Source organism: Aeromicrobium phoceense (genome assembly GCF_013868155.1).
Taxonomy (GTDB): domain Bacteria; phylum Actinomycetota; class Actinomycetes; order Propionibacteriales; family Nocardioidaceae; genus Aeromicrobium; species Aeromicrobium phoceense.
The window spans coordinates 2,032,460-2,089,711 of sequence record NZ_JACEOG010000001.1 but is presented as its reverse complement, the minus strand read 5'-3'; the positions used below and the strand labels follow the sequence as shown (position 1 = coordinate 2,089,711).

The window sequence follows — 57,252 nt, the reverse complement described above, 5'->3', positions numbered from 1 at the left end:
CAGGCCACCGACGGTGGGCGTGTACGAACGCCCGTTGTCGTTGACGACGATCACCACGCGCCGGCAGTTGTCGGCGCAGATGTTGTTGATGGCCTCCCACGCCATGCCACCGGTGAGCGCGCCGTCGCCGATGACCGCGACGACGTGGTCGTCCTTGCCCTGCACGGCGTTGGCGCGCGCCAGGCCGTCGGCGTAGGACAGCGAGGTGGAGGCGTGCGAGTTCTCGACCCAGTCGTGGGGCGACTCGGCGTGGCTGGGGTAGCCGGAGAGGCCGCCCTCCTTGCGCAGGTCGCCGAACTGCTCGGCGCGGCCGGTGAGCATCTTGTGGACGTACGCCTGGTGTCCGGTGTCCCAGACGATCTTGTCGTTCGGGGAGTCGAACACGCGGTGCAGCGCGATCGTCAGCTCGACCACGCCGAGGTTGGGACCGAGGTGTCCGCCGTTGGCGGCCACCGACTCGATCAGCAACTCACGGACCTCGGCAGCGAGCCGCGTCAGCGATTCGTCGTCCAGGCGTCGCAGGTCGGCGGGACCGGACACGGAGCTGAGCACTGACGGCATTCCTCCATCGTAACGACGCCCGGCCAGCGAGGCGCCACGACCGGCCGTCAGCCGAGGTCGTGGAAGCGGCCGCGGGCGTGGGCCGTCCCGGTGGAGGACTCGACGCCGACCTCGTGGACCGTTCCGGTCACGCGCAGCGACCAGCCGATCTCGGTCGTCTCGTCCACGGTGAACCCGCACCACGACCGGTCCTCGAGCCGCGGTCCCCACGCGGAGTCGGTCCAGCGACCCACGGTGAACATGCCTCCCGGGGCCGGCGCCAGGCCCGCGAACACCTCGGCGAGGTAGTCGTCGCCCGGCTGCAGCACGCTGGCCGCGGCCCGGGAGCCCACGTCGAGCGACTCCCCCAGGTCGGAGTCGGGATCGACGAGCAGCTCGATCCGGGCCGGCTCCCCGTCAGCGAGCAGCACCGAGGAGACGGTGAGTCCGACGCGGTCGCGGCCCGCCCCGGCGGCAACGCTCGTGACCGGGGCAGGGAGGCGGCCCCGGAGCCGGCGGAAGGCGTCCTTGTCGCGGTCAGCCGGCACGAACGGGTGCTCCGAGTGGATCGTCACTCCCCCATCCCATCATCCGCCGCCGCGCCGGACACCCCATGACGCAGAACTGCCCGCCACCGGAACGGTGGCGGGCAGTCCAGGACGTCTCACTCAGTCGAGCAGCGAGCGCAGCACGTACGGCATGATGCCGCCGTTGCGGTAGTAGTTCGCCTCACCGGGGGTGTCGATGCGGACGACGGCGTCGAACTCGATGTCGTCGGCCTTCACCTTGACCGTGCGCGGCGTGGTGCCGTCGTTGAGCTCGGTGATGCCGGTGACCGTGAAGGTCTCCTCGCCGGTCAGGCCCAGCGACTCGGCCGTCTCGCCCTCGGGGAACTGCAGGGGCAGGACGCCCATGCCGATGAGGTTCGAGCGGTGGATCCGCTCGTACGACTCGGCGATGACGACCTTGACGCCCAGCAGCGCCGTGCCCTTGGCCGCCCAGTCGCGCGACGAGCCCGAGCCGTACTCCTTGCCCGCCAGGACGACCAGCGGGATGCCGGCCTCCTGGTAATGCTGCGAGGCGTCGAACACCGAGGTGACCTCGCCGTCGGCGGTGAAGTCGCGGGTGAAGCCGCCCTCGGTGCCGGGTGCGATCTGGTTGCGCAGCCGGATGTTGGCGAACGTGCCGCGGATCATGACCTCGTGGTTGCCGCGGCGCGAGCCGAGCGAGTTGAAGTCGCGCGGCTGCACGCCCTTCTCCATGAGGTACTTGCCGGCGGGGCTGTCCTTCTTGATCGCGCCGGCCGGGCTGATGTGGTCGGTGGTGACCGAGTCGCCCAGCTTCAGCAGGACCCGCGCGCCCTCGACATCGGTGACGGCGTCGGGCTCCAGGCCCATCCCGTCGAAGTACGGCGCCTTGCGGACGTAGGTGGAGTCCTCGTCCCACGCGAACGTGTCGCCCTCGGGGGTCGGCAGGTTCTGCCAGCGCTCGTCACCGGCGAACACGTCGGCGTACTCGCGGCTGAAGGTGTCGGCGTCGATCGAGCTGGCGATGACGTCCTCGACCTCGGCCGGCGACGGCCAGATGTCCTTCATGAAGACGTCGTTGCCGTCGGCGTCCTGGCCCAGCGGGTCGTTGAACAGGTCGACGTCCATCGAGCCGGCGAGCGCGTACGCGATGACCAGCGGCGGGGACGCGAGGTAGTTCATCTTGATGTCGGGGTTGATGCGGCCCTCGAAGTTGCGGTTGCCCGAGAGCACCGCGGAGACGGCCAGGTCGCCCTCGTTGACGGCCGCGCTGACCTCGGGGATCAGCGGCCCGGAGTTGCCGATGCACGTGGTGCAGCCGTAGCCGACGAGGTTGAACCCGAGCTTGTCGAGGTAGACGTTCAGGCCCGACTTCTCGTAGTAGTCGGTGACGACCTTCGAGCCCGGCGCCAGCGTCGTCTTGACCCACGGCTTGCGCTGCAGGCCCTTCTCGACGGCCTTCTTGGCCAGCAGTCCGGCGCCGATCATGACCGACGGGTTCGACGTGTTGGTGCACGACGTGATGGCCGCGATGGTGACCGCGCCGTGGTCGACCTCGAACGAGGTGCCGTCCTCGAGCGTGACGCTCTGCGGGTTGCGGACACGCTCGCCGGGGGCACCGGTCGCATGCTCGCTCGGGCCCTCGCCGCCGTTGGCGTACGTGGACGTCTTGGGCGTGTCGGACGCGGGGAAGGAGTCGTCGACAGCCTCGTCGTACCCGTTGAGCTGCTGCTCGCTGTGATCGACGTAGTCACGCAGCGACGCACGGAAGGCCGTCTTGCTGTTCGTCAGCGCGATGCGGTCCTGGGGGCGCTTCGGGCCGGCGATCGACGGGACGACGTCCGCGAGGTCGAGCTCGAGGTACTCGCTGTAGCGCGGCTCGTGGTCGGTGTCGTGCCACAGGCCCTGGGCCTTGGCGTACGCCTCGACGAGCGCGATCTCCTCGGCCGAGCGGCCGGTGAGCTCGAGGTACTTCGTGGTCTCGCCGTCGATCGGGAAGACCGCGATGGTGGAGCCGTACTCGGGGCTCATGTTGCCGATCGTGGCGCGGTTGGCCAGCGGGACGGCGCTGACGCCGGGGCCGTAGAACTCGACGAACTTGCCGACGACGCCGTGCTCGCGCAGCTGCTCGGTGATCGTCAGCACGAGGTCGGTGGCGGTGGCGCCCTGCGGCAGCTCGCCGGAGAGCTTGAAGCCGACGACGCGCGGGATGAGCATGCTGATCGGCTGGCCGAGCATCGCGGCCTCGGCCTCGATGCCGCCCACGCCCCAGCCGACGACGCCCAGGCCGTTGACCATCGTGGTGTGCGAGTCGGTGCCGACGCAGGAGTCGGGGTAGGCCACGACACCGCCGTCGCTGTCGCGGGTGAACACGACGCGGGCGAGCTTCTCGATGTTGACCTGGTGCACGATGCCCGTGCCCGGCGGGACGACGCGGAAGTCGCTGAACGCGCCCTGGCCCCAGCGGAGGAACTTGTAGCGCTCGCCGTTGCGCTCGTACTCGATCTCGACGTTGCGCTCGAACGCCTCGGGCGTGCCGAAGACGTCGGCGATCACGGAGTGGTCGATGACCATCTCGGCGGGCGCGAGCGGGTTGATCTTGGAGGGGTCGCCACCGAGGTCGGCCATCGCCTCACGCATCGTGGCGAGGTCGACGACGCACGGGACGCCGGTGAAGTCCTGCATGATCACGCGGGCGGGCGTGAACTGGATCTCCTTGCTGGGATCCGCGTTCGGGTCCCACGAGGCGATCGCCTTGATGTCCTCGGCGGTGATGTCCGCGCCGTCCTCGGTGCGCAGGAGCGCCTCGAGCAGGATCTTGAGGCTGAACGGCAGGGAGGCGACGTCGAGTCCCTCGCCCTGGACCGCATCGAGCCGGTAGTAGTCGTAGGACTTCTCCCCGACCGCCAAGGAGTCCTTGGCCTGGAAAGTGTCGACGCTCATGGGCTTCTCCTTCACTGGTGTTCCCATCCTGCCCCCCGTGGGGCCGCCCGGGGGCGTTCAGGATGGCCTAAGTACCAGTTATCTTGATGTCAAGATAAACGATATCAAACGATGTCCGGAAGCGCTCCGCTCAGGTGACCCTCACCTCAGCGCGGCGATGCGCACCAGCAGGGCGCGACCCTCAGCGACTCGCTTCTCCCAGGTGGTACCCACCACGAGCAGGATCAGCCCGGCGATCGCGATGAGGATCCAGCGCTGCAGTCCCAGCGCCGTCGGGCCGACGTTCGCCAGGACCAGCACCAGCAGGACCGCCGCGCCGGCGATGACCGGTGCGCCCCACCGCAGCACGAGCCCGGCGGCGAGGGATGCGGCGGCGACCAGACCGAGCAGCAGGGCGCGCAGACTGGTCGGGTCCTCCAGCGCTTGGGGCAGCGACGGCAGGAAGGCCAGCAGGAGTCCGGGCGTGAGGGCGACCCACGTGCGGCTCTCCGGGTGGGAGCGCAGGTGCCACCAGCCCGCCAGGAGGACGGCCACGGCGAACGGCGCCGTGTACGCCTCGACGGTCTCCACCTCGCTGGCGGCCAGTCGAGCGACCCAGGCGGCGCCGGTGAGTCCGGCGGCGACCCAGCGCAGGTGCGTGCGGTCGTCGTCGAGCAGGCCCACCACGGCCGAGGCGACCGCGCCGATCGTGAGCAGCAGGGAGACGAGGGCCAGGTCGTCGCCCTCGCGCACCACGGTGACGAGCAGGGTCGCGGCGACCACGACCTCCACCGCCGTGCGGTGCCAGGGCAGCTCGTCGAGCGCGAGGGTCAGCAGCAGCAGTCCAGCCGCCACGCCCACGACGATCGGTCCCCACGCCCCGGGGGCGACGTCGGCGAGGTCGGCGACCTGCGCGACCGTGGCGACGATCGCGAACGCGGTGAGCCCGGCGGCAGCAGCCGAGATCGCGCGACGCGGACCCGGAGGCTCCTCGAGACCCACGACGGCACACACGAGAGCGCCCGCGGCAGCGATCCCCCACGCCCACGCGGTGACGGGTCCTCCGAGGGGCACCACGACCATCGCGAGGGCCACGACGCCCACCGGGACGATCGCGAACCCCCACAGCGCCTTCCGCAGGGCGACCGCGAGCGCGGCACCGACCACGACGAGCACGACGGCGTGCACGAGGAAGGGCAGCGTCGACGAGCCGACCGCCGTGACCACGGCGGCGCCGGCTGCGACGAGCGCGACCGGGACCCGCCACTCCGGCGGAGCGAGCCTCGGCGCCGGCCAGCGCGTCGTGGCGAGCCACGCGGCGATCACGGGCACGGCGACGGCCAGCACCCACCACCCCTCCGTGATGTCGAGCTCGTTGGGGCGCACCCACACGTCGGATGGCGAGGAGAACCAGCCGGCCTCGTCCGCGCGCTCGGCGTTGGAGAGCGCCACGGCCCCGCACCACAGCAGCGCGGCGGTGCCACCGGCGACCGCGGCCCACCGGGTGCCGAGGGACCAGTCGTCCTCACGGACCACGAACCACGCGAGCAGGGCCACGAGCACCGCGACGGCCGTCAGACCCGCCGCCGACGTGACGACGTCGGCGCTCCACGCCGCACCCTGGGCCGCCACGCCCACCAGGTAGAGCGCGGCGGACACCGCGAAGGCGGTGAGCCAGACGCGGAGGCGGGGCACCACGACGGCCCCGCCCACGGCGAGGGCAGCCAGCACGATGGTCGGCAGCGCCTCGGTCGGACCCAGGACCGGCGACCCGGCCTGCGACGCGTCGATCGCGAGAGCCACGAGAACGACAGCGAGGAGCAGCGAGAGCAGTGCGCTGGGCCACAGCATCCAGCGCAGGCCCGTCCGGTGGCCGACGGCGACGACCACCAGCGGCAGCACGAGTGCCGCGGCCGCGGCCCAGAACCAGAGATCGGCACCCTCGCCGAGGTCCCCCAGGCGCACCATGACGGCGGGGGCACTGACGTACGGGGCGAGGCCCGCCACCAGCTGCGGGCTGACGAGGCGACGGCCCAGCGGCGCCTCGGACGACCGGACGATCGCCACTCCCGCGCCGACGAGCACGCCGGTCCAGACCACCGAGACGAGCGCGAAGTCGGACCACTCGAGCCCGAAGAGACCCTCGGCCACGGCGGCCAGCAGGTCCACCGTGACGAAGCCGAGGAAGACGGCCCAGAGCGCCTCGGCGGTGTTGTCGAGCCCGCGGCGCGTGGCCCAGCGGGCCGCGAGGCCGACGAGGGCGGTGACCACCAGCAGGATCGCCGCCCTGCCGAGCACACCGAGGGAGCCCCAGGCCACGGTCGCGAAGATGATGCCCGCGACGACCAGGCACACGGCACCGAGGCCGAGCAGGATCGAGCCCGTCGACCACGTGCGAGCCGGAGCCGGCGCCGGCGTCGGCGTCGGGGCGGACGGGAGCGACGTCGTCCCCGCGGCGGGGGTCGTCGCCGCAGCGGCAGCGGGCGTCGTCGCGCCGACCTGCTGGCGGGCGCGTCCCTCGGCCACGAGCCGGTCGGCTTCGACGAACAGCCCCCACAGGCGCTGCGCCTCCACGGAGCCGAGGTCGAACCCGCAGCGAGGACAGGTCATCGCTGCGCTGATCATCCCTCGGCAGGCGGGGCAGGCATGGGGGTCGGCGTACGTCACGGGGGTGACTCAACCGGACGGGTCACGCCCGCGCAAGCACCGCGACGCACTCCACGTGGTGCGTCATGGGGAACAGGGCGAAGCCACGCAGCGACTCGAGCCCGTAGCCCAGCTGGCCGAACGTGGCCAGGTCGCGGGCGAGCGCGGCCGGGTCGCACGCGACGTAGACGATCCGTCGGGGCTCCAGCGCGGCGATGGCCGCGACCGCCTCCTTCGCGCCGGTGCGCGGCGGGTCGAGGACGACGACGTCGGCGCGGGCCCCGAGGATGCCGCGTCGCAGCGCGCGCTCCACGGGAGCGTGGACGACGGCCGCGTTCGGCCGGTCGGCAAGGTTTTCCCCCGCGTCGGCCGAGGCGCGGCGATTGCCCTCGACGCTCACCAGCTCGCCCGGGGCGCAGGCCTCGGCGAGGAACGCCGAGAAGAGGCCGGCCCCCGCGTAGAGGTCGAGCACGCGGTCGCCCGGTCGGACGTCGGCGCCGGCGAGGACCGCATCGACCAGGGTGGTGGCGGACGCCGGGTGCACCTGCCAGAAGCCCGAGCCGCTCACGGCGAAGCGCCGCCCCTTGACCTCCTCGACGAGGGTGCCGGTGCCGGCGCGGACCGAGCCGTCGGAGGCGACGACGCCGTCGGCCTGCGCCTCCAGCTCGTCGCCGATCGTCGCGTCCGTGACGAGCAGCCGCTGCCCCGTGGACGAGACGATCGTCTCCACGCGCGGCTCGTCCCACAGCTGGCGGCTGACGTCGGGCAGGCCGGGGTGCGCGATCGGGCAGTCCTCCACGGGGATGACGTCGTGGCTGCGGTGCCGGCGCAGGCCGGCCATCCCGTTCTCGGCGACGGACCAGATCACACGGGTGCGCCAGTCGAGCAGGGGGCCGACCGACTCGACGCGACCGTCCCAGTCGAGTCCGGCGAGCCGCTGGAGCTGCTCGCGGACGACGTCGGTGAGCAGTGTCAGCTGGCCCTCCTCCGAGACGTGCTGGAAGTCGCAGCCACCGCACAGGCCCGGCCGGGCGAGGGGGCACGGAGGGGTGACGCGGTCGGGCGACGCCTCGAGGATCTCGATCGCGTCGGCGCGCAGGAAGCGCTTCGTGCGGTCGGTGACGCGGATCCTCACCACCTCGCCGGGGAGCGCGTGCCGCACGAAGACCACCTGGCCGTCCAGGCGGGCCACGCAGTGGCCGCCGTGGGCGACGGGTCCGACGGTGACCACGGGATCGTCGGTCATCGCTCCTCCCTGCCTATGCCGCGCCGGACGTCGCCGGCCGTCGGGCGCGAGTCGACCGCAGCCATCCGCTTCGCCGAGGCCAGCTGGAACGGCACGCTGACGACGAGCACGCCCGGCACGAAGAGCAGGCGGGCCTTGAGGCGCAGGGCGGTCTGGTTGTGCAGCAACTGCTCCCACCAGCGGCCGACGACGTACTCGGGGACGTAGACCGTGACGAGGTCGCGCGGGTTCTGCGAGCGCCGCGCCTTCACGTACCGCATGACCGGACGCACGACCTCGCGGAAGGGCGAGTCGAGCACGCGCAGCGGGATCGGCACCCGGAGCTCGTCCCAGCGACGCGTCAGCTCGGCGGTCTCGTCGGGATCGAGGTCGACCGTGACCGCCTCGAGCGTGCCGGAGCCGGCCAGCCGCGCGTAGGCGATCGCTCGCATGGCCGGCTTGTGCAGCTTGCTGACGAGCACGACGCCGTGGACACGGGCCGGCAGCGCGACGTCGGCTTCATCCACCGCGAGCTCGAGCGCCACGCGGTCGTAGTGGCGGGCGATGGCGCGCATGACCACGAACACGATCACCATCGCCAGGATCGCGATCCACGCCCCGGCGAGGAACTTGGTGATGAGCACGATCACGAGGACCGTGGCCGTCATCGCCAGGCCGAACGCGTTGACGACGCGCGAGCGCCGCATCCGGTTCCGCTCCCCCGGGTCGGACTCGGTCCGCAGGTGGCGCGTCCAGTGCCGGATCATCCCGAGCTGGCTCAGCGTGAACGAGACGAAGACCCCGACGATGTAGAGCTGGATCAGCTTGGTGACCTCGGCGTCGAACGCCACGATGAGCACCGAGGCCGCCGCCGCGAGGGCCAGGATGCCGTTGCTGAAGGCCAGCCGGTCGCCGCGGGTGTGCAGCTGGCGCGGCAGGAACCCGTCGCGCGCGAGGATCGAGCCGAGGACCGGGAAGCCGTTGAACGCGGTGTTCGCCGCGAGCACGAGGATGATGCCCGTGCACGCGATGACGAAGTAGAACAGCGGCGGGACGTCGTGGAAGAGCGCCCCGGCGAGCTGGCCGATCACCGTCTCCTGCTCGTACCCGTCCCCGACCGGCTGACCGTTGAGGAGCAGCTGGTGGGCCGGGTCCTCGACGTAGCGCAGGTTCATCAGGTCGGCGAGCACGATGATGCTCATCAGCATCGCGATGGAGATCGTCCCGAGCAGCAGCAGGGTCGTGGCCGCGTTGCGGCTCTTCGGCTTGCGGAAGGCCGGGACGCCGTTGCTGATCGCCTCGACGCCCGTCAGCGCCGCACAGCCGGACGAGAAGGCGCGCGCCAGCAGGTAGGCCATCGCGATCCCGGAGATCGCCCCGGTGAACGGCTCCTCGGCCGCGATGTCGTACTTGGCGCTCTCGACCTCGGGCAGCGTGCCGAGCGCGTACTCGATGTAGCCCCAGCCGGCCATCAGCGCGATCGCGATCATGAACAGGTAGGTGGGGATCGCGAACGCGCGACCCGACTCCTTCGTGCCCCGCAGGTTCATGGCGGTGAGCAGTGCCACGAGCCCCACGGCGGTGACGGCCTCGTGACCCTTGAGGAACGGCAGCGCCGCGGCGGCGTTCTGGACACCCGAGGAGATCGAGACCGCGACCGTGAGCACGTAGTCGACCATGAGCGCACTGGCCACGGTGAGACCGGCGTTGCGGCCCAGGTTGACGGTCGCGACCTCGTAGTCGCCACCGCCGCTGGGGTAGGCGCGCACGTTCTGGCGGTACGAGGCGACCACCGTGAGCATGACCACGACGACCGCCAGGCCGACCTGCCAGTTGAACGCGTATGCCGTCAGTCCGCCCATCGACAGGGTCAGGAAGATCTCGTCCGGCGCATAGGCCACGGACGACAGAGCATCGCTGGCGAACACCGGCAGCGCGATCCGCTTGGGGAGCAGGGTCTCGCCCATCTGGGAGGTGCGCAGCTTCTGTCCGATGAGAGCGCGCTTGAGCGCCCCGGTCAATCCCACCCGACCGATGCTAGACCCGATCAGGCCGGTGTACCGTCGCCGGTGTGCACATCGTGATCATGGGGTGCGGGCGCGTCGGCGCGTCGCTGGCCCGCAGCTTGGAGTCACGCGGCCACTCGACCTCCGTCATCGACTCGAACCCCGACGCGTTCAGGCGCCTGGGACCCTCGTTCGCCGGGTCCACCGTCACCGGCATGGGCTTCGACCGGGGCGTGCTCGTCTCGGCCGGGATCGAGCAGGCCGACGCCTTCGCCGCGGTGTCCAGCGGCGACAACTCCAACATCATCGCCGCGCGGGTCGCCCGCGAGGTGTTCCGCGTGCCCAACGTCGTGGCGCGCATCTACGACCCTCGACGCGCCGAGGTCTACGAGCGCCTCGGCATCCCCACCGTCGCCACCGTCCCGTGGGCGGCCGACCAGATGCTCCGTCGGCTGCTGCCCGCCGGCTCCGAGCCGGCTTGGCGCGATCCCTCCGGCCGGCTCCGGCTCGACAACGCCTACGCCCCGTTCGCGTGGGTGGGTCGCACCGTGGCGGCGCTCGAGGCGCAGACCGGCGCCCGCGTCGCGTTCATCACGCGCCTGGGCATGGGCCAGCAGATCGCCGGCGACACGGTGATCCAGGAGGGCGACTACCTCAGCATGTTCCTGGTCTCGGAGGAGGCCGACGGCGTGCTCGAGGCACTGGACAACGGGCCCAAGGAGGAGGACTGATGCGCGTCGCGATCGCCGGAGCCGGTGCGGTCGGCCGCTCCGTGGCCCAGGAGCTCGTCGACCACGGTCACCGCGTGCTCCTCATCGACAAGGCCGCCACCTCCATCCGCAGCGACCTCGTGCCCGGAGCCCAGTGGCTGCTGGCCGACGCCTGCGAGATGAGCACGCTGGAGGAAGCCCAACTGCAGACCTGCGACGTGGTCATCGCCGCGACGGGCGACGACAAGGCCAACCTCGTGACGTCGCTGCTGGCCAAGACCGAGTTCGCGGTCCCCCGCACGGTGGCCCGCGTCAACAACCCGAGCAACGAGTGGCTCTACGGCGAGTCGTGGGGCGTCGACGTGGCCGTGTCCACGCCGCGCATCATGGCCGCGCTCGTGGAGGAGGCCGTGTCCGTCGGCGACCTCGTCCGGCTGTTCACCTTCCGCCAGAGCAACACGAACCTCGTCGAGCTCACCGTGCCGGAGGACTCGGCCTACGTCGGCCGTCGCCTCGGCGACATCACGTGGCCCGACGGCGTCGCGCCGGTGGCGATCCTGCGGCTCCAGCAGTCGCTGCTGCCCGAGCCCGACCGCACGGTCGAGGCCGGTGACGAGCTGCTCTTCGTCACCCCCGCCGAGGCGGAGGAGCAGCTCGCGGCCCAGCTGTCGTCGCACGACTGACAGAGCTCAGACCTCGCGGGGCTCGTCTCGCAGGTCGGTCACCGGCGTGCTGTTGCGGCTGAGCAGCCACACCATCGCGGCGAGCGTGGCGATCTGCAGGGGCCAGCCCATGACGACCTTCGAGGTGCCCAGCCAGCCGATCTGGTCGGCCGCGTAGAGCGGGTACTGCACGAGGACGCGCAGGACGCAGGGCAGCGCGAACAGCAGGGTCAGCCGGTTGCACAGGCGGCGCATGCCGGGATCGCGACGCCATCCGCTCGGATCGCCGACCAGGGCGCCGATCATGACGCCGATCGCCGGCCAGCCGATGACCACCGTCGCCACGAGGACGACCGCGTAGCCGGCGTTGTAGAGGATCCCGGGCAGGAACACGTCGCGGGCCTCGCCCGAGCGGGACGCGAACAGCGCAGCGATGCCGATGCCGACGAGCGCGTTGATGACGAACTGGGGGTTCGAGCGCTGGACGACCCGCACGATCAGCAGGACAGCCGTGAGCGCCGAGGCGATGATCAGGCTGAGCCGGAGGTCGCGCGTGGTCAGGTAGCAGAGGGTGAAGGTGATCGTCGGGACGGCGGCCTCGACGATGCCGCGCACGCCGCCGAAGGCCTCGGCCAGGCGCTGGCGCACGACCTGCTCGACGGTGGCGGCGTCGGCGCGGGCCGGCTCGGACGTGCTCATGCGTCGAGCCGGTAGGCCGGGTTGTAGATGACGCGCTCGGTGCCGCGGTGACCGATCCGGCCCGTGGCGATGAGGGAGCGTCCCGCGGAGATCCCCTCGATGCGGCGCCGGCCGAGCCAGATCAGGGTGACCGTTCCCGTGCCGTCGTAGAGCGAGGCCTCCAGCGCCGTGACGTCGCCGACGGGCCGCAGCGTCACGTCCTGCAGGACGCCGTGGACGTCGACGCGCTCGCGCTCGGGCACGTCCTTGATCGCGGCGCACCCCGCGGCCGTGGCGCGGCCGCGCAGCTCGGTGTCCTCCTGGCTCTCGACCGAGAAGCGGTCGAGCCAGCGCGAGACGACGCCTGCCATCTCCGCCTACTCCTCGGGGATGCGCTGGGCGTCGGGCGGCAGGACGATCGGCAGCGACTCGCGCAGCATCCGCGGCTCGTCGCCGCGACGCACGCGCAGGTCGCGCAGGATCTCCATGAAGACGCCGCTGTCGATGGACTCGAGGCCGGCCGCACCCAGGATCGTGGCGCGCAAGACCCAGCGGGGCCCCTCGATGCCGATGAAGCGGGCGGGCTGGACGCCCGCGCTGCCGTCGGGAGCCGTGGCGGGGAACTGGGCCAGCACCTCGGTGCCGAACGGGCCGTCCACCTCGGTGAACGTGCCGCCGCGCTTGTCGACCTCCTCGCGCAGCTCGGCGCGCACGCCGTCCCACGTGCCGCCGCTGCGAGCGCCGGCGAAGGGGCGCAGCTCGACGGCCGAGCCGCCGGAGGTCACGAGGACCGCGGTGACCACGTCGTCCTCCGTGGGCAGCTGCACCTCGATGTCGCCGCGCATCTTGATCAGCAGGCTGCCCAGGTCGACGTACTCGTCGTGGGACTCGTTCGGGCGCTCCGTGACGTCGAACGGTCCGTCGGCCCGGGGGCCGGTGACCTCGACGTTCTCAGGAGCAGCGGGGGCGGGAGCCGCGTCGGCCCCCGCGTTCTTGCGACCCCACATCACAGACTTCCTTCCGTCGATGCCTCGATCGAGGCGTGACCACCCGAGGAACCGTACCCGCCCTCGCCTCGCACGGAGTCCTCGAGACCGTCCACCTCGACGAAGCGCACGTGCTCGACCCGCTGGACGACCAGCTGGGCGATCCGGTCACCGCGTGCGATGCGGACCGGCTCGCGCAGGTCGTGGTTCACCAGGAGAACCTTGACCTCCCCACGGTAACCCGCGTCGATCGTGCCCGGCGTGTTCACGACCGAGAGCCCGTGCCGCAGCGCGAGGCCCGACCGGGGGTGGATGAAGCCGGCGAACCCCTCCGGCAGGGCGATCGCGATGCCCGTGGGCACGAGGGTGCGCTCCCCCGGCGCGAGCTCGAGGTCGACCGTCGAGACGAGGTCGGCGCCGGCGTCGGCGGGGTGGGCGTACGTGGGAAGGGGAACACCGGCGTCGAGCCGGCGGATCTGCACCTCGGTCACGGTGGCGACGATACTGGCGCGAGACCCCATCGGGCACAGTGGACTCGTGAAGACCAACAATGCCCACCATCGTGAGCGTCTCGTGGCGTCCGGCCTGTGGTGGGGCGCCGTCGGCCTCGTCGCCGCGACCATCGGCTGGCTGCTGCTCGTCGCCACCAGCCCCGCGGTCGCCGGCGGTCTCGCGCTCCTCATCCTGGTGGTCGCGGGAGCGGGACTGTGGCGCTACGGCTCGCTGCTGGTCGTCGCGGAGCCCGGCCGGCTCCGCGCGGGGGACGCACACCTCGAGGCGCCCGACCTCGGCGAGGTCGTCGCGCTCGACCCGGCCGCCTGGCGAGCCGCGCTCTCGCGGGCCGGCACCGACCGCGCCTTCCTGCTGACCCGCCCGTGGATCGACCGCGGCGTGCGCGTCGAGGTGGCCGACCCGGCCGACCCGACGCCCTACTGGCTCGTGTCGACCCGGCGTCCCGACGCGCTCACGCGTGCCGTGGGCCACACTGGTCCTGCTCCCGACGAAAGGATCATCGATGGCCCGGAAGCGCGCGACGAAGGCGACGCCTGACCCCGCAACCACCTCGCCTGCCGAGGCGGAGGTCTCCACGGGGCGGGGGCGAGGCGCCTGGCGGGCCCTCGACGCCGGTTCCGCCCTGCTCGCGGCGTCGCTCGCCCCGTACATCTCGAACCTGGCCTGGCGGGCCGTCACGGGTCGCAAGCCGCCGCGCAACACCCGCCACCCCGATCTGAGCACGACCGAGGCCATCGCGTGGGCGGCCATCGGCGGCGCCACGGTGCAGGTCGTCCGCACCGTCGCGCGGCGCGGTGCCGCCACCTACTGGGTGAGGTCCACCGGCGGGCTGCCGCCGGGCATGAGGTCCACGAAGAACACCACGCCCTGAGACGACGACGTCCGGCCCGCCGCGTGAGCGGCGACGCCGGACGTCGTGAGTCGGTGCGCGGACCTCAGTCGGCGCAGTCCTTGCAGATCGCCATGCCGTTCTTCTCGGTGGCCAGCTGACTGCGGTGGTGCACCAGGAAGCAGGACATGCAGGTGAACTCGTCGGACTGCTTGGGCACGACCTTGACCGCGAGCTCCTCGTGCGAGAGGTCGGCGCCGGGGAGCTCGAACGACTCTGCCGCCTCGACCTCGTCCTCGTCGACCTTGCCCGAGTTCTTCTCGTGGCGACGCGCCTTCAGCTCCTCGATGCTGTCCTCGGACTGCTCCTCGTCGGTCTTGCGGGGCGCGTCGTAATCGGTTGCCATCACTTCTCCATGCTCGTTCTCGTGGAACTGTGGTCGTGTTCTTGTGGAACGCGCAGATTCAACCACATGGACCAAATCTGCCCGCACCCGGACGCAATCCCCCTCGTGGCGCCGATGCTCCCACTGCCGGGGCGCCCGCGCCAGTCGTGCGGACGGCTTTTCTCAGACCCCGCAGCGGGCGACGAGATCGAGGAACGGATCGATGCTGCCGGCGGGCGCCGCGACGAGGAGCCGCTCGCTCGGCGAGCCGTCCGGTCCGGTGACCACGAGACCCGCCTCGCGGGCGATCAGGCCGGCCGCCGCGTGGTCCCAGACGTGCAGTCCCTGCTCGACGTAGGCGTCGAGCCGCCCCTCCGCGAGATCGGTGAGGTCGAGCGCCGCGGCGCCGATCCGGCGGATGTCGCGCACGTGCGGCAGCATCGCGCCGACGGCGCGGGCCTGGTGCTCGCGGACCTCAGGGACGTAGTTGAAGCCCGTGGCGACGAGCATCTGGTCCAACGGCAGGACGGGCGGCCCCGTCAGCCGCCGCGGCTCCGCCTCGTCGGTGCGCCAGGCACCCCCGCCCGCCACCGCCTCGTAGGACTCCGCCGTGGCGATGTTCACCACGACGCCGACCTCGTCGGCGCCGTCGATCCGGGCTCCGATCGCCACCGCGTAGCGCGGGATGCCGTAGACGAAGTTCACCGTGCCGTCGATCGGATCGACGATCCACTCCACACCCGAGGTGCCGGGGACGTCCTGGCCCTCCTCGCCCACGAAGGCGTCGTCGGGGCGTGCGGCCAGGATCCTCGCGCGGATCAGCTCCTCGCACGAGCGGTCGATCAGGGTGACCAGGTCGGTGGGGCTCGACTTCGTGCCCGCGATCCCGACGCGTCCCCGCGGGCGGAGGGAGGCGACGTGCTCGACCGCCTCGGCCGCGACCCGGCGGGCGAGGTCGAGCAGCTCGGTCACGCCAGGACCGGCCGCAGCGAGCGCGGGTTGACGCAGCAGTCGCCGGGGCAGGTGTCGGCCTTGGGGCCGAGCTCCCCCCGCACGGGCCGCTCCGGCTTCTCGCCGCGCTCGGCCGCGGCGCGCTCCAGGAGCAGCTCGCGCACCATCGCCGCGTAGCGCGGGTCGGCGTTCGGGCTGGCGGCCCGGGCGAACCGCAGGCCCAGACGCTCGGCCGTGGCCTTCGCCTCGGTGTCGAGGTCGTACACGACCTCCATGTGGTCGGCCACGAAGCCGATCGGGACCAGGACGACCCCGGTGACGCCCTGCTCGGCGAGCTCCTCGAGGTGGTCGTTCACGTCGGGCTCCAGCCACGGCTGGCTGGGCGGACCGGAGCGGGAGCAGTACGCCAGGGACCAGGTCGGCAGGTCGAGGGCATCGGCCACGAGCCCCGCGACCGAGAGGTGCTGGCGCTCGTACAGCCCGCAGCCGGGCCCGCCGCTGGCCTCGTTCATCTGCTCGGGCACCGAGTGGGTCACGAAGACCACGCGGGCGTCCTCGCCCGCTTCGGCGAGCGCCGCGCGGGTGTACTCGGTGAACAGGTCCACGAACACGGGGTGGTTGAAGTGGTGGCGCAGGCGGTCCACCCGGATCGGGCGGTCGTGCGAGACCTCGAAGAGGTTCTCGCGGTACTGGCGGCAGCTGCTGTAGGAGGAGTAGGCGCTGGTCATGAAGCAGGCGACCCGCTGGACCCCGTCGGCCTCCATCTGGTCGAACGCGTCAGCCAGGTAGGGGTCCCAGTTGCGGTTGCCCCAGTAGACCGGCAGGTCGATGCCCTGGTCGGCGAGGTCCTGGCGCAGCGCGGCCAGCAGATCGCGGTTGATGTCGTTGATCGGCGACTTCCCGCCGAAGCCGAAGTAGTGCTCGCCGACCTCGACGAGGCGCTCCTTCGGGATGCCCCGGCCCCGTGTCACGTTCTCGAGGAACGGGACCACGTCCTCGGGCTTCTCGGGTCCACCGAAGGAGACCAGCAGGAGGGCGTCGTAGGGGGCAGCGTCCATGCCGCCAGTGTTCCACGGCGCCACACGGCACACCCCTCGGGCGCAGGCCGTCGACAGCCCTCCCCCGGCGCCCGCGCACCGTGGTCCAAGATGAGTCTCGACATGTTCTCCGCCTACAGCACGATCCTGGCCACTCCCGGCGCCCCGGCCTTCACGACCGCCGGCGCCCTGGGGCGTCTGCCGCTGTCCATGACGGGACTCGGGATCGTGCTGCTGGTGTCCGGTCGCACCGGTGACTACGCGCCGGCCGGCCTGGTCATGGCGGTCTACGTCGTCACGTCGGCGTTCTTCGCCCCCGTCCAGGGCAGGCTGGCCGACCGACTGGGGCAGGCCCCCGTCCTCGTCGCGGCGGGTGCGCTGTTCGCGTCGGGGATCGTGATCCCGCTCTCGGCGGGGGACATCACGCCCTGGGGTGCTGCCGCGGGCGCGGTGATCGCCGGGCTCGGGGCACCGCAGACCGGGAACATGGTGCGCGCGCGCTGGACCCACGTCCTGCCCGACCGCTCTCGCCTGCAGACCGCGTTCGCCCTGGAGGCGGTGCTCGACGAGGTCGTCTTCATCGTCGGCCCCGTGCTCGTGACGATCCTGACCCTCAGCGTGCTCGACTGGTCGGGGCTCGCCGTGGCGGGCGTCGCCGCGATCGTCGGGGCATGGGGCCTGGCGCTGCAGCGCTCCACGCAGCCGCGGCACCGGCCCCAGGCGGACGGTCCCCGCGAGCCGCTCCCCTGGTTCCTGCTCGGCCCGCTGGTCGTCGCGGCGTGCGGACTCGGCGTGCTGTTCGGTGCGGCCGAGGTCCTCGTCGTGGCCTTCACGGAGGAGCAGGGACGGCCCGGCGCGGCCGGTGTCGTCCTGGCCATCTTCTCCGCCGGAAGCCTCGCCGCCGGCCTGGTGATCGGGGCTCAGCCGCCGCCGGCCGACCCCGTCCGAAGGCTCAGGATCTCGACGCTGGGGTTGCTCGTCTTCCTGTCGCCCCTGCCGTTCGCGCCCAACATCGCCCTGCTCGCCGTGGGATTCGGCCTGGCGGGCCTCATGCTCTCGCCGACCCTCATCACGGCGGTGCACCTCGTCGAGCTCACCGTGCCGCAGTCGCGGCTCACCGAGGCGCTCACCTGGACGACCACGGGCATGTCCGCTGGAACCGCGGGCGGCGCGGCCCTCGCGGGCCTCATCGTCGACCGCTGGTCGGCCTCGGCCGGCTTCGTCCTGCCGATCGTGGCGGCGCTCATGACGACCACGGTGGCCATGCTCTACCGGGCGCCGGAGCCCGCCCCGGCCGACTCGCAGGCCTGATCGCGGGACCGTCGCGGACCCGGCCCGAAAAGCCATCCGGACCCGGCGCGTCTCCCGGGATCGCCACGGGCATTCACTAGCCTTGAGGTCGGTGGCAGAAGCGACACGGGGAGGCTCGAAACATGCGGGAACTCGCGACCGTGGGACTCAGCGACGACGGGCGATTCCTCGTCGCTCGGGACGCGACCACCGGAGAACGCTTCCGGCTCAGCATCGACCGCCGGCTCACCTCACTGGTTGACCGCACCCCCGTAGGGTCGAGTCGTTCAGGACAGATGGAGATTCCGATGGAGAGTTCGCTCACCCCCCGAGACATCCAGACCCGCATCCGCCGCGGCGAGTCGGTCGAAGAGGTCGCCGAGGCCGCCGGCATCACGGTCGAGCGGGTGCACGGCTTCGCCGTGCCCGTCATCGCCGAGCGCGAGTGGATGGCCCAGTCGGCCCGCGCCACGTCGGTGCGCCGCAAGCACGTCGGCGGCGCCGCCGTCGCCCTGGCCGAGCTGGCCGACGCGGCACTGGCCGAACGCGGCATCGCGCCCGAGAAGGCCGCGTGGGACGCGTTCCGCCGCGAGGACGGTCGCTGGACCGTGCGCGTCGACCTCGAGGACGGCTCCGCGTCGTTCCTCTACGACCCCAAGAGCCGCTACGTCATCGCCGACGACGACGCCGCCCGTGGCCTCGTGGGCGACCTCGCCACCCAGGACCAGCACGACATGGCGCTGGCCGACCTCGTCACGGACGCCCCCGAGGGCTACGGCGGCGCGATCGCCGAGCCGACCGACCACGCTCCGCTGGTGCGCTCCATCAAGGAGGCCCGCGACCGCCGAGCGCTCGAGCAGGCCGTCTTCGAGGAGCCGGCCGAGGAGGTCGTCGAGGACGTGGAGGACCAGGCGCTCGAGGAGCGCATCGCGGTCCCCGACACACCCAAGCCCCGCAAGAAGCACTCGCGCCGCTCCGTCCCGAGCTGGGACGAGATCATGTTCGGCGGCTCCTCGGACTGACCGGGTCTCGATACACGCCGCTCGTTCCTCGCGGCGCACTCGACCACCGGGATGGCCTCCGGTGATCGAGTGCCAACGCACGTCTCGACCCGGCCCACCCGGAGGCGCCTCCGGTGATCGAGTGCCAACACACGTCTCGACCCGGTCCACCGGGGTGCGACTCCGGTGATCGAGTGCCGACGAGCGCAGCGAGTCGTGGGGGCACCTCCCGCTTGCGGGGGCGTATCGAGATCAGTCGAACGGCAGGACGTCGGGCGACAACGCCCCGGCCTTGGCCCGCGCGGCGGTCATCCGCTTGCGGTGGTGCCGGCGGCACAGCACCTCGTAGCCGACCTGGGGTGTCGGTCGGTCGGGATCCTCGACGTCGCCCACGACGATCACCTCGCCCTCGGTGACCATCTCGCCGTCCTCGGTGCGGGCGTTGTGCGTGGCACGGGCGCCGCACCAGCACAGCGCCTCCACCTGCAGCGTCAGCACCCGGTCGGCGATCTCCACGAGCCGCTGGGACCCGCTGAACAGGTGGGTGCGGAAGTCGGTGAGGATGCCGAAGCAGAACACGTCGATCGCCAGCTCGTCGGCCACCTTGGCCAGCTGGTCGACCTGCGCGCTGGTGTAGAACTGCGCCTCGTCGCACACGAGGTAGTCGATCCGGGCTCCCCCGGTCAGCTCGCCGACGACGTCGGCCCAGAAGTCGAGGTCCTCGGCCACCTCGATCGCCGGGGTCGAGAGGCCGAGCCGGCTCGAGAGCGTGGCGGCGCCCGCGCGGTCGTGCGAGGAGTAGATGCGGCCCACCCGGCCGCGGGCGCGGTGGTTGTGGTCGAGCTGGAGCGCCAGCGTGCTCTTGCCCGAGTCCATCGTGCCCGAGTAGAAGACCAGTTCCGCCACGGGTCAGCCCGCCACGAGGACCGGGATGCGTCGCTCCCGGGGGGTGATCGAGCCGTGGAAGCCGCGCAGCAGCAGCTCCACGGAGAAGGCGTCGGAGGCGAAGACGGCGAAGTCGTCGAGCGCAGCCACCACCACGTCGCCGAAGCGAGCGCGGACGGCCGGGTCGATCGGACCGAACCACTCCTCGGCTTCGTCGCGCAGCCGGACCTCCACCCGGTCACCGAGCGCGGAACGCCAGCGGGCGGCGACCTTCGCCTCGGCACCCGAGCGCGTGTGCACGTGACGGAACCGGGCCTCGCCGGCGACCAGCACCACGTCGTCGCGCAGCTTCGGGTGGTCGACGAGGTCGAATCGGCCCTCCATCGGCACGTCCACCATGCCGTGGTCGGCGGTGACGAGCAGGACCACGTCGGGCGGCAGGGCCGCGCGCAGGTCGGCGACGTCGCGGTCGACCTCGACGAGCGCCTTGCGCCACTCGTCGGAGTCGACGCCCGAGCCGTGGCCCGTGTGGTCGACGGCGGACTCGTAGGCGTACACCAGCGCGCGGTCGTCACGCTCCACTGCCTCCACGACGGCCGCGAGACGGTCCCACGCGTGGCGGACGCCCACGAAGGGCACGCCGCGCTGGCTCACGCGCGTGAGGCCGCTCAGCTCGAACCTGTCGTCGTTGACCACGGTGACCGCGATCCCCTCGTCGGCCAGCCGGCTCAGGACCGTGGGGTGCGGCTGCCACTGCTCGGGGACGATGCGGTCGTCCCACTTGAGCGTGTTGAGGAAGCGGGACGTGCCCGGGATGCGGCACGTGTAGCCGGCCATGCCGTGCTGTCCGGGAAGCAGGCCCGTGCCCAGCGAGGTCAGGCTCACCGAGGTGGTCGAGGGGATTCCCGCCAGCACGTTCTCCACGTTGAGGCACGACGACAGGAACGGCGCCAGGTCGGCGTGCTCGCGCAGCAGGTCGAGTCCGAGACCGTCGACGAGCATCACGACGTAGCGCCGGGACTCGGGCAGCCCGAGGACGTCGGTGAAGCCCGGCACGCCGAGGGCGCCGCCCACCGAGGTCATCACCTCGTGGATGCCGGCGTGCGGCGCGGTCATCGAGCCTCGGTAACGGTCGTGGCCGCGGTCAGCGCGCGGGCGAACTCCAGCAGGCCCACGACCGCGGCGCCGCCCTCGGCCGCGGCGCTGAGCCGCAGCGAGAAGTCGTCGCCGCTGATCGATCCGGTGTAGCCGTGGTCGGCCTCGCACTCGGGATCGTCGCAGCGGGCGGGCTCGAGCTCGACGCGCGCGACGGCGCCCCAGCCGATCGTGAGGAGGGCCTCCTCCAGCTGCTGCGTCTGTGCCGACACCATCCGCGTGACGACGACGCCGGACACGCGCGACAGCGGCACCGCCTCGACGGACGTGGACGTGTAGGGCTTCGGCAGCAGCGTGTCGCCGGGGTGCTCGTCGGTGTGCGTCAGGAGCAGGCGCGTGGGCGTGAGGACGAGGACCGACATGTGTCGGCGGATCTCCTCGCGGTCGAACGTGGGCTCGTGGTGCACGACGAACGACTCCACGGGCTCGGCCGCCAGTGCGTCCTCGAGCGCTCCCGCGACGATCTCCGGGTAGTACCCGCTGCGCGAGATCGACTCATAGAGGTCCTTCGTCCGGTCCCTGGTCTGCGTCACCGACCCAGCGTATCCGCCGCTGCATCAGGCTGGCTCAGCCGCCGGACGAACCAGTCGCCCCGGCTGTCGGACGAGGGGATCACCTTGGCGCGCGCACTCAGGGCGGTGTACCCGTCGGGGTTGACGAGCACCGGCTCCAGGTCGAGCGAGACGACCTCGGGCAGGTCGTCCTTCAGCGCAGCGAGACGCAGCACGATGTCCTCGAGGGCGGCCACGTCGACCGGCTCGCTGCCGTGGTGCCCGAAGAGCAGGGGCGCGGCGCGGATGCCGCTGACCATGGTGCGCGCGTCGACGTCGGTGAGGGGCGGGATGCCGTAGCTGCGGTCCTCGAGCAGCTCGCTCGGCGCGCCGGCGATGCCGAAGGAGACGAGCGGGCCGAAGAGCCGGTCCTCAGTGGCGCGGAAGGCCACCTGGACGCCGGCGGGCGCGGACCGCTGCACGAAGAAGGTGGTGTCGGCCCGGATGCCGCTCCAGGTGGTCATCTCGTCCCACGCCTCCGCCATGTCCTGCGCGTCGTGGATGCCGCGCCAGACGTGGGCGAGGTCGGGACGGGCACGCAGGTGCTCGCTGCCGGCCTTGAGAACGACGTCCCAGCCGAGCTTCTCGCCGGCCGCGACGGCCTCCTCCTTGCTGTGCACGTTCGTCCAGGTCCACAGGTCGATGCCGTAGCAAGACAGCAGGTAGTGGACCTGCTCGGTGGACAGCACGGCGCCGCGCGGGGCGATCGTCAGCACGTCGCGGATGAGGGCCTTCGCGTCGCCCGAGCGGTGCTCGGCGGCCACGTGGTACTCACCGTGGTCGCGCGCGGCCCACTCGGCGTAGTTGACGGCCCGGGCGAGCGCCTTGACCGCCGCCTCGGGCGCGGCGTAGGACGGCACCGAGCCGCGGCCGGCCGAGCCGCCCTCGAGGTCGGGCACCCGCAGCAGCACCGGGATGCCCTTGCTGGCCAGGAACGTGGAGACGATCGGCTTGTCGGACTGCTCGCCGATGGCGGCGAGCACCTGGGCGACGGCATCGCTGTCGGTGGTGATCGGAGGCGTGTAGACCACGACGAGGGCGTCGACGTCGGGACGTGCGAGCGCGGCCTCGATGGCGACCTCGAACTCCTCGGCGCCGGCGGTGGCGCCCAGCGCGATCGGCGGGGCGACCTGCAGGCCCTGCGACTTGGCGGCGTCGGTGACGATCAGGCCGACGGCGTCGGAGTTGCCGACCACCGCGATCCGGTTGCCGCGCGGCAGCGGCTGGTGGGCCAGTAGCTGGGCGACGTCGAACATCTCGTCGAGGTTCTCCACCTGGATGACGCCGGCCTGGCGGAACATCGCGTCGACGGCCTGCTGCGGCGCCGAGCTGCGACGCACGGTGTGGCCGACGGGCACGCCCTGGGTGGACCGGCCCGACTTCACCGCGACGATCGGCTTGACCTCCGAGACGCGGCGGGCGAGGCGCGAGAACTTGCGCGGGTTGCCGATGGACTCGAGGTACAGCAGGACCACGTCGGTGCTGTCGTCCTGCTGCCAGTACTGCAGGAGGTCGTTGCCCGAGACGTCGGCGCGGTTGCCGGCCGAGACGAAGGTGGACAGCCCCAGCCCGCGCGCGGCGACGGTCTCGAGGATGGCCGAGCCGAGGGCACCGGACTGGCAGAAGAAGCCGGCGCGCCCGGGCGGGGGCATGGTGGCCGACAGCGAGGCGTTGAGCTGCACGTCGGACGCCGTGTTGATGATGCCCAGGCAGTTGGGGCCGATCAGGCGCAGGCCGTGGATGCGGCACGAGTGCAGCAGCTCCTGCTGGCGTGCGCGGCCCTCGGGGCCCTCCTCGGCGAAGCCGGCGGAGATCACCACGAGACCGTGGACGCCCTTCGCGGCGCAGTCCAGGACGACGTCGTTCACGTGCTCGGCCGGGACGGCGACGATCGCGATCTCGACGTCGCCGGGGATGTCGCGCACGGTCGGGTAGGCCGTCAGGCCCGACACGGCCTCGGCCTGGGAGTTCACGGCGTAGACGGTGCCGCCGTAGTCGCCGAGCACGAGGTTGCGGACCATTGCCTGGCCGATCGACCCCTGGCGGCGGCTGGCACCGACCACGGCCACGCTGCGGGCCCCGAAGATCCGGGCGATCGAGGCGGCCTCGGCCCGCTGCTCGCGCGAGCGCATGACGCCCAGCGCGGAGTCGGTGGGGTTGATCTCGAACGTCAGCCGCTGCACGCCGTCCTCGAGCGTGCCGCTGATCGTGTAGCCCATCTCCCGGAAGACCTGCAGCATCCGGACGTTCTCGGGCAGGACCTCGGCGATGAACTCGGTGAAGCCGCGCTCGCGTCCTGCCTGGGCGAGGTGCTCCAGCAGCAGCTGGCCGATGCCGCGGCCCTGGTGGGCGTCCTCGACGAGGAACGCGACCTCGGCCTCCTCGTCGGAGACGGCGTCATAGCGGCCGACGGCGATGATGTCGTCCTGCTGCGTGACCACGAAGGCCACGCGCCGGTCGTGGTCGACGGTGGTGAAGCGCGCCACGTCGCGGTCGGAGAGCCGCGGGTAGGGCGCGAAGAAGCGGAAGTACTTGGACTCGGCGGAGACGCGGTCGTAGAACTCCACGAACCGCGGGGCGTCCTCGGGGACGATGGGGCGGATCTGCGCGACGCGCCCGTCCTTCAGCAGGACATCGGCCTCCCATGCGGGGACCGGGTGGGGCATCAGGCTCGCCATCTCGACCGGTTCGCTGCCACTCACGGGCACAAACCTACCCCGCGAGCGGCGGGTCGGGCGCACCCCCGGCGACGCGGCGCGGGAGAATGGCCCGCGTGAGTGGATCAGGCATCGAGACCGTGGACTTCGAGGAGCACATCCTCGACACCGACGTCGGCGACGAGATGCGCTCGAGCTTCCTCGAGTACGCCTACTCGGTGATCTATGCGCGGGCCCTGCCCGACGCGCGCGACGGGATGAAGCCCGTCCAGCGGCGCATCCTCTACACGATGGACGACATGGGCCTGCGGCCCGACCGGCCCCACGTCAAGAGCGCCCGCCCCGTGGGCGAGGTCATGGGCAAGCTGCACCCGCACGGCGACAGCGCCATCTACGACGCGCTCGTGCGCCTCGTCCAGCCCTGGTCGCTGCGCCTGCCCCTGCTCGACGGTCACGGCAACTTCGGCTCGCCCGACGACCCGCCGGCCGCGATGCGGTACACCGAGATCCGGATGGACCGGGCCGCCGAGGCGATGACCGAGTCGCTCGACGAGGACACGGTCGACTTCAAGCCGAACTACGACGGCCGGCTCCAGGAGCCCACCGTGCTCCCGGCCGCGATCCCGCACCTGCTGGTCAACGGCGCGTCCGGCATCGCCGTGGGCATGGCCACGAACATCGCGCCGCACAACCTCATCGAGGTCGTGCAGGCGCTGCGCCACCTCATCGCGCACCCCGACGCCGACCTCGACGCGCTCATGCGCTTCGTGCCGGGCCCCGACCTGCCCACCGGCGGCAAGATCGTGGGGCTCGACGGCATCCGCGACGCGTACGCCACCGGCAACGGCTCGTTCAAGATGCGCGCCACGACGCGCGTCGAGAGCGTCACCGCGCGCAAGAAGGGCATCGTCGTCACCGAGCTGCCCTACAACGTGGGCCCCGAGAAGGTCATCGAGTCGATCAAGAAGCTCGTCCAGGCCAAGAAGATCCAGGGCATCTCCGACCTGAAGAACCTCACCGACCGCAAGAACGGCCTGCGCCTGGTCATCGAGATCAAGAACGGCATCGTCCCCGAGGCGCTGCTGGAGCAGCTGTACCGCCAGACGCCGCTGGAGTCCTCCTTCGGCATCAACGCGGTCGCCCTGGTCGACGGCCAGCCGCGCACCCTCGGCCTGCGCGAGATGCTCACGGTCTACCTCGACCACCGCATCGACGTCGTCCGTCGGCGCACCACCTACCGCCGGGGCAAGGCGGCCGACCGGCTGCACCTCGTTGACGGCCTGCTCGTCGCGATCCTCGACATCGACGAGGTCATCCAGCTGATCCGCTCGTCGGAGAACCGCGGCGAGGCCCGTGGACGACTGATCTCCGTCTTCGACCTGTCCGAGCTCCAGGCCGACTACATCCTCGACCTGCAGCTGGGTCGCCTCACGAAGTTCTCGCGCCTGGAGCTGGAGCGCGAGGCCGACGAGCTGCGCCGCCAGATCGAGGCGCTCGACGCGATCCTCGCCGACGAGAGCGTGCTGCGGGGCCTGGTCGGCGACGAGCTGGCCCAGATGGCGCAGCAGTTCGGCACCCCGCGACGCACCGTCCTTCTCGAGTCCGCCGGCGTCCCCGCCCCGGCCGCGGCCGGCGGGTCGCTCGAGGTGCCCGACGCCCCGTGCTGGGTGCTGCTGTCCTCCACCGGCCTCGTCGCGCGCACGTCCGACGCCGAGCCGCTCGGCGATCACGGCCGCCGGGCCAAGCACGACACCGTCGTGGCGGCCGTCCGCGCCACGGCGCGGGGCCAGGTCGGCGTGGTCACGTCGGCCGGCTCCGTCCACCGCCTCGACGTCATCGACCTCCCGGCGCTGCCGCCCACGGCCGACTCCCCGCGCCTGCAGGGCGGTGTCCCGCTGGGTGAGCTGCTGAGCCTCGACGGCGACGCGCTGACCCTGATGACCTTCGCCGAGGACGTACCCGGCCTCGCGCTCGGCACCCGTGACGGCATCGTCAAGAGGGTCAAGCCCGAGCACCTGTCCAACCGCGACTCGTGGGAGCTCATCCGGCTCGACGACGGCGACCGGGTCGTGGGCGCCGTCCCGCTGGTCACCGGCGAGGAGGAGCTCGCGTTCGTCACGTCCGAGGCGCAGCTGCTGCACTTCCCCGCGTCGCTCGTGCGTCCCCAGGGCCGCAGCGGCGGTGGCGTCGCGGGCGTGAAGCTCGGCGCGGGCGCCCACGTCGTCGCGTTCGGCGCCGTCTCCGACGTCGAGTCGGCCCACGTGGTCACCGTCGCCGGCAGCTCCTCCGCCCTTCCGGGGACCCAGGCCGGCTCGGTCAAGGTCTCGCCCTTCGCCGTCTACCCCGGCAAGGGGCGCGGTACCGGCGGCGTGCGCTGCCAGCGGCTGCTCAGCGGCGAGGACGCCCTGGTGTTCGCGTGGGTCGGCGACGGCATGCCCGTCGCGTCCGCCGCGAGCGGCTCGCCGGTCGACCTCCCCGAGGTCGTCGAGCGGCGCGACGCGTCGGGCACTCCGGTCGGCCAGCCGATCACAGGAGTCTCATCGGCCGCAGCCACGCTGCCGGGCGCGCGAAACGTGCCAGACTGACCAGCGTGTTTTCTCGACTGATGACCGCGACCGTGCTGAGCGGCGCCCTGCTGCTGACCGCCTGCACCGGTGACGACTCCGACTCCGGCGACGCCGCCCAGAGGCTCGACGCCGCCTCGGAGGCCCTCACCGAGGCCGAGTCGTTCGACATCTCCCTGAGCACCAAGGAGCTGCCCAGCGGCACGCGCGGGCTGCTCTCGGCCGAAGGTGTCGGCGACCACTCCCCGGCCTTCGAGGGCGACGTGAAGGTCGTCGCGGGCGGCGCGACGCTGGCCGCCGAGGTCATCTCCGTCGACGGCACGACCTACGCCAAGACCGGCTTCTCGCCCGTGTGGGCCCCGCTCGACCCTGCCACGCTCGGCGCCCCCGATCCGGCGGCGCTCGTGGGCACGGACGCCGACTCTGGCCTGGGCGCACTGCTGAAGGCCACCACCGAGCCCGAGGTCGAGGACAAGTCGCGCGACGGCGACCTCGTGCTCACCGAGATCAGCGGCGAGCTCCCGGGCGACCGCATCGCCCAGCTCATCCCCACGGCCGACGCCACCGAGGACTTCGACGTCGTCTACCGCCTCACCGACGACGACGAGCTCCACGACGCGAAGATCTCGGGCCCGTTCTACGGCGGCGAGGACGTGACCTACACGCTGCGGCTCTCACCGCGCGACGAGCCCGCCGGCATCGAGGCGCCCTGATCCCGTGCCGATGAGGGAGCTCGCGTCGCGCGGGTTGCTCGCGCTCGCCGCCGTGGCGATCGGCTTCGCCGCGGCCGACACCTACGTCGTCGTGCTGGCCCTGCCCGACATGATGACCGCGGCCGGGCTGACGGTCGCCGACCTCCAGCGCGCGGCGCCCATCATCTCGGGGTTCCTGCTGGGCTACGTCGCGGTGCTGCCGTTGATCGGGCGGGTCTCCGACCTGCGCGGTCGGGTCCCCGTGCTGATCGGCTGCCTCGTCGTCTTCGCGATCGGCTCGGTCATCACGGCGGCGGGGGACGACCTGACCTCGATCGTGCTGGGCCGGTTCATCCAGGGCATCGGCGGCGGCGGGCTGATCCCCCCGACGCTGGCCCTCATCGCCGACACGTGGCCGGCTGAGCGCCGCGGCCTGCCGCTGGGCATCGTCGGCGCCGTGCAGGAGCTCGGCAGCGTCGTGGGGCCCCTGTGGGGCGCCGCGATCCTGGCCTTCGGCACGTGGCACGACATCTTCTGGGTCAACGCCGCCGTCGGGCTGGTGATCGCGGCCGCCCTGCTGCGCCACCGGCCCCCGCGCGCCGACCGTGGGTGGGACGTGCCCGGACTCGTGCTGGCGCTGCTCACCGGCGGCTGCCTCCTGCTCGTGATGCTCGAGCCGGAGTCCCTGACGACCGGCGTCACCAGCGGCCTGGCGTTCCTCCCGGTCGTGGGCGAGTCGCGATGGCTCACGCCGGTGGCGCTCGTCGCGTACGGCCTCGGCGCGGCGTTCGTGGTTCGACAGGCGACGGCGGCCCGGCCCCTGCTCGCCTGGCGCGAGTGGGGCCAGGTGGCCCGTCAGACGGATCTGTGGGGCGCGGCCGCGCTCACGGTGGCGCTGGGCGCCGTCATCCTCACGTTCGCCAGCGCGGAGCCCGAGCGGGCGGTGCTGGCCGACGACGCGGTCGTCCTGCTGCCCGTCGCCGCGATCGCGCTGGCACTGTTCGTGTGGCGCGGGCGGCACGCCGCCCATCCGCTGATCCCCCGCGGATCGCTCTCGTCCGCCCCCGCGTGGGGCTCGATCGCCGTCTCGTTCTTCATCGGCTCGGCGCTGATCGCCGCCCTCGTGGACATCCCTTTCTTCGCCCGCCTGACGATTGCGCCCGACGACCAGCTGGCGGCGGCCCTCGTGCTGCTGCGCTTCCTCGTCGCCCTGCCGGTCGGCGCGGTGGCCGGTGGCTGGCTGCTGCGCCGCGTGCCGGCCGGACCGCTCACGGCCGCGGCGCTCACCCTCTCGGGAGCCTGCTTCCTCGTCATGGCGTCGTGGGACGCGAAGTCCCTGGAGACCTTCGGCGCCACCGTCGTGCTGGCCGCCTGCGGCCTGGGCTTCGGCCTGGCCATCGCCCCCGTCAACGCCGCTCTGCTCGAGCACACGGCCGCCGAGGTGCACGGCCTCGCCAGCGCCCTGCTGGTCGTCGCGCGCATGGTGGGCATGCTCATCGGCATCTCGGCGCTGACCTCCCTGGGCCTGCGCGCCTTCCGGTCGGCGGTCGCGGACATCCCGCCGATCGAGGAGCCCTGCAACGGGGCCACCACCGCCTGCCGCGCCTACAACGGGGCGATGCGCGACGCCGGGATCGCGCAATTGCAGGCCGTCTTCACCGGCGCCGCGGTGGCCGCGTTCATCGCCGCCGCCCTCGCTCTGCTGCTCCTGCGGCGGCGCGCTACTTTTTCCTCATGACGACCGCATTCGACGATCTCCTCGAGGCCAACCGGACGTACGCCCAGACGCACGAGGGAGGTTTCGACGGCATCGCGCAGGCGGGTGTCCTGATGGTCACCTGCATGGACTCGCGCATCGAGCCCCTCGCGATGATCGGCCTCAAGCCCGGCGACGCCAAGATCCTGCGCAACCCCGGCGGCCGCGTGACCGACCAGGTGCTCGTGGCGATCGTGCTCGGCGTGTCCATGCTCAAGGTCGACCGCGTCCTGGTCGTCGAGCACACCCGCTGCGCCATGGCGTCCTCGACCGAGGCTGACGTCAAGGCGAAGATCGGCGACAAGAGCGGCACGGACGCCTCCTGGATGACCATCGGCGTGATCGAGGATCAGGAGTCCACCGTGCGCGCCGACGTCAACCGCGTCCGCAGCCACCCGCTCGTCCCCGACTCGGTCGAGGTCGCCGGCTTCATCTACGACGTCGACTCGGGCCTCATGACCCAGGTCGACTGACACCGGCGGTCGGCTCGGTGATCGAGTAGCGGGCGAGCGGAGCGAGACGCGTATCGAGATCACGCTCCGCCGTCCACGGCCACCTCAGGCGTCGATGAGCTCGGTGTCGATCTCGTAGGCGCCCTGGATGATGAACTCCTTGCGCGGCGGGACCTCGTTGCCCATGAGCAGCTCGAAGACCTCGGCCGACGCCTCGGCGTCGTCGACGGTGAGGCGACGCAGGGTGCGGTGCCGCGGGTCCATCGTGGTCTCGGCCAGCTGGTCGGCGTCCATCTCGCCCAGGCCCTTGTAGCGCTGGGGCGCGTCCTTCCAGCGGACGTTGCGCTTCTTCAGCTGCGCCAGCGTGCGCTGGAGCTCGGGGTCGGAGTACGTGTAGATGTACTTGTCCTGGCCCTTCTTGGGCGAGACCAGCTCGATCCGGTGCAGCGGCGGCACGGCGGTGTAGACCCGGCCCGCCTCCACCATCGGCCGCATGTAGCGGAAGAACAGCGTCGCCAGCAGGCAGCGGATGTGCGCGCCGTCGGAGTCGGCGTCGGCCATGAAGATGATCCGGCCGTAGCGCGCCGTGTCGAGGTCGAACGTGCGGCCCGAGCCGGCGCCCACAACCTGGATGATCGACGAGCACTCGGCATTCTTCAGCATGTCGCCGATGCTGGCCTTCTGGACGTTGAGGATCTTGCCGCGGATCGGCAGCAGCGCCTGGAACTCGGCGTCGCGCGCCGACTTGGCGGTGCCGAGCGCGGAGTCGCCCTCCACGATGAACAGCTCGGAGCGGTCGACGTCGTTGCTGCGGCAGTCGGCCAGCTTCGCGGGCAGCGCGCTCGACTCGAGCGCGTTCTTGCGCCGCTGCGTGTCACGGTGCTGGCGGGCCGCCAGGCGCGTGCGGGACGCCCCGACGACCTTCTCCATCACGAGGCGCGCCTGGGCCTTCTGCGCCGCCTTCGTGGAGGTCAGGAAGGCCTTCAGCTCGCGCGCGACGATCTTGTTCACGATGCGCGTGACGGCCGGCGTGCCGAGGACCTCCTTCGTCTGGCCCTCGAACTGCGGCTCGGCCAGGTTCACCGTGACCACGGCGGTCAGGCCCTCGAGGACGTCGTCCTTGATGACGTCGGGATCGCCGTTCTTGAGCATCCGCGAGTTGCGCAGGACCTCGTTGAAGGTCTTGGTGACACCGCGCTCGAAGCCGGAGACGTGCGTGCCGCCCTTCGGCGTGGCGATGATGTTGACGAACGACTTCACGGTCGTGTCGTAGTCGGTGCCCCACCGCAGCGCGACGTCGACGCCGAGCGTGCGCTCGACGTCCTGCGGCGTCATGTGGCCCTTCGTGTCGAGCACCGGCACGGTCTCGACGAAGGTGTCCTCGCCCTGGACGCGCAGGACCTCGTTGACGGCGGTGTCCGCCGCGAGGAACTCGCAGAACTCCGAGATGCCGCCCTCGTGGAAGAAGTCCTCCTCGCGCACCTCCGCCTCGCGCTCGTCGCGGATCGCGATGCGCAGGCCGGGCACGAGGAACGAGGTCTGGCGGGCGCGGCCGACCAGCTCGTCGTAGGCGAACTTCGCGCCCTTGATGAAGATCTGGGGATCCGCCCAGTAGCGGACGCGGGTGCCCGTGCGGGACTTCGCGACCTTGCCGATCTTGCGCAGCGTGTTGTCGGGGGTGAAGTCCGCGTCGGCGCCGTCGCCGGCGAAGACGCCCGGGACCCCGCGACGGAAGGACATCGCCCACGTGGCGCCGCCCTTGTCGACCTCGACGTCCAGGCGCGCGGAGAGCGCGTTGACGACCGACGCGCCGACACCGTGCAGGCCGCCGGTGGCGTTGTAGGAGCCGCCGCCGAACTTCCCGCCCGCGTGCAGCTTCGTGTAGACGACCTCGACGCCGGTCAGGCCGGTCTTGGGCTCGATGTCGACCGGGACACCGCGGCCGTCGTCGCGGACCTCGACCGAGCCGTCGGGGTACAGGACGACGGCGATGTGGGAGCCGTGCCCCGTCAGCGCCTCGTCGACCGAGTTGTCGATGATCTCCCAGAGGCAGTGCATGAGCCCACGCGTGTCGGTGGAGCCGATGTACATGCCCGGTCGCTTGCGTACCGCTTCCAGTCCCTCGAGGACGAGCAGATTGCGTGCGTCGTAGGTCGAAATGTCCGGTTCCTCCTCATCGATCCCCCGGCCCCCACGGTATCGAGCCGGCCCCACCGGATCGCACGTGACACGCGGCGTCGGCGCGTCCGACGCACGTTTGGCGTCGTGAGGGAGTATTCATGGTGATGTTCGACGACAACCGACGAAATGAGGACACCGTGACGGCCACTGCCGAGTTCCCCGCCCTCACCGCTACCGACCGCTGCGATCGTTGCGGCGCGCAGGCCCTGGTCCGCGTCGAACTGCCCTCGGGCACCGACCTGGTCTTCTGCGGTCACCACGCCCGCCAGCACGAGACGCGCCTGCGCGAGATCGCCATCGCCTACCGCGACGAGAGCGACAGCCTGAGCGTCTGAGGGTCCGCCCTCCAGCCGACAGAGAAACGGCGCCGAACCCCGAGGGGTTCGGCGCCGTTTCGTCGTCCTCAGTACTTGAAGATCCCGTAGGCCTTCGTCTGGGTGACCGAGCGCCAGTGCTCGACGTAGGAGTCGTACACGTCGGGATCGGTCGTGATGGTCGTGATCTCGTCACTGGCCACCAGGTTCGAGCCCGTGAGGTTCGCCGAGCCGGCCAGGACGACCTTCACGCGGGCGCCCGACTTGGGCCAGATGCCGCCGCTGGGAAGGCGCTCCTCGGGGTTCATCCGGTTCCGCTTCAGCTTGGCGTCGACCAGGATCGTCTTGTCGTGCACCTGGGCGTAGGCCGCGTCGACCTCGGTGCGCGACGTCTTCAGGACGTCGAGCACGGGCTTGCAGACGCGCAGCAGCTGGCGGCAGTGCTCGAGGTAGTTCTTCTTCCAGTCGTCCTTGAAGGCCACGACCGAGACACGGCAGCCGGCGTTGTTGAGGGCCGCGAGCTTGTACGCCAGCGCGATGCGGCGGTACTTGAAGCGGTTCTCCATCAGGCGGATGCGGCACTGCTCGTCGGGGACGATCCGGTTGAGCATGTTGAGGATCGGGTCACGACCGTTGGTGGGCGTCGCGCGCAGCGGCGTCACGTGGATCGTGTAGTTCGACAGGTTCGAGTACAGCAGGCCCTTCTTGGCGTACGGGCTGGAGTAGCCGTCGCGGGCGGCCGTGCGGTAGCCGTAGCGCGAGCTGCGCTTGGCGATGTAGCGGCCGTAGTCGCTGCCGACGCGGCGCTCGGCCCACATGTCCTTCCAGACGCCGCGCATCCCGTACCACAGCTTCTTGTCGTTGTAGACGGTGCTGCCGTTGTTGTAGGTGCGCTCGGCGCTGCGGCCGCCGAAGTTCGACGAGCCGGTCCACACGACGCCCTTGGCGCGACGGCCGCTGCGGGTGTACGTGTCGCTGACCATGACGATCTTGGAGTGCATGATCGCGCCGTTGACGCGCGAGAGGCAGGCCATGGACTTGCCGTTGGAGCAGATCTTGAACTTGCCGTACTTGGTCCGGTTGAGCTGGCTGCGCAGCTTCTTCGACGCACCGGACTGGTGGGCGTTCGGGTGGATGAACCGCACGTTGACGCCGGCCTTGGCCGCACGGACCAGCTCACGGCCGACGCGGACCGAGTCCTCCATGCGCGAGTTCGCGGCGTAGACGGAGGTGGCGCGGCGCTGCGCCTTGGACTTGAGCTTGCCCGCCGGAGTCTTGTAGGAGCCGCGGATGAGGCGCTCGAGATCGTTCAGGAGGGTGTAGTCGCGGTTGCGGCCGCCCTTGTCGAAGTACGGACGCGCGAAGTTGCCCTCGACCTCGACCGGGTAGGCGGCGCCGTAAGGACGCTTGCGAACGGCGGCGGCGGCCGGCGCGGCGGCCTGCGGCGCCGCCTTCTGGACCTCGGCGGTCGGGGCCTGGGTGGGGTCCGCCTGCGGCTCGACGGCGGCCGGAGCCGCTGCGGCGCCCTCGGTCTCGTCGGCACCAAAGGTGGTGGACGCGGCGACGAGCGGCAGCACGAGCGCACCGAGGGTGGCGACACTCGCGAGTCGAAGTCGATGACTGACGGACACGGTGGAACTCCCCCGAGACGAAAACAAGCGGTCGGAACAGACTAACCCATCGTCATGCGGGGTCGTGGGACCGCGGCGGCGGGGGCGCCGACGGTATAGTCCGGCGGGTGGCGCGCATTCTCCTGAAGGTCCACCACGCGGCGCTGGACCCGGCCGACGCCACCAGCGTCCTCGAGCGCAACCTGATCGGCAACAACGTCGGGAACCTGGCCTTCAGCTTCGCCTCCGAGCGGCTGCTCCCCCATCCCGGCGACGACGTCACTGCAGCGCCCACCGGTCCCTGGTTCGCCGATCCCGCGCGGGTGAACCGCGAGTTCGACCACGTCGTCTTCCCCCTTGCGAACCACTTCCGCGCCTCGAACCTCAAGGCGCTGAACCGCCAGGCCGCCGCGATCGAGCAGCTGACCACCCGCTTCACCGTCCTGGGCGTCGGGGCGCAGGCCGACCTCGACGGGAACGCGCCGCGCGACGAGCGCGAGGCCGTGGAGGCGGCCACGCGCCGGTTCGTGCGGGCCGTGCTCGAGCGCGGACCCTCGATCGGCGTCCGGGGCGACTTCACGAAGGAGTACCTGCTCGACCTGGGCTTCGACGACGCCGAGGTCGACGTCATCGGCTGTCCCTCGATGTTTCTCCACGGTCCCGAGCTGCCGTTGCGCCTGCCGGGGTCGGTCGGCGACGACGACCCCATCGCGATCACCATCTCCCCCTACGTGCGCGAGATGGGCCCGATCCTGCAGCAGGGCCTGCGCCGGCACCGACGGCTCACCTACATCGGCCAGGACATCCACACGCTGCGACTGCTGCTGCGGGGCACTCCCCTCTCCGGCGACGACGCCCGGCTGCCCCTGTCGCCCGAGCACCCGGTGTTCGCGCCCGGTCGCACCGTGTTCCCCCTCAACATCCCGGCGTGGCAGGAGTTCCTCCGTGGCCAGCGCTTCACGTACGGCACGCGCATCCACGGCACGATCGTGTCGCTGATCTCAGGCACGCCGGCGGTCCTGCTCGCGCACGACTCGCGCACCCTCGAGCTGGCCCGGTACCACCGGATCCCGTTCGTGCGGCTCGACCAGCACGACCCGGCGGGGATCTCGGTGCCCGAGCTCTTCGCGCAGGCCGACTGGCCGGCACTGGTGGACGGGCACCGCGAGCGGTGGGACACCTACGCCGCGTTCCTCGAGAGGCACGGACTGCGCCACGGGTTCGGCCCGGACGGCGGGACCGAGCGCTTCGACGCCTCCGTGGCATCCGTCGCCACCGACCCGGGCTACCCGCCGGTGGTCCGCTCGGACGCCGGCCCGGTCTCGCCCGCCCGGCGCCTCGCTCGTGCCGTGCGCCGCCGGCTGTCCTGACAGCGAGAGGACCCGTCCCGCGGATCCGGCGAGAGCCGCACGACGCGCCTCCGCGTTTGGGACACTCGACGCATGAGATGGGACGGGGTCGTCGAGCCGGACTACTTCCAGTTCTACGCGGTGCGAGAAGACGCGGACTGGCCACTGAGCGTGTTGGGCGATCACGAGACCTACCGGAACCACCTGTGGACCGACGGCGGCTTCGTGGTGATCAGCACGGCCCGCAAGTTCGGAACGACACCAGTGAGCCTGGAGGTCCTGGCGGACGAGCCCGACCCGCCGTCAGAACACTGGCAGCACGTCGCCGAGGTGTCCCTCGTGGGTGACGGCCCCCTGGAGATCCTCAGCTGGCCCGGGGACCATGGCCCGCGGTCGAAGCACGAGATTCCGCCGGGCCCCGTCCGGCTGCGGGTTCACTGGGCCGGCCTCGTCCCCGACCAGCGCGAGGGCGTGGATGAGCACGGGAACAGCGACGAGCATCTCTCGCTCGTCGTCTGGTCCGCTCCGGTCGCGCCGTTCGCAGTCCTGCGGGACTGGGGCTCCTGGCCCTGAGACGCAGAACGGCCCGCGACCGTGAGGTCGCGGGCCGTTCTGCGTGAAGCGGTGACTCAGTCGAGGTAGTCGCGCAGGACCTGCGAGCGCGACGGGTGACGCAGCTTGCTCATCGTCTTGGACTCGATCTGGCGGATGCGCTCGCGCGTGACGCCGTAGACCTTGCCGATCTCGTCGAGCGTCTTGGGCTGGCCGTCGGTGAGGCCGAAGCGCATCGACACGACGCCGGACTCACGCTCGCTGAGCGTGTCCAGGACGGCGTGCAGCTGCTCCTGCAGGAGGGTGAACGACACGGCGTCGGCCGGGACGATGGCCTCGGAGTCCTCGATGAGGTCGCCGAACTCGCTGTCGCCGTCCTCGCCCAGCGGCGTGTGGAGGCTGATCGGCTCGCGGCCGTACTTCTGGACCTCGACGACCTTCTCGGGCGTCATGTCCAGCTCGACCGCCAGCTCCTCGGGGGTGGGCTCGCGGCCCAGGTCCTGGAGCATCTGGCGCTGGACGCGAGCCAGCTTGTTGATGACCTCGACCATGTGAACGGGGATGCGGATCGTGCGGGCCTGGTCGGCCATCGCGCGGGTGATCGCCTGGCGGATCCACCACGTGGCGTAGGTCGAGAACTTGAAGCCCTTGGTGTAGTCGAACTTCTCGACGGCGCGGATGAGGCCGAGGTTGCCCTCCTGGATCAGGTCCAGGAACAGCATGCCGCGACCGGTGTAGCGCTTGGCCAGCGAGACGACGAGTCGCAGGTTGGCCTCGAGCAGGTGGTTCTTGGCGCGGCGACCGTCGACGATGATCCAGTCGAGCTCCTCGCGCGTCTTCTCCGTGACGCGCTTGGACTTCGCGAGCTTCTCCTCGGCGAAGAGGCCGGCCTCGATCCGCTTCGCGAGCTCGACCTCCTCGGCGGCGGTCAGCAGCGCGACCTTGCCGATCTGCTTGAGGTAGTCCTTGACCGGGTCGGCGGTGGCGCCGGCGACGGTGACCTGGACGGCGGGCTCGTCGGTGTCGTCGGCCGAGGAGATCGTGAAGCTGGCGCTGGCCTCCTCGTCCTCCTTCAGCGTCGGATCGGTGGCCAGGTCCTTCTCGAAGACCTCGTCGGCGATGTCGGGAAGGACCTTCTTGCCGTCGGCGTCGACGGCCGGCTTGGTCTCGAGCACGTCGGCCAGATCGACCTGGTCCCCCAGCACGACCTCCTTGGCGCCGTTCGCGGCCGCCTTCTTGGCCGGGGCCTTCTTCGCCGGGGCCTTCTTGGCGACGGCCTTCTTCGCGGGCGCCTTCTTCGCGGGCGCTGCCTTCGCGGTCTGGGCGGCTCGAGTCACCGGAACATCAACCTCACAACGTCGTTTCGGGCATGACAATGAGGCCTGCGGTCAACCTCTGGGTCAAGTCTGCCACGGTGCCCGAAACATCCAAGTACCGGTTCACCCCACGGGCCAGGAATGCACCGGTTCGCCGCTGTGCATGTGCTCCGCGTAGCGCCGGGTGAGGGCGCGCATGGAGTCGAAGACGTCGGAGCCGCGCGTGTGGAGGCGGTCGAACTGGGCCGTCATCCACGAGGACCCGTTCTGTCCGGTGACGCAACGGCGCTCGATGATCTGCAGGAACTCGTCGATCACCGCGCCGTCGACGCCGCGTCGCTCGAGCCCGACGTGGGCCAGCGGAAGCAGGTGGCGCAGCACCAGCTCGCGGACGGGCACCGTGCCGATGCCGGGCCAGTAGGCCTCGGCATCGATGCCGGCGGAGGCCGCCTCGTGGAAGCCCTCCTCGGCCGCCCGGAACGACAGCTGGCTCCACACCGGGCGGTCCTGCTCGGTCAGCGCCGTCACCAGCCCGTAGAAGAGGGCGGCATTCGCGACGGTGTCCTTCACCGTGGGCCCCGAGGGCAGCAGCCGATTCTCCACGCGCAGGTGGGGCTTGCCGTCGACGACGTCGTAGATCGGGCGGTTCCAGCGCCAGATCGTGCCGTTGTGCAGCCGCAGCTCGGGCAGCGTGGGGATCCGGCCGGCCTCGATCTCGGCCACGGGGTCCTCGTCGTCGACGATCGGCAGCAGCGCCGGGAAGTAGCGCGAGTTCTCCTCGAAGAGGTCGAAGACCGACGTGATCCACCGCTCGCCGAACCACACGCGGGGGCGCACGCCCTGCGCCTTGAGCTCGTCGGTGCGCGTGTCGGTGGCCTGCTCGAACAGCGCGATGCGGGTCTCCTGCCACAGTCGGCGACCCAGGAAGAACGGCGAGTTGGCGCCCACGGCGATCTGGACCCCGGCGATCGCCTGCGCGGCGTTCCACGTGGGTGCGAAGTCGTCGGGCTCGACCTGCAGGTGCAGCTGGGTGCTCGTGCAGGCGGCCTCGGCGATGATCGTGTCGATGGTGGTGCGGAGTCGCTCGACCCCGTTGATGACCAGGTGGATGTCCTCGCCGCGCGCCGTGAGGATCTGGTCGGACAGCAGGTGGTACCGCGGATTGGACGAGATCGCCTCGCGCGTGAGGTGCTGCGTGTCGAGCGTGGGAAGGATGCCGATCATCATCAGTCCGGTGCCGACGGTCTGGGCCTTCTCCTGGGCGGCGTTCAGGTCGTCGCGCATGCTGTCGGCCATGTCGGCCAGGCCCCGCCCCGCCACGGGCGACGGGGGCACGTTGATCTCGACGTTGAACTGGCCCAGTTCGGTCTGGAAGTCCTCGGCGGCGATGGCGTCGAGCGTCTCGGCGTTGCGCAGCGCCGGGTCGCCGGTCTCGTCGACGAGGTTGAACTCGATCTCGATGCCCACGTGCGGGTCGGGCACGGAGAAGTCCTGCTCCCCCAGCATCGCCGCCAGCACGTCGAGGTTCCGGCGCACCTTGGCGCGGTACCTCGCACGGTCCTCGCCGGTGAACTCACGGGCTTCGACGTCTTGTCCCATGCAGCCAGCCTAGGGCCGATCAGGCGCTCGCATCGGCCGCCGACCAGCGGTCAGGATGCAGGCCCGCCTCGAGCGCTCCGTGCAGCAGCACCCCCATGCGGTAGTGCGGCTCCAGCGCGAGGGCCCGCTCGAGCGCGAACCGGGCCCGGACCCCGTCGCCCATCTGCCACGCGGCGAAGCCGGCCAGGCACAAGGAGGCCGGCGCGAAGTCGGCGGCGGCGACCCGTGAGACCGCGGCCCACAGCGCGTACATCGGCATGGCGTTCTGCCGCGTGATGCGCAGCCAGGCCGAGTCGCGCACCTGGCGGCCCGAGACCCGGACGGCCAGCTCCACGAGGTCGCCGTCCGTGAGCCGCTCCTCGGCGAGGAAGCGCTCGGTGAGCCGGGCGACCGTCTCCTGCTCGCGCAACAGGAAGGTGTCCGGGTCGGTCGTGAGCGCGCGGGCCATGAAGCGCTGGAGCACCTCCTCGTGGGCCGCCTCGAGCCAGCGCTGGCGCTGGCCCCGGGCGGGCGCGACGTCGGCGGCCAGGTCGGACCGGTCGCGCGCGATGACCTGCCCCTGCGCGACGGCGTGCACGATGGCCTCGTGGTGGTCGTCGAGCGTGTAGCGCAGACCGTCCTGCGGGTGCCCGGGCAGATCGGCCCAGTAGCGCTCGCCGTCCGCCCAGATGGTCAGCCAGTCCCGGCGCGGCGGCAGGGCGTCGCGCAGGGCGAGGGCCATCGTGCGGGCGCGCTCCACGTCGTCGGACAGCGCGAAGAGGAAGAAGCCCTCGTCGCCGTTGCGCAGGAGGTGGCCCGCGAGGTCGGCCGCGAGCTCGTCCTCGGACCCGGCCTCGGGCAGGTCGTGCCGGAGGCTGAACCCGAACCGGCAGTTCGCGCCGGAGACCGCGAGCCCGATCACGCACTCGCGCGGGACGAAGCCGAAGAACGTCGGCAGCGCGTTGAGGAGGTCTTCATGGGTGTGGGCACGGAACACGTCGTCAGGCATGGGACGACCCTCGTGCCGGAGGCGGGTCCGGCTGAACCCCTTGCCGAGTCCCTGTGGACGGACGGCGGCGCGCGGCCGGCCCTGTGGACGACGGGCGCCGGCGCCTCCTAGCGGCGCGTGCTCCGCCTCCGGACCACCGCTGCTCCGTACGCCACGGCGAGCACGAACACGCCGACCACCAGGGCGACCTGCGCACTGTCGGCTCCCGGGGACACCTCGGGGGGCACCCGGACGGTCATCCGCGGGTCGACCGCTTCGGCGGTCACCTCGAACGTCGGCTCGGAGCGCACCATGCCGGCCACGCTCTCGCACCGCTGCTCGGCGGCCACGGTGACGGACTCCCCCGGCTCGGCCCCGATGCGGGAGGTCACCAGGAACTCGGTCGCCTGGGCGGGCGGGAGGCCGGGCCCGGTGAACCCGACGCGGCGACCGTCGAGGACGCGGTCCCATCCGTCGGGCCCCGTCGCCTCGATCGCCGCCGTGCTCTCGGGCAGCTCGAGCACCAGACTCGTGGTCGACCCTTCGCAGCCGCCCAGGACCGTGACGACGAGGACGGAGGTCCCGTCCCCCTGGGGCAGCACCTCGTCGATCGCCACGTCCGCGAGGGCCGGCGCAACCGTGCCGGCCGTCACCGCGATCAGGGCGACCAGCAGCACGAGGGCTCGTGCCGCCGCGTTGCGCGGGCTCATGGGATCTCCACCTCTCCGGACACCACCGGCTCGTCGAAGCGGTTCAGTCGCGCGGACACCGACAGGCGCCACGCGCCCGGCAGCGGCAGGTCGGCACTGGCCTCCCAGTGGCCCGCCCTCGTCCGGGTCAGCGGCCGGTTGATCGGCCCGACCTCGGCCTCCTCGAGGGCGATCTGCAGGCGCGGCGCCTCCTCGAGGTCGACGACGTCGCCGGCCGCGTCGGTGAGCGTCACCTGGATCGCGTTGGTGCCCCGACGCACCGGAGTCACGACCACGTCGACCGTGTGGGACTCCCCCAGCTCGAGCTCGAGGCGCTGCACGGTGGGCGCGTCCTGAGCCACGGTGTCGGACCTGGCCGGTGGCGTCTGGCCGACCAGCGCGCCGGTGGCCACGAGCACCGCGGCGACGACGGCAGCCTCGAAGGAGACGGTGCGGCGGAGCACCTCCGCGGCGGACGCGGCATCGCGTCCGGCGAGCCGGCCGACCAGAACCTGCCGGTTCCAGGCGGCCACCGCGACGACCGGCACGAGCAGCAGCACCTTCACGAGCACCGCTCGGCCGTAGCCGGTCTCCCACAGCGCCGCGAACGACCCGGAGATCCGCCAGAAGAGGACGACTCCGGCGACCGTGAGCGCGACGAGCGAGACCCCGGCGGCGGCCGAGAAGCGGGTGACCGCGGTGGCGCGGTCCTGCACCCGCAGTGCGGGCCCGGCGGCGAGAACGAGGCCCAGGCCCAGCAGACCACCCCACCACAGGGCGGCGGCGCTCACGTGGACGAGGTCGGCCGTGAGGACGAGCCACCACGGGCCGTAGCTGCGGGTGTGTCCGACCGGGAGGAGCGAGGCGACAACCAGGGCGGCGCCCACCGCGGCCAGGACGGGCTCGCGCACGCGGCCCAGCAGCGCCGCGGCGACGCCGGCAGCCAACACGAGCGCGGCGATCCCGGCGGAGGACGCGGCACCGTCGCGCCAGGCCTCGGCGGTCATCACCGACGACAGTGGCCCACCGGACTCCCAGACGGCGGTGAGCGGCATGAGCAGGACCGCGGCGACCACCGCGAGCGCACCGAGGCCGGCCGTCGTGCGCCGGGTGCGCCGCTCGACGGCCGGCTCGCGACGAGCCGCTCCGGGGGCGATGAAGAGGGAGAAGACGACCAGCCCGGCGACTCCGAGGGCGCCGGCGTAACGGAGCGCCTCCACGACGGCTCGCGCGACGACGAGCTCGCGCTCGGTCTGCGTGACCGGGACCCCGATGGCACCGGGGGTGGCTGCGCCGACGGCGAAGGTGAATCCCCCGGTCACGGGATGGGAGTCGGCCGACACGACGCGCCACGTCACGACGTGGGTACCGTCGGGCAAGGGCTTCACGGGCCGGATCCGCAGCACGGTGTCGCGCACGGTGAACTCGGCGGCCTCGGGTTCCCCCGCGGCGTCGAGCACGGCGTTGCCGGAGCCGGCGAGGCTGACCGGCTCGGTCAACGTGACGGTCAGCTCGGCCGGGGACTGCGTGAGCACCTGACCGTCCGCGGGGTTGCTCCCGATGGGCGACGCGTGGCCGAAGGCCGCGACGGGCCACACCAGGAGCAGGAGCAGCCCGGAGAGCACGGCGGCGAGCCGTGCCCTCCGGGCCACCGGGGCGTAGGTCACCCGCGGCTCCGGGTGCGGCCGAGCGCGAGACCGCCCGCTGCGAGGCCGAGGGCGCCGAGCACGACGCCCACCCAGCCGAGGGTGTTCGAACCGGTCCCGGCCTCCTCGTGATCCGCCGCCTCGTCGTCGCCCGTGGCGCCGTTGCCGTGACCGTCGCCCTCGGAGGCCGTGGTCTCGATGAAGGGCGCCGCGTACTCGGGCTCGTCCTGGTCCTCGTCGTACGTCTGGGTCCAGGCGGTCTCACCCTTCTCACACGTCTGGATCACGGGGAAGACGAGCTTGGTGCCCTCTTCCTCCGGCAGCGGCAACTGCAGTGCGACGGTGTCACGCAGGCCGTCCTCCAGCGGGCTCTTCGCCGTGTACACGACCTCGGCCACGCGTTCGGTGTACTCGCCGCCGTCTCCGTTGTCGACCGCGGAGTCGAGCTTCTCGATCTTCTTCTCGATCGTCCAGTTCGGGTTCACCGTGGGCGTGACGGCGATGATCTCCTCGGGCAGCTGGATCGTCAGCCGCGTCGTGGGCGACGCATCGCAGCCGTGACCGACCGAGAAGGTCATGACACTGTACGAGCCCGCCGCCGTCGAGGACGGGGTCACGCTGACGTGGCCCGAGGCCACTGCGGCCGCCGTGACGACGAGGGCCGACGAGGTGAGGGTGAGTGCTGCTGCGCGGGCAGCATGACGTGCAAGGGACATGGTTCTTCTCCTGAGTTCGGGGAGCCGCCCGCGGACAGGCGGCACGAGGTCACCCGCAGGGGCGGGCGACCGGGGCGATGACGACCCAGGAGGCGGGCGGACCGCGCCGCACCACGACGTGCTCGAGGAGGCGGACGCCGGACACGGGTCCGGTCGTCGGGCACGGGAGGGGCACGCGCGCCGGAACCGCACGCGGGCGCCCGAGGCGAAGGACGAAGGTGACGCGCTGCCACCAGGCCCACCAGAGGCGCTCGGCAGCGGCGATGCCGGCAGCGACCAGGACGAGGCCGACCACGTGCGCGACGGCCATCGAAGGACCGGGCACGACCTGGTGACCGTGCACGTAGCCAGTCAGGACGTGGACGGCAACCTGCGGCACCGCGAGCAGGCCAAGCGCCGAGGCGAAGCCGATCCGCCGCGCGGCGGCCCACCACGCCAGCGCTCCCCCGGCCACCACGACCGGGACGACGGCGACGGCCGGCGGGACCCCACCACCGCCCGCCACGTGGGCGGCGACTGCCATGACGATCGCCCACAGGCTCACCGACGCGGCGCGGACGAGGCGCGCGATCGGGGCTCCGGGGGCTGACACGATCGTCATCGTACGGGCCCGCGAACTCGTGGCCCCACTCCGTGACGCGATGTTTACACGGCCGTCACCGCGGGCCCTGCGGAGCGCCTCCGTTCCCCGTGGCGACGGCCCGTTCCGGGATGTCCACCTGCGCTGGAACGGCGAGGGATTCCCATTCGGTGTCTCATTCACCATCGCGACACCTTCACATCCGGAGACCTCTCGTAACGCGCCGGTTCGCGCGACGACCGCCTCCCGAAACGCGTCGGGGACAGATTGAGGGCCGAATCGTCCCCAGCCGAAGGAACTTCCCCGCATGTCAGTCACACGAGTCCTGTCCCACCTCACCGCGGCAGCCGTCGCCTCGTCCGCGCTGGCGCTCCCGGCGACGGCGGTGGCGCAGGACGGCACCGGCGTGATCCGGGGCACCGTCCTGGAGACGGGCCACGTCATCGCACCGGGCATCGACGTGTCGCTCTACCGGTCCACCGGAGAGTTCGTCGGCGCCACCGTCGCGAACTCCGCCGCCGGCGCCTACGAGTTCCGGGGCCTCGAGGCCGGGTCGTACACGCTCTGGTTCGAGAACCAGAACGAAGCGGTCAGCGAGTGGTGGGACAACCAGCCAGACAAGCCGCAGGCGACCCCCATCAGCCTGGCCGACGCCCAGACGTTCGTCGCGAACGCGTACCTCACCCAGATCAGCGAGAACCTCGTCCGGCCGACGATCAGCGGCACCCCGGCCGTCGACTCGGTCCTGACGGCCGCGCGCGGCACCTGGTACCCCACCCAGAACGTCACCTTCAGCCACCAGTGGCTGCGCAACGGCACGCCGATCGAGGGCGCCACGGCGTCCACCTACCGCCTGCGCAACGACGATGCCGGCCGCACCATCTCGGTCGAGGTCATCGCCATGGTCCAGGGCGCCACCGAGAAGGCCACGAGCACCGCGACGGCGCCCGTGACCGGTGGCACCGCACCGGTCCAGCCGATCGCGAACGCGGCGAAGCCGGTCATCACGGGATCCACCGTCGTCGACTCCACCCTGACCGCGACGACGGGCTCGTGGACGCCGTCGGACGCCACCGTGACGCTGCAGTGGCTGCGTGGCGCCACCGTCGTCGGCACCGGGGCCACCTACCGGACGAAGGCCGAGGACATCGGGTCGAGCCTGCGGGTCCGCGCCACCGCCAGCCGGTCCGGCTGGACGCAGGCGGTCGCGGAGTCGGCGGAGTTCGGTCCCGTCACCGCCCCCGCGCCGGTGCTGACGGCGCCCGAGAACCGCGTCCGGCCCACCGTCGCCGGGACCGCCCGGGTCGGCAGCTCGGTCACGGCGGGCACGGGCTCGTGGAGCACGTCGGCCTCCCTCGCGATCCGCTGGACGCGTGACGGCCGGGCCATCCCCGGCGCCACCGCCCGGAGCTACCGACTGACCGCCGCCGATGCCGGCCGGAGGATCGCCGCCGCCGTGACGGCCACCAACGCCGGAGGCTCCGCGACGGTCACGAGCCCCGTGCGCGTCGTCGCCAGGGCCACGTCGCGGATCCGCGTCGGCACCTCGTCGCCTCGCAAGGGCCGCCTGAAGGTCAAGGCCATCGTCTCCTCCGCCGGAGCGCGGACGGGCCGGGTCACCGTGACGGTCAAGGTCGGCGGCCGGACCAAGGTCAAGCGGGCGACGCTCAGCAGGGGCACCCGCACGATCACGGTCACCGGCCTGCGCAAGGGCAGGGCCACGGTCCGCGTGGTCTACGCCGGCGACGCCTCGACCTCCGGCGCCTCCCTCAAGAAGAAGGCCACCGTGCGCTGATCCCCCAGCCCGCGCGGCTCCCCCCAGTCCTCGGTCCGCCGTCCCGTCGTCGGCGGACCGAGGGACCGGCTCCCCGACCCGGTCCCGACGACCCGGTGCCTTCCGGTGTCGATCACTTCCAGCCCCACAAGGAGACCATGTGAATGCGTCACAGCGCGTGCCCTGGAGGACACGCAAAGTCGCCGTCGCTGCCCTCGCACTCGGACTGACTGCCGCCGCCACGACCTACGTCATGGCCCAGCAGGACGTCAGCGGCACCGACTCCGGCAACAGCACGAAGTTCAACGTCGTCGGCGACGGAGACCTGCCCACCAAGAAGCCGAAGCTCGGCGAGGACCGCGCCGGGCTCTCCGCCGAGGAGACCGGCTACGCGATCCACGTGGCCTCCACCGACTCGAGCGTCCCCTCGGACGCCACCGACGTCCGCGGCAAGGACGGGCCGGAGTTCCTCTACGCCGACCTGCCCGACCTCAGCGAGGGCCACACCGGCCGCACCGCCGTGGTCGCGCTCTACGACTACACGCACGACGTGACGTACGACCAGGTCGTCGACCTGGAGGCCGGCAAGGTCATCGAGACGAAGAAGTCCGGCACGGCCCAGCCGCCGACCTCCGCCACCGAGGCGGACCTGGCGATGAAGCTGGCCATCGAGTCCGACGCCGATCTGGGCTTCACGACCGAGTTCGAGGAGAACATGGGCGTCCCGCTCATCGATCCCGACCAGGTCGACTACGTCGCCGGCGCCTGGGTCTTCAACAAGACCACGTCCAAGGGCCAGGAGTGCGGCAAGGACCGCTGCGCCCAGCTCATGGTCTCGACCGCGTCCGGGGTGTACCTCAACACCTTCGACTTCGTCGTGAACCTGTCCACCCAGAAGATCGTCCGCACCCAGTGAGCAGGAAGAGAAGTCCGATGCGAATGAAGACACTGACGCGGATCGTCGCCGCCGGCGCCACCGCATTCCTCACCGCGGGGCTCGTGTCGGCCCTGCCCCCGTCGGCAGCCGCCGCCGAGGACTCGCCCCTGGCCTGCGCGGACAGCGCGATCACGAAGGAGCTCGAGAACGGCTCCGCGTGGCGGATGTGTGCGCGCATCCACCCGATCAAGGGCCTCATCCTCGAGCAGATCGAGTTCAAGCCCGCGACCGGCGAGTACGAGTACGCCGGGTACAAGCGGGTCCTGGACCAGCTCAACATCGCCCAGCTGAACGTGCCGTACGACACCGGTCACGTCCAGTACAACGACATCACCTCCTACGGGTTCGGCAAGCAGTACCTGATGACCCAGGGCCCCGAGGTCTGCAGCGGCGAGGCGCTCGACGTGGACCAGTCGTTCACGTACAGCGGCCGGCTCGTCGAGCGGACCGTCCCGGGCATCTGCGTGCAGGAGGACCCGATGGGCCTCGTCACGCACGCCCAGGAGACCCAGATCGGCGGCGGCACGCTGTACGCCGACCAGGGCACGGCGCTCGCGGTCTCGTCCATCTCGAAGATCAGCTGGTACGAGTACCAGCAGCGGGTGACGTTCGACGACCACGGCCAGATCGACGTCGGCCTCGGCGCGACGGGCGACATCGCCCCCGGCTGGGCGTCCGACAGCGGCAACGCGTTCTTCGGCAACAACCCGAAGACCGGCTGGCCGCTCTCGGGCAAGTCGTCGGTGACCACCACGACCGGCGGCGAGACCACGACGAAGGAGATCCAGTCGTACGCCGGATCGCACTGGCACAACGCGATGTTCAAGGTCGACTTCGGCATCGACAAGGGCGAGAAGCAGACCGTCGAGCAGTGGGACTTCGCCAGTCCCGGTGCCGGGACGCGGGCCCCGATCGTCGAGGGCACCGGAACGGTCAAGAGCTCGGCGTTCACGTCGATCGAGAACGACGACCACGACGAGCTCAGCTGGTGGCGCGTCCTCAACCCGAACAGCAAGAACAAGGACGGCCACGCCCGCTCCTACGAGATCGTGAACAACAACACGTCGAACGCGCTCATCCCTGACTGGGCACCCTCGGTGACGTTCACGAACTACCGTTCCTGCGAGGAGTACGCGTCGGACAACCTCAACGCGGGCTGCCCGGGCAAGGGCATCCTCGACTACGTGGCGGGTGACACCCACGAGCTGACCGACCCGGTCGCGTGGGTCAACGTCGGGTTCCACCACACGGACAAGGACGAGGACCAGTCGCCGATGCCGATCCACTGGCAGAAGTTCCAGCTGGTGCCGCGTGACTTCTTCGCGCAGAAGCCGACCATCACCGATTCGCGCAAGTGCATCAACGGTCCGTTCTCCTCGGTCAACGCGGTGACCAAGCCGTGCACCCCGGAGAACACGGTCAAGCCGAAGATCAGCGACAAGGCCGACGGCGCCGCCGCGGTCGTGCCGGCGGTCGGCAAGGTCCTGACGTCCAGCACGGGTACGTGGCGCAGCGCCGCGCAGCGGCTGACGTACGCGCACACCTGGTTCCGCAACGGCGAGGCCGTGTCGACCGGTCAGGACTACACCCTGACCGAGGCCGACATGAACGCGTCGATCACGGTCAAGGTGAGCGCGTCCGCCACCGGCTTCCCCACGAACGTCGCGGAGTCCGATGCGCTCGTCTGGGGCACCCCGCCCACGACGGAGCCGACGCCCGAGCCGACGACGGAGCCCACCACGGCCCCGACGACGGCCCCGACGACGAGGCCCACCACGGCCCCGACGCCGCGGCCCGTCGTGAAGTCGACGCCGAAGCTGTCGGTGCGCCTCGCGGCCACGACGGTCAAGCCCGGCCGGACGAACAAGGTCGCCGTCACGGTGACCGCCGGTGGCAAGCCCGCCACCGGCAGGGTGTCGATCACGGTGGACGGCAAGGTGAGGACCCTGACCCTGGTGAAGGGCAAGGCCAACCTGACGTTCACGGCACCGAAGAAGCCCAAGGGCTACGCGGTGAGGGTGTCCTACTCGGGCAGCTCCACCGTCAAGGCAGGCAGCACCTGGGTCAGGCTCACGGTCAAGAAGTGACCACGAGCTGATCCGACGGACCGGGGCGTCACCCCACGGGCGGCGCCCCGGTCCCCCCCCTCGACTCCCCGACGACGGAGCTCCCCATGCGCATCCAGGTACTCCTGCGAACCGCCGCCCTCACGCTGGCGGCCACGACCCTCGCCGCCTGCGGCACCGAGACCCAGCAGGTTGCGCTGGGCGGCACGAAGGCAGCCGACACCGCCGAGCGGCGCGAGACCGTCGAGCGCCCCTGGGGCACCGTCAAGACGTTCCCCCGCCTGCAGAAGGCCGAGCCGCCGAGCGCGGCCGACGTCGTCTTCACGCGCGAGATGATCATGCACCACCGCCAGGCGATCGAGCTGGCCGAGAACGTGCGCCGCCACGAGGGTCTCGACGAGCGGGTCGGCTCCTCGGCGCGGTTCATCATCCAGGACCAGAAGAACGAGATCACGACCATGAAGGCGTGGCTCCGCGCCTGGCAGGACACCACCGGGTCCTCGGACGAGCACAGCCACGACGCGGACGCGATGCCCGGCATGCTGCCGCAGTCACGGGTCGACGAGATCGCCGCGCTCGATCCCCCCGAGACCGAGGTCGCGTTCCTGCGGGCGATGATCGAGCACCACGAGGGTGCCGTCACGATGTCGCAGGACTACCTGCCCGAGCAGTCGAACGCTTTCGTCCACAGCACCGCGACCCACATCATCAGCGAGCAGACCACTGAGATCACGTACATGCGGAACCTGCTGAAGCAGTGGTGCGAGAAGGACGGACCGGCCACGTGCACCCGGCCGTGAGCCTGCGCCGGCCCCACCACCTCGGGTGGTGGGCCGGGGCGGTGGCCGCGGGGATCGTCACCCTGTCCCTCGCGACAGGGCTCGTCGGCCACGCCACGGTCACCTCGCCGTCGATGGCACCGGCGCACGACGCCGGCAGCACCCTGCTCACGACCACGCTCGGCACGAGCCGGCTGGACCGCGGTGACGTCGTCGTGTTCGACATGCCGCGGAGCTGGAGCGACGCCGAGCGTCAGCGACTCGGAGCCGCTCCGGGCGACACGTCGGGCACCGAGGCGATGGTCAAGCGCGTGATCGGCCTCCCGGGCGACCGCGTCACGTGCTGCGCGCCCGGCGGCACCCTGATGCGTAACGGTCGGGTGCTCGACGAGCCGTACCTGGCCGAGCCGCCGGCCGACGTCGCGAACGGCACGTACGACGTCACGGTGCCGCCCGGCCACGTGTGGGTGCTGGGCGACAACCGGCGCCGGTCGTTCGACTCCCGCGCAATGCGGGCCCGCCCCGGCGAGTCGGGGTTCCTCCCGCTCTCGAGCGTCAGGGCGCGGGTCCTGCTCGGCTGGCCGTGAGACCCCGTTCGCCTAGGACTCGTCGGTCGGGTCGAGCGGAGCCACCGCCCCGGCGAGGTTGCGTACCCGCTGCCCCAGGGCGAAGCCGGAGAGGTCGGGACTGCGCACGAGGTACTCCTGCTGCACGAGGTGCTTGAGGATCCGGTAGGCCGTGGCGCGCGGCATGCCGAGGGTCTCGGCGATCTCCCGCGCGGACACCCCGGCCCCCGAGCGGGCCACCTGCTCGAGGATGGCGAACGCGTTGTCCACGGCTCCGGGCTCCCGCCCGCGAAAGGGCGTGGGCGGCGCCTTCGAGGGCGAGTCGCTGCTCATGGGCCCAGCAGGTCCGTCGTGATCGTCTCGTCGTGGATGCCCATCCGCCGCAGCGCACGGCGCCGGTGCGAGCGCAGCCACACGAACCACAGCACGCCGCCGGCCAGGGTGGTGGCCGTGAGCACCAGGCCGCCCCGGTCCCCCTGCCGGACATCCTCGATCGTGTCGAGCGTCGCGAGCGTGATCGTCAGGACGACCGCCAGCGCCGCGACCGCGACAGGGCCCGGCGTGACCTCGTCGATCCGCACGAGGAAGACCGGCAGCGCCAGCGCGACGAGGGCGTACGCCACGATCAGGACCAGCACCGCCGACCGGAGCAGCGTCATCGAGAGCTCGCCGACCTCGCGCCCCAGCAGCAGGGTCACGGTGGCCGGGGCGATCGCGAACGGCGTGACCACGGCCAGCGCCGCGACGGGAGAGCCCCAGCGGGCATGAGCCCGACCGAGTGACGCGGGCAGCGCGCCCTCGCGCGCCAGGGAGAAGATCACCCGGGCGAGCGCGTTCCAGGCACACAGCGCGAGCGCGAGGAACGAGAGCGCCAGCAGGCTGCTGAGGATCGCGTCGGCCACGTGGACGTCGACCGAGTCGGGGAACCAGCGCTGGGCCGGGCCACGCCGGTGGTCGCCCGCCACGAGCGGCGCGTTCGCCGCCAGGAACCCGAGCGCGTAGAGGACGGCCGCGACGAGGACGGCGCCCGTCATCGCCCGTGGGACGCTCCAGAACGGTCGCTCGGCCTCCCCGGCGAGGGCGGCCGCGGACTCGAAGCCCACCGTGATCCCCATGACCACCGTCGCGCCGAGCACGATCCGCCCGGGGTCGGCTCCTTCGAGGGAGAGCACGGACGCGGACGGCAGGCCCTCACGCGTGATCGTGAGGGCGACGAGCAGGAGCAGCCCCACCACGAGCGCGGACTCGACCACGAGCGCGAGGCGGGTCGCGACGCGCACGCCGCGCACCGACACGAGCAGGCACACCGCGATCGCGGCGATCCCGATCCACCACTGCGACCATGCGTCCACCGCCACACCGTCCGGGGAGCCCGTCGTGACGGCCTCGCTCGACCGGCGGATCGCCTGCGAGATCCCGAAGGCCACGAGGATCCCGTAGCCGAGCAGCATCGAGGTGCCGACGAGCAGCCCGGCGAACGGCCCCAGTGAGCGCGTCACCCACGTGTACATCGAGCCGGCCGCAGCGATCCGGGTCGCGAACTGGGAGAACACCGCCGCCAGCAGCAGCGCCAGGCCGAAGCCCAGGACCGCGCTCAGCCACGCGCCGGGACCCACGACCCGCATCAGGACGAACGGGACGCTGAGGGCACTCGCCGCCGGAGCGATCACGGCCACGGAGTTGGCCAGCAGGTCCTCGGGGCGCACGGCGCGCCGGTCGAGCCCCACGAGGTCGGACTGGGGGCGCACGTCCGGGACCGACGGCGGGTCGGCGATCGCGCGCGCGAGCGCGCGGGACTCGGAGGGGAACCTCATGATGGCGTCAGGCTAGGGACGACGCGTGTCTTGCCTGTTACGCCTCCGTGTCACCCCGCGAAAGCCGTCGCCGCCGGGCGCCACCGGGGAGAATGGGCACATGCGTCCGACGGCCTCGATCCTGCACCTGGACCTGGACGCGTTCTTCGCCTCGGTCGAGCAGCGGGACAAGCCGTCGCTGCGCGGCAAGCCGGTGATCGTCGGCGGGATCGGCCAGCGGGGCGTGGTCTCGACCGCGTCGTACGAGGCGCGGCGCTTCGGCGTCCGCTCCGCGATGAGCATGGCCGAGGCCCGGTCGCGGTGCCCGCACGCGGCCTTCCTCTCCGGCCGGTTCGACGCGTACCGCGCGGCCTCGTCGATCGTCATGGAGCGCCTGCGACGCCTGTCCCCCGCCGTCGAGCCGCTCTCCCTCGACGAGGCGTTCGTCGACCTGGCGGCGGGCGAGGCGTTCGACCCAGACGCCGTGCCCGAGCTCGTCGCCGAGCTGCGCGCCGACGTCACCCGGCTCACCGAGGGGCTCACCGCCTCGGTGGGCGTCGCGCCGTCGAAGCTCATGGCGAAGATCGCCAGCGAGATCGAGAAGCCCGACGGCTCCTTCATCGTCGCGCCGGGCACCGAGAAGGACCTCCTGGAGCCCATGCCGATCACCGTGATCGCCGGGGTCGGGCCGGCCACCGCGGCCCGGCTGCACCACGTGGGGATCACGCGGGTCGGCGACGTGTGGCGTCACACCGAGGCCGAGCTCGTCGACCTGCTCGGGGCCTCCGCCGGAGCCTCGCTGCACCGGCTGTCCCGCGGCATCGACGACCGCGCGGTCAGCTCGCACCGCGAGAACAAGTCCGTCAGCTCCGAGGACACCTTCGAGACCGACATCGTCGACCGGACCGAGCTGGGGCTGATCTGCGACGCGATGGCCCGCCGCACCGCCGAGCGCCTCCGCCGCGCCGGCCTCTCGGGGCGCACGGTCACCCTCAAGGTGCGGTACCACGACTTCAGCACCCACACGCGGTCCACCAGCCTCCCGGCGCCCACCGACCAGACCCGGACGATCGTGGCCATGGCACGCCGGCTGCTGGACGCCACCGACGTCGGCGGCGGCCTGCGCCTGCTCGGCGTGGGCATCAGCGGACTCGCCGACTGGGTGCAGGACGACCTGTTCGCGCAGGAGGCCGAGCCGGACGCGGACGGCGTGCTCGAGGAGGCGGTGGACGAGTCCCCGGAACCGCAGCGACCGCGCGAGTGGTCCCCGGGGATGGACGTGCACCACGCCGAGCACGGGGACGGCTGGGTGTGGGGCCGCGGGATGGGGCTCGTCACCGTGCGCTTCGAGACGCGCCACACCCCGATCGGGCCCGTCCGGACCCTGCGCGCGGACGACCCCGACCTCGCTCCCGGCCATCGGGAGCCCGTGTCGCACCCGGCCGGTACGGTCGAGGAATGACCGACCCGCGGCCCGCCGTCCGACCCCCCGCCGCCCCAGCGAGCGAAAGCACCACGACGACACCGTCGTCGATGCCTACGAGTGGCTGCGCGACAAGGACGATCCCGAGACGATCGCCTACCTCGAGGCCGAGAACGCCTGGGCCGAGGACACCACGGCGCACCTGGCCGAGCTGCGCGAGCAGATCTTCACCGAGATCAAGGACCGCACGCTCGAGACCGACATGTCGGTGCCCGTCCGGCACGACCGCTGGTGGTACTACTCACGCACCGTCGAGGGCCGCCAGTACGCGATCCGCTGCCGCGTCCCGATCGCCGGACCCGAGGACTGGGACCCGCCGGTGGTCGAGCCCGGCGCCACCCTGCCCGGCGAGGAGGTCCTGCTCGACTCCAACGACGAGGCCGAGGGCCACGAGTTCTTCTCCCTCGGTGCCTTCAGCGTCTCCGACGACGGCGACCTGCTGGCGTGGTCCGTCGACACCCAGGGCGACGAGCGGTACGCGATCCGCGTGCGTCGCCTCTCCACCGGCGAGGTCCTCCAGGACCACATCGAGGGCGCCGCACCGGGCGCCACGTGGTCGGCCGACGGTCGCCACCTCTTCTACGTCACCGTCGACGACGCCTGGCGTCCGCACCGGGTGTGGCGCCACGAGCTCGGCTCCACCGAGGACGACGTGCTCGTCTTCGAGGAGCCCGACGAGCGCTACTTCGTCGGGCTCGGCCGGACCAGCTCCGAGCGCTTCCTCGTGATCGCGGTGGGCTCGAAGGTCACCACCGAGGTGCGCCTCCTCGACGCCACCGACCCCACGGGCGAGTTCGACGTCGTGTGGCCGCGCCGCGAGGGCGTCGACTACTCCGTCGAGCACCTCGTGGTCGGCGGCCGCGACCAGCTGGCGATCCTGCACAACGACGGGGCGATCAACTTCGAGCTCGTGCTGGCGCCGCTCGAGGACCCCACGGCCACCACCGTGCTCGTACCGGGCTCGGACGATGTCCGACTCGAGGCCGCCGACGCCTTCGCGCGTCACCTCGTGCTGTCGTACCGCCGCGACGCCACCACCCGGCTGGCCCTCATGCCGATCGGCGACGACGGGATCGGCGAGGCGCAGGAGCTCGACTTCGAGGCCGAGCTCTTCACGTGCGGCCTCGCCGGCAACGCCGAGTGGGACCCGCGCTACCTGCGCATCGGCTACACCTCCTACGTCGAGCCCGCGACCATCTGGGACCTCGACCCCGCCACGGGCGAGCGGATCCTGCGCCGCCGGGCGCCCGTGCTGGGCGACTTCGACCCTCAGGACTACGAGCAGCACCGCGCCTGGGTCCGGGCCGACGACGGCGCGCTGGTGCCGCTCTCGATCGTCTGCCGCAAGGGCACGCCGCGCGACGGCTCCGCCCCCGGCGTGATCTACGGCTACGGCTCCTACGAGATCAGCCTCGACCCCGACTTCTCGATCTCGCGGCTCAGCCTGCTCGACCGCGGGTTCGTGTACGCGGTGGCGCACGTCCGCGGCGGCGGCGAGCTCGGACGTGCCTGGTACGACCAGGGCAAGCAGCTGGCCAAGATGAACACCTTCACCGACTTCATCGCGTGCGCCCGTCACCTGGCCGACGAGGGCTGGACGTCGGCCGACCGGCTCGTGGCCGAGGGCGGCAGCGCGGGCGGCCTGCTGATGGGCGCGGTGGCGAACCTCGCTCCCGACGCCTTCGCCGGCATCTTCGCCGACGTGCCGTTCGTCGACCCGCTCACCACGATCCTCGACCCCTCCCTGCCCCTCACGGTGATCGAGTGGGACGAGTGGGGCGATCCGCTCCACGACCCCGAGGTCTACGCCTACATGAAGCGGTACGCGCCCTACGAGAACGTCGCCGACGTGGCCTACCCGTCGATCCTCGCGGGCACCTCGCTCAACGACACCCGCGTTCTCTACGTCGAGCCCGCCAAGTGGGTCGCGCGCCTGCGCGAGGTCACCGGTGCCGAGCGGTCGGTGCTGCTGCGCACCGAGATGGCCGCGGGTCACGGCGGGGTCAGCGGACGGTACGCCGCGTGGCGCCAGCGGGCGTGGGAGCTGGCGTGGATCATCGACACTGCGACGCAGGTCACCCGCGGCATTCCAAGAAACTCCTGAGAACGGAATCCCAGCGCTCCCGCGGTCGTTGTACCGGGTGAAGCCACCGTCAGGAGGATCACCGTGGAAGACCGTGAATTCGAGGGCAAGGACAGCGTCGGCATGTACCTGTCCGAGATCGCGCGCACCCCGCTGCTCGACGCCGAGCGCGAGGTCGAGCTGAGCCGCACGATCGAGGCCGGGCTGTACGCCCGCCACTTGCTCGAGACCGGCCGGATCGGACGTGCGAAGGGCGGCGCCCCGAAGCGCGCCACCCGCGAGGAGCTGGAGTTCATCGCCGAGGAGGGCGACCGCGCCGTGCAGGAGTTCGTCCAGGCGAACCTGCGTCTCGTCGTGTCGATCGCCCGCAAGTACGGGCGTGCCCAGATGCCGATGCTCGACCTCATCCAGGAGGGCAACACCGGCCTCATCCGCGCCGTCGAGAAGTTCGACTACGCGAAGGGCTTCAAGTTCTCGACCTACGCCACGTGGTGGGTCCGCCAGGCGATCACGCGCGGCGTGGCCCAGCAGGCTCGCGTCGTGCGCCTCCCCGTGCACGTCGTCGAGGAGCTCAACCAGGTCTCCGGCGCGCGTCGCAACCTCGAGCGTCAGCTGGGGCACGACCCCGAGCCCGCCGAGATCGCGGCCGAGCTCGGCATGGACGTCGAGCGCGTCATCGACCTGCTCGCCTGGGGCCGTGACCACGTCAGCCTCGACTCCCCCGTGGACGAGGACGGCGACACGAGCCTGGGCGACCTGATCGCTCGTGACAGCACGCCCGGCCCCGACCTGGCGATGCTCGACCACGACGCCCGTGACCAGCTGCTCGCGCTCGTCGATCGCCTCGACGCCCGCGAGGCCGACATCGTCAAGGCTCGCTACGGCCTGCTCGACGGTCGTCAGCAGAAGCTCGCCGACATCGGCAAGCGCCACGGCATCTCCGCCGAGCGCGTGCGTCAGGTGGAGCGACAGGCGATCGCGCGACTGCGAGAGATCGCCGATCCCGAACTGGCCGCCTAGCGGCCATCCCCGGCCCGACGCTATGCAGCGGCGTCAGGCCCAGCGAGCGCCCGGCTCGACCAGGTCCTTCCAGACCTCGTCGATCCGGGCGCTCAGCTGTTCCCGGGTGCCGGTGTTCTCGATGACGACGTCGGCGGCCGCCCGGCGCTCCTCGCGGGAGGCCTGGGCCGCGATGCGGGCCCGGGCGGCGTCATCGGTCATGCCCCGGGCGGCGACCATGCGGGCGATCTGCACGTCCTCGGGCGCGTCGACGACGATCACCACGTCGCAGGACGCGGCCGCGCCCATCTCGACGAGCAGTGGGTTGTCGTGCACGACGATCGCGTCGCCCGCCTGCTGCTCGCGCAGCGCGGCCAGGTCGCGGATCGCTGGATGCGTGATCGCCTCGAGGTCCTTCAGCGCCGCCGGGTCGGCGAACACGAGCGAGCCCAGCCGCGGCCGGTCGAGCGTGCCATCGGCGGCGATCACGTCGGCGCCGAACCGCTGCGCGATCAGCTCGAGCGCGGGACTGCCGGGCTCGACCACCTCGCGGGCCAGCCGGTCGTAGTCGATGATGACGGCACCGAGCTCGGCAAGGCGGCCGCTGACGGTGCTCTTGCCCGAGGCGATGCCGCCGGTGAGCCCGACCCGAGGTGCCATCAGCGCAGGCTCAGAGGGTGCCGGCGCTGCCGACGGTGGTGACGTGGACGTGGTCGTAGTGGTTGGCCGTAACGCCACCGCGGTCGCTCATGCCGCGCCATCCCTCGCCGCCGCGATCCACGCTCCAGATCCGCTGCTTGTATATCAGGTAGTCGACTCCGAGCTGGGTCCGATTCGCTTGCAGGAAGGCGGCGAGATCCCAGCCGTACTCCCCCCCGATCATGATGTCGAGCGAGTGCCCGGTGGCGTGCTCACCACGGCCGGCCAGACCGCCGTAGCTGGTGACTTCGGGGAAGCGGGCGCACACGGCGCGGTAGACGCGCACCGTGTCGGGCTGCAGGCCCGACTCGACGCCGGAGCCCCGCAGGCAGGCGGCCGTGGAGATCGCGCCCTCGGTGGGCCCGAGCTTGGGCTCCTCCTCGGCGACGAGCTCGCTGGAGACCCAGCGTGGGAGGTCGTTGTGCATGACCTGGGTCCAGCCGCCGCGGGTCTCGCCCGTGACCTGGAGAGTCTTGCCCTTGGCCACCGTGGCCAGCACCGGCGAGTCGTCGGAGGCGTCGGCACGGACCGGGACGGTCTTCTGTGCGTACAGGGAGCCCTTGACCAGGGCGTCGGCCTCGGCCGCGGACGGCAGGGGCGGGCGCTCGGCGCTGCTGCGCGAGGCGCGAGCCGGGGCCGTGCCACCGAGGGACTCGGTGACGATGTCGCCCTGGGCCGCGAGCGATGCGTCAGCGGTGGGGGCGGCGTCGGCCAGGGTGACCGAGGAGGTGCTGAGGGCGGCGACCGCGGCCACGCCGACGGAGGCCACACCGGTCGCGATGGCTCCGTGCCGACGGGCACGGACGTACCAAGGGTCGCGGACGACGGGCTTGCGCCGGTGTCCGGGCTTGGGGGTCTGGGTCATCGATACCAATACGGAGTCGGGGGAACGGCCGTTCGCCAGTCAACCATACTGAGCACGCGGATCCCAGCG

At 71.7% G+C, this 57,252-nt stretch carries 52 protein-coding genes (1 of these 52 running past the window's edge); 22 read left to right on the top strand and 30 right to left on the bottom strand.

What is annotated here, in order from left to right; translation table 11 throughout:
* From dxs to H1W00_RS10030, 6 genes are all read right to left on the bottom strand, one after another.
* A protein-coding gene (gene dxs, locus H1W00_RS10055) for a 1-deoxy-D-xylulose-5-phosphate synthase (protein ID WP_181755578.1) crosses the window boundary here: on the bottom strand, positions 1–561 show its start. It extends 1,329 nt beyond the left edge of the window; only the first 561 of its 1,890 coding nucleotides appear in the window; it begins with the start codon at positions 559–561; the stop codon falls past the left edge of the window.
* A 47-nt stretch (positions 562–608) separates the two neighbouring features.
* Entirely contained in the window at positions 609–1,115 is a 507-nt protein-coding gene (locus H1W00_RS10050; RefSeq protein WP_181755577.1) for a flavin reductase, read from the bottom strand.
* A 93-nt stretch (positions 1,116–1,208) separates the two neighbouring features.
* Positions 1,209–4,010 (bottom strand): aconitate hydratase AcnA, encoded by a 2,802-nt coding sequence (acnA, locus tag H1W00_RS10045; RefSeq protein ID WP_181755576.1) that lies wholly within the window; start codon positions 4,008–4,010, stop codon positions 1,209–1,211.
* Between the two features lie 141 nt (positions 4,011–4,151).
* Positions 4,152–6,599: an SCO7613 C-terminal domain-containing membrane protein gene (locus tag H1W00_RS10040; RefSeq protein WP_181755575.1), complete on the bottom strand. Its 2,448-nt coding sequence runs from the start codon at positions 6,597–6,599 to the stop codon at positions 4,152–4,154.
* 79 nt (positions 6,600–6,678) lie between these two features.
* A complete protein-coding gene (locus H1W00_RS10035) occupies positions 6,679–7,881 on the bottom strand; it encodes a class I SAM-dependent RNA methyltransferase (RefSeq protein ID WP_181755574.1) in 1,203 nt (400 codons plus the stop codon).
* Positions 7,878–9,887 carry an APC family permease gene (locus H1W00_RS10030; RefSeq protein WP_476692245.1) on the bottom strand — a complete coding sequence of 670 codons (2,010 nt, stop codon included), beginning with the start codon at positions 9,885–9,887 and terminating at the stop codon, positions 7,878–7,880. The genes H1W00_RS10035 and H1W00_RS10030 overlap by 4 nt, the downstream gene beginning before the upstream one ends.
* 44 nt (positions 9,888–9,931) lie before the next feature.
* Between H1W00_RS10030 and H1W00_RS10025 the strand changes: the two genes are divergently transcribed.
* Positions 9,932–10,597, top strand: coding sequence for an NAD-binding protein (locus H1W00_RS10025; protein WP_181755573.1), 666 nt, complete (start codon positions 9,932–9,934; stop codon positions 10,595–10,597).
* Positions 10,597–11,259, top strand: a complete 663-nt coding sequence (locus tag H1W00_RS10020; protein ID WP_181755572.1) for a potassium channel family protein — start codon at positions 10,597–10,599, stop codon at positions 11,257–11,259. Before H1W00_RS10025 ends, H1W00_RS10020 begins: the two co-directional genes overlap by 1 nt.
* A 6-nt stretch (positions 11,260–11,265) precedes the next feature.
* On the opposite strand, the gene H1W00_RS10015 is transcribed toward H1W00_RS10020, so the two are convergent.
* From H1W00_RS10015 to dut, 4 genes are read right to left on the bottom strand one after another with little or no spacing between them, the layout of a single operon-like run.
* A complete protein-coding gene (locus H1W00_RS10015) occupies positions 11,266–11,937 on the bottom strand; it encodes a DUF3159 domain-containing protein (protein WP_181755571.1) in 672 nt (223 codons plus the stop codon).
* Complete coding sequence (locus H1W00_RS10010) at positions 11,934–12,287, bottom strand: OB-fold nucleic acid binding domain-containing protein (protein ID WP_181755570.1); 354 nt, start codon at positions 12,285–12,287, stop codon at positions 11,934–11,936. Before H1W00_RS10010 ends, H1W00_RS10015 begins: the two co-directional genes overlap by 4 nt.
* Positions 12,288–12,293: 6 nt before the next feature.
* On the bottom strand, positions 12,294–12,923 hold the full coding sequence (locus H1W00_RS10005) for a DUF3710 domain-containing protein (protein ID WP_181755569.1): 630 nt from the start codon (positions 12,921–12,923) through the stop codon (positions 12,294–12,296).
* Positions 12,923–13,393: a dUTP diphosphatase gene (dut, locus tag H1W00_RS10000; RefSeq protein WP_286927864.1), complete on the bottom strand. Its 471-nt coding sequence runs from the start codon at positions 13,391–13,393 to the stop codon at positions 12,923–12,925. Before dut ends, H1W00_RS10005 begins: the two co-directional genes overlap by 1 nt.
* 46 nt (positions 13,394–13,439) lie before the next feature.
* Here dut and H1W00_RS09995 point away from each other — a divergent pair, with 46 nt between their 5' ends.
* Together H1W00_RS09995 and H1W00_RS09990 are read left to right on the top strand one after the other, a co-directional pair.
* Positions 13,440–13,952: a DUF3093 domain-containing protein gene (locus H1W00_RS09995; RefSeq protein WP_181755567.1), complete on the top strand. Its 513-nt coding sequence runs from the start codon at positions 13,440–13,442 to the stop codon at positions 13,950–13,952.
* Positions 13,918–14,286 carry a DUF4235 domain-containing protein gene (locus H1W00_RS09990; RefSeq protein WP_181755566.1) on the top strand — a complete coding sequence of 123 codons (369 nt, stop codon included), beginning with the start codon at positions 13,918–13,920 and terminating at the stop codon, positions 14,284–14,286. The genes H1W00_RS09995 and H1W00_RS09990 overlap by 35 nt, the downstream gene beginning before the upstream one ends.
* A gap of 64 nt (positions 14,287–14,350) precedes the next feature.
* On the opposite strand, the gene H1W00_RS09985 is transcribed toward H1W00_RS09990, so the two are convergent.
* The 3 genes from H1W00_RS09985 to H1W00_RS09975 all read right to left on the bottom strand — a co-directional run bounded on the left by H1W00_RS09985 (position 14,351) and on the right by H1W00_RS09975 (position 16,638).
* A complete protein-coding gene (locus H1W00_RS09985; RefSeq protein WP_078698323.1) occupies positions 14,351–14,650 on the bottom strand; it encodes a DUF4193 domain-containing protein in 300 nt (99 codons plus the stop codon).
* Between the two features lie 162 nt (positions 14,651–14,812).
* On the bottom strand, positions 14,813–15,601 hold the full coding sequence (locus H1W00_RS09980; RefSeq protein WP_338072869.1) for an inositol monophosphatase family protein: 789 nt from the start codon (positions 15,599–15,601) through the stop codon (positions 14,813–14,815).
* Complete coding sequence (locus tag H1W00_RS09975; protein WP_181755565.1) at positions 15,598–16,638, bottom strand: ferrochelatase; 1,041 nt, start codon at positions 16,636–16,638, stop codon at positions 15,598–15,600. The genes H1W00_RS09980 and H1W00_RS09975 overlap by 4 nt, the downstream gene beginning before the upstream one ends.
* 90 nt (positions 16,639–16,728) lie before the next feature.
* Here H1W00_RS09975 and H1W00_RS09970 point away from each other — a divergent pair, with 90 nt between their 5' ends.
* Together H1W00_RS09970 and sepH are read left to right on the top strand one after the other, a co-directional pair.
* Positions 16,729–17,928: an MFS transporter gene (locus tag H1W00_RS09970; RefSeq protein ID WP_181755564.1), complete on the top strand. Its 1,200-nt coding sequence runs from the start codon at positions 16,729–16,731 to the stop codon at positions 17,926–17,928.
* A 122-nt stretch (positions 17,929–18,050) separates the two neighbouring features.
* Positions 18,051–18,929 (top strand): septation protein SepH, encoded by an 879-nt coding sequence (sepH, locus tag H1W00_RS09965; protein WP_181755563.1) that lies wholly within the window; start codon positions 18,051–18,053, stop codon positions 18,927–18,929.
* Positions 18,930–19,160: 231 nt separating this feature from the next.
* Here sepH and H1W00_RS09960 read toward each other — a convergent pair whose 3' ends face one another.
* Genes H1W00_RS09960 through H1W00_RS09945 form a run of 4 tightly spaced genes read right to left on the bottom strand, consistent with a single transcriptional unit; the run spans position 19,161 to position 24,201 of the window.
* The gene (locus H1W00_RS09960) at positions 19,161–19,814 is read right to left on the bottom strand and encodes a thymidine kinase (protein WP_181755562.1); all 654 of its coding nucleotides are present in this window, start codon (positions 19,812–19,814) and stop codon (positions 19,161–19,163) included.
* 3 nt (positions 19,815–19,817) lie between these two features.
* Complete coding sequence (locus tag H1W00_RS09955) at positions 19,818–20,909, bottom strand: alkaline phosphatase family protein (RefSeq protein ID WP_181755561.1); 1,092 nt, start codon at positions 20,907–20,909, stop codon at positions 19,818–19,820.
* A complete protein-coding gene (locus H1W00_RS09950; protein WP_181755560.1) occupies positions 20,906–21,481 on the bottom strand; it encodes a DUF5998 family protein in 576 nt (191 codons plus the stop codon). Before H1W00_RS09950 ends, H1W00_RS09955 begins: the two co-directional genes overlap by 4 nt.
* Positions 21,478–24,201, bottom strand: a complete 2,724-nt coding sequence (locus H1W00_RS09945; RefSeq protein ID WP_338072868.1) for a bifunctional acetate--CoA ligase family protein/GNAT family N-acetyltransferase — start codon at positions 24,199–24,201, stop codon at positions 21,478–21,480. Before H1W00_RS09945 ends, H1W00_RS09950 begins: the two co-directional genes overlap by 4 nt.
* A 62-nt stretch (positions 24,202–24,263) precedes the next feature.
* On the opposite strand from H1W00_RS09945, the gene H1W00_RS09940 reads away from it, so the two are divergent.
* From H1W00_RS09940 to H1W00_RS09925, 4 genes are read left to right on the top strand one after another with little or no spacing between them, the layout of a single operon-like run.
* Positions 24,264–26,741 carry a DNA gyrase/topoisomerase IV subunit A gene (locus H1W00_RS09940; protein WP_181755559.1) on the top strand — a complete coding sequence of 826 codons (2,478 nt, stop codon included), beginning with the start codon at positions 24,264–24,266 and terminating at the stop codon, positions 26,739–26,741.
* Positions 26,742–26,746: 5 nt separating this feature from the next.
* On the top strand, positions 26,747–27,433 hold the full coding sequence (locus tag H1W00_RS09935; protein WP_181755558.1) for an LppX_LprAFG lipoprotein: 687 nt from the start codon (positions 26,747–26,749) through the stop codon (positions 27,431–27,433).
* 10 nt (positions 27,434–27,443) lie between these two features.
* The gene (locus tag H1W00_RS09930; protein WP_181755557.1) at positions 27,444–29,150 is read left to right on the top strand and encodes an MFS transporter; all 1,707 of its coding nucleotides are present in this window, start codon (positions 27,444–27,446) and stop codon (positions 29,148–29,150) included.
* Entirely contained in the window at positions 29,147–29,641 is a 495-nt protein-coding gene (locus H1W00_RS09925; protein WP_181755556.1) for a beta-class carbonic anhydrase, read from the top strand. The genes H1W00_RS09930 and H1W00_RS09925 overlap by 4 nt, the downstream gene beginning before the upstream one ends.
* An 84-nt stretch (positions 29,642–29,725) precedes the next feature.
* Here the strand turns inward: H1W00_RS09925 and H1W00_RS09920 are convergent, their stop codons facing one another.
* A complete protein-coding gene (locus tag H1W00_RS09920; protein WP_286928039.1) occupies positions 29,726–31,801 on the bottom strand; it encodes a DNA gyrase/topoisomerase IV subunit B in 2,076 nt (691 codons plus the stop codon).
* A 104-nt stretch (positions 31,802–31,905) separates the two neighbouring features.
* Between H1W00_RS09920 and H1W00_RS09915 the strand changes: the two genes are divergently transcribed.
* Complete coding sequence (locus H1W00_RS09915) at positions 31,906–32,136, top strand: DUF7455 domain-containing protein (RefSeq protein ID WP_181756237.1); 231 nt, start codon at positions 31,906–31,908, stop codon at positions 32,134–32,136.
* A gap of 68 nt (positions 32,137–32,204) precedes the next feature.
* Here H1W00_RS09915 and H1W00_RS09910 read toward each other — a convergent pair whose 3' ends face one another.
* Complete coding sequence (locus H1W00_RS09910; RefSeq protein ID WP_181755554.1) at positions 32,205–33,746, bottom strand: phospholipase D-like domain-containing protein; 1,542 nt, start codon at positions 33,744–33,746, stop codon at positions 32,205–32,207.
* A gap of 107 nt (positions 33,747–33,853) precedes the next feature.
* Between H1W00_RS09910 and H1W00_RS09905 the strand changes: the two genes are divergently transcribed.
* Positions 33,854–35,095 (top strand): polysaccharide pyruvyl transferase family protein, encoded by a 1,242-nt coding sequence (locus H1W00_RS09905; RefSeq protein ID WP_181755553.1) that lies wholly within the window; start codon positions 33,854–33,856, stop codon positions 35,093–35,095.
* Between the two features lie 72 nt (positions 35,096–35,167).
* Entirely contained in the window at positions 35,168–35,647 is a 480-nt protein-coding gene (locus H1W00_RS09900; RefSeq protein WP_181755552.1) for a hypothetical protein, read from the top strand.
* 56 nt (positions 35,648–35,703) lie between these two features.
* Here the strand turns inward: H1W00_RS09900 and H1W00_RS09895 are convergent, their stop codons facing one another.
* The 6 genes from H1W00_RS09895 to H1W00_RS09870 form a co-directional block, all read right to left on the bottom strand.
* Complete coding sequence (locus H1W00_RS09895; RefSeq protein ID WP_181755551.1) at positions 35,704–36,963, bottom strand: RNA polymerase sigma factor; 1,260 nt, start codon at positions 36,961–36,963, stop codon at positions 35,704–35,706.
* A gap of 102 nt (positions 36,964–37,065) precedes the next feature.
* Entirely contained in the window at positions 37,066–38,541 is a 1,476-nt protein-coding gene (locus H1W00_RS09890) for a glutamate-cysteine ligase family protein (protein ID WP_181755550.1), read from the bottom strand.
* A 19-nt stretch (positions 38,542–38,560) separates the two neighbouring features.
* Entirely contained in the window at positions 38,561–39,529 is a 969-nt protein-coding gene (locus H1W00_RS09885; protein ID WP_181755549.1) for a DUF4192 domain-containing protein, read from the bottom strand.
* A gap of 107 nt (positions 39,530–39,636) precedes the next feature.
* The gene (locus H1W00_RS09880) at positions 39,637–40,218 is read right to left on the bottom strand and encodes a hypothetical protein (protein WP_181755548.1); all 582 of its coding nucleotides are present in this window, start codon (positions 40,216–40,218) and stop codon (positions 39,637–39,639) included.
* Positions 40,215–41,864 (bottom strand): copper resistance protein CopC, encoded by a 1,650-nt coding sequence (locus H1W00_RS09875; RefSeq protein WP_181755547.1) that lies wholly within the window; start codon positions 41,862–41,864, stop codon positions 40,215–40,217. Before H1W00_RS09875 ends, H1W00_RS09880 begins: the two co-directional genes overlap by 4 nt.
* On the bottom strand, positions 41,861–42,421 hold the full coding sequence (locus H1W00_RS09870) for a YcnI family protein (protein ID WP_241732834.1): 561 nt from the start codon (positions 42,419–42,421) through the stop codon (positions 41,861–41,863). The genes H1W00_RS09875 and H1W00_RS09870 overlap by 4 nt, the downstream gene beginning before the upstream one ends.
* Here H1W00_RS09870 and H1W00_RS16850 point away from each other — a divergent pair.
* Entirely contained in the window at positions 42,420–42,545 is a 126-nt protein-coding gene (locus H1W00_RS16850) for a hypothetical protein (RefSeq protein WP_276568726.1), read from the top strand. The genes H1W00_RS09870 and H1W00_RS16850 overlap by 2 nt on opposite strands.
* A gap of 63 nt (positions 42,546–42,608) precedes the next feature.
* Here H1W00_RS16850 and H1W00_RS09865 read toward each other — a convergent pair whose 3' ends face one another.
* Positions 42,609–43,151 (bottom strand): hypothetical protein, encoded by a 543-nt coding sequence (locus H1W00_RS09865; protein WP_181755545.1) that lies wholly within the window; start codon positions 43,149–43,151, stop codon positions 42,609–42,611.
* Between the two features lie 295 nt (positions 43,152–43,446).
* Between H1W00_RS09865 and H1W00_RS09860 the strand changes: the two genes are divergently transcribed.
* From H1W00_RS09860 to lepB, 5 genes are all read left to right on the top strand, one after another.
* Positions 43,447–44,934 carry a hypothetical protein gene (locus H1W00_RS09860; RefSeq protein WP_181755544.1) on the top strand — a complete coding sequence of 496 codons (1,488 nt, stop codon included), beginning with the start codon at positions 43,447–43,449 and terminating at the stop codon, positions 44,932–44,934.
* 139 nt (positions 44,935–45,073) lie between these two features.
* Positions 45,074–45,829 carry a hypothetical protein gene (locus tag H1W00_RS09855; protein ID WP_181755543.1) on the top strand — a complete coding sequence of 252 codons (756 nt, stop codon included), beginning with the start codon at positions 45,074–45,076 and terminating at the stop codon, positions 45,827–45,829.
* 17 nt (positions 45,830–45,846) lie between these two features.
* Positions 45,847–47,937: a copper amine oxidase gene (locus H1W00_RS09850; RefSeq protein WP_181755542.1), complete on the top strand. Its 2,091-nt coding sequence runs from the start codon at positions 45,847–45,849 to the stop codon at positions 47,935–47,937.
* Between the two features lie 86 nt (positions 47,938–48,023).
* Positions 48,024–48,716, top strand: coding sequence for a DUF305 domain-containing protein (locus H1W00_RS09845; RefSeq protein ID WP_181755541.1), 693 nt, complete (start codon positions 48,024–48,026; stop codon positions 48,714–48,716).
* Complete coding sequence (gene lepB / locus H1W00_RS09840; RefSeq protein ID WP_181755540.1) at positions 48,701–49,282, top strand: signal peptidase I; 582 nt, start codon at positions 48,701–48,703, stop codon at positions 49,280–49,282. Before H1W00_RS09845 ends, lepB begins: the two co-directional genes overlap by 16 nt.
* Before the next feature lie 12 nt (positions 49,283–49,294).
* Here the strand turns inward: lepB and H1W00_RS09835 are convergent, their stop codons facing one another.
* Positions 49,295–49,594 (bottom strand): helix-turn-helix domain-containing protein, encoded by a 300-nt coding sequence (locus H1W00_RS09835; protein WP_181755539.1) that lies wholly within the window; start codon positions 49,592–49,594, stop codon positions 49,295–49,297.
* Positions 49,591–51,075, bottom strand: coding sequence for an APC family permease (locus H1W00_RS09830; RefSeq protein WP_181755538.1), 1,485 nt, complete (start codon positions 51,073–51,075; stop codon positions 49,591–49,593). The genes H1W00_RS09835 and H1W00_RS09830 overlap by 4 nt, the downstream gene beginning before the upstream one ends.
* 100 nt (positions 51,076–51,175) lie before the next feature.
* On the opposite strand from H1W00_RS09830, the gene H1W00_RS09825 reads away from it, so the two are divergent.
* The 3 genes from H1W00_RS09825 (at position 51,176) to H1W00_RS09815 (ending at position 55,640) form a co-directional block, all read left to right on the top strand.
* Positions 51,176–52,516, top strand: a complete 1,341-nt coding sequence (locus H1W00_RS09825; RefSeq protein WP_181755537.1) for a DNA polymerase IV — start codon at positions 51,176–51,178, stop codon at positions 52,514–52,516.
* Entirely contained in the window at positions 52,473–54,641 is a 2,169-nt protein-coding gene (locus H1W00_RS09820) for a prolyl oligopeptidase family serine peptidase (RefSeq protein WP_181756236.1), read from the top strand. The genes H1W00_RS09825 and H1W00_RS09820 overlap by 44 nt, the downstream gene beginning before the upstream one ends.
* Positions 54,642–54,743: 102 nt before the next feature.
* Positions 54,744–55,640 (top strand): sigma-70 family RNA polymerase sigma factor, encoded by an 897-nt coding sequence (locus H1W00_RS09815; RefSeq protein WP_181756235.1) that lies wholly within the window; start codon positions 54,744–54,746, stop codon positions 55,638–55,640.
* 33 nt (positions 55,641–55,673) lie between these two features.
* Here H1W00_RS09815 and coaE read toward each other — a convergent pair whose 3' ends face one another.
* Together coaE and H1W00_RS09805 are read right to left on the bottom strand one after the other, a co-directional pair.
* A complete protein-coding gene (gene coaE / locus H1W00_RS09810) occupies positions 55,674–56,279 on the bottom strand; it encodes a dephospho-CoA kinase (RefSeq protein WP_181755536.1) in 606 nt (201 codons plus the stop codon).
* Positions 56,280–56,289: 10 nt separating this feature from the next.
* Positions 56,290–57,183 (bottom strand): SH3 domain-containing protein, encoded by an 894-nt coding sequence (locus tag H1W00_RS09805; RefSeq protein ID WP_181755535.1) that lies wholly within the window; start codon positions 57,181–57,183, stop codon positions 56,290–56,292.
* Positions 57,184–57,252 lie beyond the last annotated feature (69 nt).

Excerpts from the sequence above, each read along its gene's own strand:
- H1W00_RS10020 (WP_181755572.1), top strand. The coding sequence starts at position 10,597 with ATGCGCGTCGCGATCGCCGGAGCCGGTGCGGTCGGCCGCTCCGTGGCC.
- H1W00_RS09985 (WP_078698323.1), bottom strand. The coding sequence starts at position 14,650 with ATGGCAACCGATTACGACGCGCCCCGCAAGACCGACGAGGAGCAGTCC.
- H1W00_RS09925 (WP_181755556.1), top strand. The coding sequence starts at position 29,147 with ATGACGACCGCATTCGACGATCTCCTCGAGGCCAACCGGACGTACGCC.
- H1W00_RS10005 (WP_181755569.1), bottom strand. The coding sequence starts at position 12,923 with ATGTGGGGTCGCAAGAACGCGGGGGCCGACGCGGCTCCCGCCCCCGCT.
- H1W00_RS16850 (WP_276568726.1), top strand. The coding sequence starts at position 42,420 with ATGACACTGTACGAGCCCGCCGCCGTCGAGGACGGGGTCACGCTGACG.
- H1W00_RS09885 (WP_181755549.1), bottom strand. The coding sequence starts at position 39,529 with ATGCCTGACGACGTGTTCCGTGCCCACACCCATGAAGACCTCCTCAAC.
- H1W00_RS09850 (WP_181755542.1), top strand. The coding sequence starts at position 45,847 with ATGCGAATGAAGACACTGACGCGGATCGTCGCCGCCGGCGCCACCGCA.
- H1W00_RS10035 (WP_181755574.1), bottom strand. The coding sequence starts at position 7,881 with ATGACCGACGATCCCGTGGTCACCGTCGGACCCGTCGCCCACGGCGGC.
- H1W00_RS10040 (WP_181755575.1), bottom strand. The coding sequence starts at position 6,599 with ATGACCTGTCCTCGCTGCGGGTTCGACCTCGGCTCCGTGGAGGCGCAG.
- coaE (WP_181755536.1), bottom strand. The coding sequence starts at position 56,279 with ATGGCACCTCGGGTCGGGCTCACCGGCGGCATCGCCTCGGGCAAGAGC.
- sepH (WP_181755563.1), top strand. The coding sequence starts at position 18,051 with ATGCGGGAACTCGCGACCGTGGGACTCAGCGACGACGGGCGATTCCTC.
- H1W00_RS09870 (WP_241732834.1), bottom strand. The coding sequence starts at position 42,421 with ATGACCTTCTCGGTCGGTCACGGCTGCGATGCGTCGCCCACGACGCGG.
- H1W00_RS09845 (WP_181755541.1), top strand. The coding sequence starts at position 48,024 with ATGCGCATCCAGGTACTCCTGCGAACCGCCGCCCTCACGCTGGCGGCC.
- H1W00_RS10010 (WP_181755570.1), bottom strand. The coding sequence starts at position 12,287 with ATGGCAGGCGTCGTCTCGCGCTGGCTCGACCGCTTCTCGGTCGAGAGC.
- H1W00_RS09970 (WP_181755564.1), top strand. The coding sequence starts at position 16,729 with ATGAGTCTCGACATGTTCTCCGCCTACAGCACGATCCTGGCCACTCCC.
- H1W00_RS09880 (WP_181755548.1), bottom strand. The coding sequence starts at position 40,218 with ATGAGCCCGCGCAACGCGGCGGCACGAGCCCTCGTGCTGCTGGTCGCC.
- H1W00_RS09825 (WP_181755537.1), top strand. The coding sequence starts at position 51,176 with ATGCGTCCGACGGCCTCGATCCTGCACCTGGACCTGGACGCGTTCTTC.
- H1W00_RS09915 (WP_181756237.1), top strand. The coding sequence starts at position 31,906 with ATGTTCGACGACAACCGACGAAATGAGGACACCGTGACGGCCACTGCC.
- H1W00_RS09930 (WP_181755557.1), top strand. The coding sequence starts at position 27,444 with ATGAGGGAGCTCGCGTCGCGCGGGTTGCTCGCGCTCGCCGCCGTGGCG.
- H1W00_RS09975 (WP_181755565.1), bottom strand. The coding sequence starts at position 16,638 with ATGGACGCTGCCCCCTACGACGCCCTCCTGCTGGTCTCCTTCGGTGGA.
- H1W00_RS09805 (WP_181755535.1), bottom strand. The coding sequence starts at position 57,183 with ATGACCCAGACCCCCAAGCCCGGACACCGGCGCAAGCCCGTCGTCCGC.
- H1W00_RS09955 (WP_181755561.1), bottom strand. The coding sequence starts at position 20,909 with ATGACCGCGCCGCACGCCGGCATCCACGAGGTGATGACCTCGGTGGGC.
- H1W00_RS10015 (WP_181755571.1), bottom strand. The coding sequence starts at position 11,937 with ATGAGCACGTCCGAGCCGGCCCGCGCCGACGCCGCCACCGTCGAGCAG.
- H1W00_RS09830 (WP_181755538.1), bottom strand. The coding sequence starts at position 51,075 with ATGAGGTTCCCCTCCGAGTCCCGCGCGCTCGCGCGCGCGATCGCCGAC.
- H1W00_RS09990 (WP_181755566.1), top strand. The coding sequence starts at position 13,918 with ATGGCCCGGAAGCGCGCGACGAAGGCGACGCCTGACCCCGCAACCACC.
- acnA (WP_181755576.1), bottom strand. The coding sequence starts at position 4,010 with ATGAGCGTCGACACTTTCCAGGCCAAGGACTCCTTGGCGGTCGGGGAG.
- H1W00_RS09860 (WP_181755544.1), top strand. The coding sequence starts at position 43,447 with ATGTCAGTCACACGAGTCCTGTCCCACCTCACCGCGGCAGCCGTCGCC.
- H1W00_RS09835 (WP_181755539.1), bottom strand. The coding sequence starts at position 49,594 with ATGAGCAGCGACTCGCCCTCGAAGGCGCCGCCCACGCCCTTTCGCGGG.
- H1W00_RS09815 (WP_181756235.1), top strand. The coding sequence starts at position 54,744 with ATGTACCTGTCCGAGATCGCGCGCACCCCGCTGCTCGACGCCGAGCGC.
- H1W00_RS09890 (WP_181755550.1), bottom strand. The coding sequence starts at position 38,541 with ATGGGACAAGACGTCGAAGCCCGTGAGTTCACCGGCGAGGACCGTGCG.
- H1W00_RS09940 (WP_181755559.1), top strand. The coding sequence starts at position 24,264 with ATGGCCCGCGTGAGTGGATCAGGCATCGAGACCGTGGACTTCGAGGAG.
- H1W00_RS09900 (WP_181755552.1), top strand. The coding sequence starts at position 35,168 with ATGAGATGGGACGGGGTCGTCGAGCCGGACTACTTCCAGTTCTACGCG.